A 56,429-nucleotide genomic window follows, 5' to 3' on the forward strand; every position below is an offset into this window, starting at 1 on the left:
GGGTCGTCCGGCGCCCCCCCCTGGGGGGGCGGCGGCTGGCGCGGCGCCCCGACGGGCAGACATCTCGGGCTGGTTGCTGATCGTGCCGGCGTTCGCCGCATACGCGAGTTTCGTGATCTACCCGCTGGCCACAGGAATCCAGTACTCGTTCTATGACTGGAACGGCATCGGGGCCTCCACCTGGGTCGGCATCGACAACTACATCACCGTCTTCACCAACCAGAACCTGCTGGGAGCCATCGGCAACGCGTTCTTCCTGATCGCGTTCTTCACCGTCATCCCGGTCGGCACCGGTCTGGTGCTGGCCACGCTGATCAGGTCGATGCGCGACGGAGTCTTCCTGCGTGCATCCCAGACGATTCTGTTCTTGCCGCAGATCATCCCCTTGGCGGCAGCCGGCATCGCGTGGTCGTGGATGTACGCGCAGACCGGAGCCGTCAACCAGATTCTCGGATGGTTCGGGCTGGGGTGGCTCGGCCGGCCGTGGCTGGCCGACTACGACACGGCGCTGCCCGCCGTCGGCCTGATCGGCTCATGGGTGCTCACCGGCCTCTGCACCGTGCTGCTGCTCACCGGCATCGGCAAGATCGACACCTCGCTGTTCGAGGCGATTCGTCTCGACGGCGCGGGCTGGTGGCGTGAGTTCTTCACCATCACCCTTCCGGGGCTGCGGCAAGAGATCGCCGTGCTCGTCACGCTCACGGTGATCGCGGCACTGAGCACCTTCGACATCATCTACACCTCGACACAGGGAGGGCCCGGTCGGGCGACCCTTGTGCCGAGCCTCCTGATCTTCCGCATCGGGTTCACGCAGAGTGACGTCGGGCTCGCCTCGGCCTTCGGCATCGTCATGATGGTGCTGGTGCTCGCGGTCGTGCTGCCGGTGCAGCGACTGGCGAGAGCGAGTGACCATTGATCGCGTCGCGCAACGAAGTGCTGATCGGCCGAGTGCTGCTGATTCTCGCCCTCATTCTGACTCTCATCCCCCTGCTCAACATGCTGTCTGCCGCACTGCAGCCGGCCGATCGCAATCCGACAGGCATGTCGTGGCCGACTGATCCTCAGTGGATCAACTTCGTGACCGCGTTCGAGGTGGGCAACGTCTGGCGCCTCATGGGGTCGAGCGCCTTCATCGTGCTGTGCGTCGTGCCGGTGAGTCTCATCATCGCCACCCTGGCCGGCTACGCTCTCGGCGGTCTGCGGGTGCGAGGAAACCGCGTCATCTTGATCGTCTTCGTGCTGGGGCTCACCATTCCGTTCGAGTCGCTCATCATTCCGCTCTACTACCAGGCGCAGGCACTCGGCACCCTCAACACCCAATGGGCCGTGATCTTTCCGCTCATCGGCCTCTTCATGCCGTTCTCGGTGTTCTGGATGCGCGCGCACTTCGTCAATGTGCCGCGAGAGCTGTCTGAGGCTGCCCGAGTCGATGGCGCGACCCTGTGGCAAGAGTTCACCAGAATCCAGCTGCCGCTCGCGATGCCGTCGGTGAGCGCGTTGACGATTCTGCTCTTCATCTGGACCTGGAACCAGTTCTTGCTGCCCGTCGTGCTCATCGCGAATCCGCTCGATCGCACCGTCGCCGGTGCCCTCACGTTCTTCCAGGGGCAGTACTACCTCAGCATCCCCCTGCTGAACGCGGGGGCCCTGATCATCGTGCTTCCGGCGATCGCGATCTTCCTCATCTTCCAGCGGCAGTTCATCAAGGCCCTGCTGCAGGGCGCCGTCAAGGGCTGACGAGCGCCACCGCACTCCCGTCAGGGTTGCTCGACCTTCCACCACACAGATAGGTGCCCCACCATGCCGTTCTCCCGCGATGACTACTGGGTCTGGGATTTCTGGTTCGCCGACGACGGCGATCGCTTCCACCTGTACTACCTGCATGCACCGCGCACCCTTCGCGACCCCGATCTGCGGCACCGCAATGCTCGAGTCGGCCACGCGGTCTCGACCGACTTGCGCACCTGGAGAGACCTCGGCGAGTGCCTGGCACCCGACGGCAGCACAGCCATCGACGCCGACGCGACCTGGACGGGCAGCGTCGTGAGAGATGTCGATGGCGGCTGGCGGATGTTCTACACGGGCTCGCGCTTTCTCACACCTCTGGGCGCGGCGAACATCGAGACCGTTGCCGTGGCGACGTCGCACGACCTGCATACCTGGGTCAAGCATCCTGAGCAGGCGCTCTCGGCAGACCCATCGCTGTACGAAACGCTGGGCGCGACCTCGTGGCGTGAAGAAGCCTGGCGCGACCCGTGGGTCATGCAGGCTCCCCGCGGGCACGGGTGGTGGATGCTGCTGACCGCCCGATCGTCGCACGGTGACGACGAGCTCGATCGCGGAGTGATCGGTCTGGCCACCTCTGACGACCTGATCTCGTGGCAGGTGCGCCCACCGCTGTCTGAGCCCGGTGCGGGGTTCTGTCATCTCGAGGTGCCCCAAGTGATCGACGTCGACGGGCACCGCGCCGTCATCTTCTCGTGCGATACCCCGGCGCTCGCCGGAGCACGTGCCGAGCGAGGTGAGCGTGGTGGCATCTGGATCGTCGACGTCGATGATGCCCTGAGCAGCATCGACGCGAGCTCCGCCAGGCTGCTGCTCGACGATGCGCACTACGCAGCGCGTGTCGTGACTGATCGAGACGGTCAGCCGCAGCTGCTGGCCTTTCGCAACACGACCGTCGACTCCGTCTTCACCGGGGGCATCACCGATCCGATGCCGTTGCGCTGGAGCGCGTTGACCGGCATCAGCGTCGATCAGTCAGCAGAGGTGTTCTCGTGACCCCGGAGGTCGGCGGAACCGTCGCACCGGGCTTCGAGCCGGTGGCCGCGGCGTTCGCAGAAGCGTTCAGCCAGCACGACGCGATGGGCGCGGCGTTGGCCGTGCGCGCCGACGGAAGGCCGGTCGTCGATCTCTGGGGTGGAGTGGCCGATGCCCGCACGTCGACCCCGTGGAGCGACTCGACGGTGAGCGTGATCTTCTCGTGCACGAAGGGGCTCATGGCGATTCTCGCGGCGAAGCTCGTGCAAGAGGGTCGGCTCGACTACGAGGCACCTGTCGCCGAGTACTGGCCGGAGTTCGCCCAGGCAGGTAAAGAGAAGGTGCTCGTCAGACACGTGCTGGCGCACCGCAGCGGGCTCAGTGCTCCAGTCGTCGACTTCTCGACTGACGACCTGCTCGACTGGAGCACGGTCACCTCGGCGCTCGCCGCTCAGCGCCCGCTGTGGGCTCCCGGATACGCGCACTCGTATCACGCCATCACCCACGGCTGGTTGATCGGCGAAGTCATCCGGCGCATCACTGGAGCGACCCCGGGCGACTGGTTCAGAACGGTCATCACCGACCCGCTCGGCGTCGATGCCTGGATCGGAGCGCCCGCCACGATCGAGCCGCGCATCGCGAGGCTGAGCGTCGGCGAGACGCTGCGGAGCCATGTCGATGAGCTCGCCGCGCAGCGGGTCGCGGGCGTCGTCGACTGGCCAGATCGAGCGATGACGATGGGGGGCGCCCTGCCGCCTACGCTCGTCGATGGTGATGAGGGCTTCAACGACCCGCGGCTGCACGCCGCGCAGATTCCCGCCGCCGGGGCAATCGCGAGCGCCAGCGCGCTCGCGACCATCTGGTCGGCAACCGTGGTTGCCGAGGGGGGAGTGCGCCTGCTCGACGCCGACATCGTGAACATTGCAAGACGGAGTCAGAGCGACGGTCAGCCCTTCTACCCTGCACCTGCGCCCTGGCCGAGATGGGGGATGGGCTTCCAGCTCGACTCTGAAGCTCGGCGCTACCTCACCGCGCACAGCTTCGGTCACGACGGCGCTGGTGGCCAGGTGGCGTTCGCCGACCCCGTGCACCGCATCGGCTTCGCCTTCACGACCAACGTGATGGAAGCCGTCGATCAGCGGGCGACGCGCATCATCGATGCGCTGCGCGAATGCGTCAGCTCATGACGCCGGAGTGCGCACGGCTGGCGCCACCCACCTGACCCAGACCGTGACGGCGAGCAGAACGGCAGCGAAGGCGGCCGCGAGCAAGATGAGCGACGTCAGCGGAAACGCCGGGCCCGATGCGAGAATCGCGCCGACGAGCGAGGCAGATACCAGGGTGACGACGGCCCATGCGGGGCGCGACACCGTGTACAGCGTGCGGCCCGGAAGTGGCCCGATCGGCAGCAAGAGCACGAGCAGTGATCCGAGCCCGCCGAGGGTCACAGCCGCCGCGGTCTCTGACCACAGAGTCATCCAGAAGCCCGTGCTCGGTGTGATCAGGTCGTGCACTGCCCACGCGAGCAGCGCCAGCGCGGCGACCGCGCTCGTCTGAGCCACGGCGACGCCTGCCCGTGCACGTCGGCTCGACCCCACAGCGGCGGCCGCGGCGATGAGCACGCCGATCAGCAGCGGAGGCTGCAGCTCGCCGAAGCGAGAGAACAGCGCCAGCACGAGGGCGACGAACAAGATTCCCGGCAGAAGCCGCATACCAGCCGGCACGCCCGCCACCCGCCCAGCAAGGCGGCCGGGAATCAGCACTCCGACGATGTTCAGCACGACGAGCCCGAGCCCGATCGCTGCCGTGAGGCGCACGTATCGCACCTCGGCGTCTACTCCGCCCGACAGGGCCGCGATCACGGCGGCGCCCCCGAGCGTCGCCGCAGCGACCAGCACGGGCGAGAGTGAGGGTGTCGCGGGTTCGTCGACCACCGCGTCGATGCGGTTGCGGCCCGTCAGACGAACACGCGGCGGGAATGCTCGCGGCCCCACGAAGGTGGCGAACACGCGCAACGGCAGCGCGACGAGCAGCAGGTACGCGAGACCAGCGAGGGGCGCGAGCAGCCAGCCACCGCGATCGACGACATCGCGAGCCGTCGGCAGGGAGGCGCCGAAACCCGTCGGCGTTCCCCAGTTCTCGGTGATCGGGTCAAATGGCACCGGCGGCACCGTCTCGACGGGGGGAGCGGGCGGCAGGGTCGGCGACTCGACGGGTGTCGGCGACTCCTGCGGTTCGCTGGGGCCCTCGTCGGCAGGGGGCGGTGCCGCGGGGCGCTCATAGCGCACGTCGACGCGCGGGCTCGCTGCGCTGAAGTTGCCGGCGGCATCGCGTTGCAGCGCCTGCACCCTCATCGTGCCGGTGGTCGGCCAGCGCACGGGGCAGGCCCACGCCCCCGAACCGGTCACGATGGTTTCGCACGCGAGACTGCCGTTGACGAACACCTGCAGCAGGGCATCCGGTTCTCCGGTACCGCGCGCGGTCACGCCCGGCTGGGTCGTGGTGCCGGCACGTGGAGAGCTGATGGTCGGCGGCGCGGGCGGCGTGCGGTCGATCGACGCGGAGACGGCGCCTGAGAACGCCGACCACTCGGGGCCGAGCCCCGCGAGAGTCTGCCGGGCGCGCACCTGGTACGAGCCGCTCGGCACATCGACGACGCACGACCAGAATCCGCTCGAGAGGGCTTCAGGGCAGGAGTGGGTGGCGCTGCCGCCGGGGCCGGTCGTCGAGAGCTCGATGTCGGCCCCGGGCTCGGCGAAGCCGCTGAAGCGACCCGTCGTGATCACGGTCGAGCCGGCTCCGTCGATCGACGGAGGTGCCAGTACGCGCAGCGTGAGCGGCGCCATCGGCACCGTGGTCTCGTCGGCGAGCGTCTCGGTTCCGGTGAACTCGACGACGCCGTTGGAGACGGCGATCGAGGCGCACGTGAAGGTGACGGCATCGGGGTCGCCGACGGTGCACACCACGGCCCCGCCTCGACGGATCACGAGCGTGCTGCCGACGTCTTTCGTGCCGGTGATCGTCACCGAGGTCGCCGACACGAAGGTCGACGCAGGAACATCGAATGCGGCCGCCGCAGCGGCAGGCTGGGCGGGCACCGCCACGAGGGTCGCTGCCGCGATCACGGCGAGCATCGACACGATGAGCCAGCGAGCACGGTCGGTTCGGCGCAGCGCCCGGTCGTCGCGTGGGGCCGAGTCGTGGCTTTGTGCGCCCATCACCCACCCCCGCTCATGCCGCCCGCATGACATTCTCCCAGCAGAGACACTGTCGACACCCGCAGGCCCGCTCTATGCTGTCATCTATGGAAATTCTGGTGATCGTCGGTGTGCTCATCCTGCTCGTCGTCGTGGCAGGCATCTACCTGTGGGCGACGTACAACTCGCTCGTGACGCTCAACGTTCGCGTGGACGAGGCGTGGAGCGACATCACGGTGCAGCTCAAGCGCCGCGCCGACCTGCTGCCGAACCTCATCGAGGCGGTCAAGGGCTATGCCGCGCATGAGAAGCAGGTCTTCGAGAACGTCACGAAGGCCCGCGCCGAGACGCTCAGCGCACAGGGCCCGGCCGAGGCTGCCGCTGCCGAGAACCACATGCAGCAGGCCCTCAAGAGCATCTTCGCCGTCGCCGAGGCCTACCCCCAGCTGCAGGCGAGTCAGAACTTCTTGCAGCTGCAGGGCGAGCTCGTCGACACCGAAGACAAGATTCAGGCCTCGCGTCGCTTCTACAACGGCGGAGTGCGCGAGCTCAACGTCAAGATCAAGCAGTTTCCGAACACGCTCTTCGTGCGCAGCCTCGGCTTCACCGAGCGCGACTTCTTCGAGGTGGCAGATTCGGCAGCGATCGCCGAGCCGCCGCGCGTGCAGTTCTAGCACGCCGAACCCCGGCAGGAGCCTCACGTGTATCGCGCGATAGCCGCGAACAAGCGCAACACGGTGTTCATCATCGTGCTGTTCGTCATCATCATCGGGTTGCTGGGCCTGTTCGCCGACTTCTATTTCGGCGGCAACTACAGCATCTTCATCGGCACGCTCATCGGTGCGACGATCTACACGATCGTGCAGTACTTCGCCGCGGGGTCTCAGGCGCTCTCGATCTCGGGGGCGAGGCCGATCACCAAGGCAGACAACCCGCGCCTCTACCGCATCGTCGAGAACCTCGCCATCACTGAGGGCCTGCCGATGCCGCGGGTGTACGTCATCAACGACCCCGCCCCGAACGCCTTCGCGACGGGGCGCGACCCGAAACACGCCAGTGTCGCGGCCACCACCGGGCTGCTCGAGATCATGAACGACCGAGAGCTCGCGGGGGTCATGGCGCACGAGATCGGTCACGTCAAGAACTACGACATCAGAGTGGCGACGATCGTGTTCGGGCTCGTGGTCGCTGTCGGATTCATCGCCGACGTGCTGTTCCGCATGGCCTTCTGGGGCGGCAGCCGCAACAACAACGGCAACCCGATCATGCTCGTGCTCGGCCTGCTGGCCATGATCATCGCGCCGCTCGTGGCCGCGGTCGTGCAGGCTGCAGTGTCTCGGCAGCGCGAATACCTCGCCGACGCCACGGGCGCCCTCACGACGCGCGACCCCGAGGCCCTCGCGAGCGCCCTGCAGAAGCTCGGCGACTATGCGCGGCCCATGAAGCGCCAGAATTCGACGATGGCGCACCTTTACATCAGCGACCCGATGAAGCCCGGCGTCGTCGACCGCATGTTCCAGACGCACCCGCCCATTCCCGACCGCGTCAAGCGCATCCTCGAGAACGCGAACCGCTTCTAGGCGTCGCGCCTCGGCGAGAGTCGTGGTTTCTGGCATGAGTCGCGAAAAGTCTCGCGACTCATGCCACACACGGCGACCACGGTGTGTGCGGCACGGTACTGCGCGCGTGCGCGGGCTAGCCAGTGCCGAGGCTTGGCGGAGGATGACTCAGAGGGCGGCGCGAACCGCGGCCGCCGCATCGCCCCACAGGGGCTCAGCCACGACGACCTCGCCGAGGCCCTGCCAGGTGGATGCCCTCCGCAGCACGGGCGCCACTCGCGCCGCGAGTTCTGACACCGAAGAACCCGGCTCGACCCACGCCGACTGCACCCTCAATACCCCGGCCTTGCGATCGCTCTTGAGGTCGATGCGGCCGAGAAGCCGGTCATCGACGAGCACGGGCAGCGTGTAGTAGCCGAACTGCCGCTTCGCAGCCGGAGTGTAGATCTCGATGCGGTAGTGAAAGCCGAACAGTCGCAGCGCACGATCACGGTTCCACACGACCGGGTCGAAGGGCGACAAGACGGCGGTCGCCTCGATGCGGCGCGGGATGCTCACCCCCGGCACCACGAACCCATCTCCGTCGCGGCCCTCGCGCCCCCAACCCTGCACCTTGACGCGTTCAACCTCACCGGTCTCGAGTAGCGAGTGGAGGGCATCCCGTGTCGGCTGAATCTTCAAGCGGTAGTAGTCAGCGATGTCGCCCACTGTGCCGACGCCGAGTGCCCGCACGCTGCGCAGCACGAGCTCTCGTTGAGCGTCGACGCGGGGCACTGCTTCGGCGTGCAGTGCGGCGAGGCCCACCTGCTCAGGCAGGGCGTAGACCCTCGAGAATCCTCGGCGCCCGCCGCTCACGACATCGCCGAAGGCGAAGAGGTACTCAAGACCCTCTTTGACGTCGCTCCACCCCCACCACGGGCCACGACGCTCCGTCGCGTCGTGCTCGACCTCGCTGACGGTGAGCGGCCCCTTCTCGGCGAGCTCGGTGAGCAGCCAGTCGAGCATCGCGGTGTTGCCGCGCACCCAGGCGCTTCGTTCGGTGTAGCGGGCGCGGAGGGCCTCGCGCTTCCAGTGCCAGAGCGGCCAATCGTCGCGCCGGATGACCGCCGCCTCATGAGCCCAGTATTCGGTGTAACGACCGCGGCGGGCGAAGACGCTCGCATCGAGGTCGTTCTGGTCGTAGGCGCCGAGGCGCGCGAACAGCGGCAGGTAGTGCGATCGTGCGAACACGTTCACCGAATCGAGCTGCAGCACCTGCAGACGATCGATCGTGGCGTTGAGCTGGCGGGTGCTCACCGCCGCCGGATGCTCGCGGTCGAAGCCTTGCGCGGCGAGGGCGAGGCGGCGCGCCTGGGCGGCAGTGAGTCGTGGCACACCGCCACCGTATCGCCGACCGCCGACCACTGCTCACGCGCGCGTCGCCTGCCGTTCACCCGCCGAGGGGCGACCCGAAACCTGTTCTCTTTAGCGTCAGCACTACCCGCGGTTCCCCGTGCTCGGAACACAGCCAGAGCCGCCGCGGGCACTACACGGAGGATTCGTGAACACCACACGCACGCTCGCCGCCGTCGCTCTCGCGACGACTGCCGCACTCACGCTCGGCGCTTGCGCCGACGCCGGTGCCGAGGCGCCTGCCAACGGTATCGACGCAGCCACGGCGACCAGCCTGGCCGACTTCGGTTCGTTCGAAGAGCTCGAGGCGGCCGCCAAGGCCGAGGGCCAGCTCAATGTCATCGCCCTGCCGCGCGACTGGGCGAACTACGGCGAGATTCTCGACCTCTTCGCCTCGAAGTACCCCGAGATCACCATCAATGAGGCGTCGCCCGACGCGTCGAGCGCTGAAGAGATCCAGGCTGCCGAGAACCTCAAGGGCCAAGACACGGCTCCTGACGTGTTCGACCTCGGCCTTGCCGTGGCGCTCGCGAGCACCGACTACTTCGCGCCCTACAAGGTGCAGCGCTGGAACGACATTCCTGACGCTTTGAAAGAGTCGAACGGCCTCTTCTACGCCGACTACGGCGGATACATGGCTGTCGGCTACGACCCCGACGCGGTTCCGGCCCCGACGAGCCTGCAAGACCTGCTGAAGCCCGAGTACCGCGGAAAGGTCGCCATCAACGGCGACCCGACTCAGGCCGGCGCGGCGTTCGCGGCCGTCGGCATGGCGACCGTGCAGAACGGCGGAACGCTCGACGATTTCAGCGCGGGCATCGACTTCTTCCAAGAGCTCAACTCTGCCGGCAACTTCATCAAGATCGACCCGACCCCTGCCACGATCGCGTCGGGTGAGACCCCCGTCGTGTTCGACTGGGACTACCTGAACGCTGGCTACGCAGCCGGTCTTGAAGGTCAGCGCAACTGGGAGGTCGTGATCTTCGACGGCACCGGATACGCCGGCTACTACAACCAGGCGATCAACAAAGACGCGCCGAACCCGGCCGCAGCTCGCCTGTGGATGGAGTTCCTCTACAGCCCCGAGGCGCAGAACCTGTGGCTCAAGGGCGGCGCCCGCCCCGTTCTCGCCGAGGCGATGGCCGCTGAGGGAACGATCGACACGGCGCTGTACGCCGCGCTGCCGGAGGCTCCGGAAGACACCGTCGTGCCCTCGGCCGCGCAGAGCGCAGCTGCTGGCACGCTGCTCGGCCAGCGTTGGGCAGCTGCTGTCCAGTAACACGCCCGCCGCGCCCATCGTGGCAGCGGTCGACCCCCGGCGCCCCGCGCGCCGGGGGTCGACCCGCGCCCCGGGCTCGCGGGCGAGAGTCGCGCAAGCCATGGGCCTGGTGCCCTTCGGCCTCTATCTCGCGCTGTTTCTGCTGCTGCCCACCGTGCTGGCGCTGAGTTCGGGCTTCTTTCAGAAAGACGGCTCGTTCACGTGGGATAACGTCGCGGCGCTCGGCGACCCCGTCATTCAGACGACCTTCATCACGACCCTGTGGCTCTCGGCGCTCACCGCCGTCGTCGGCGCGGTGCTGGGCGCCCTCGTCTGCTACGCGCTCATCGGCGTTCGACACGACGGGCCCCTGCGTTCGGTCATCGACTCGGCCTCGGGAGTGCTCGCCCAGTTCGGCGGCGTCATGCTCGCCTTCGCCTTCGTCGCGACGATCGGCATTCAGGGCACGATGACCGTGCTGCTGCGCGACGCCGGCTTCGACATCTACGCCAACGGCGTCTGGCTCTATGAAGCCCCGGGGCTCATCCTGCCCTACATCTACTTTCAGGTGCCCCTCATGGTGATCGTCTTCTTGCCCGCCCTCGAAGCGCTCAAGCCGCAGTGGGTCGAAGCGAACGCCACGCTCGGCGGCTCGACTGCGAGCTTCTGGTGGCGCATCGGCATTCCCGTGCTCGCCCCCTCGTTTCTCGGCTCGCTGCTGCTGCTGTTCGCGAACGCCTTCTCGTCGTATGCGACGGCTGCGGCCCTCACGAGTCAGGGGCAGTCGATCGTGCCGTTGCAGATTCGCGCGGCACTCACGAGCGAGACTGTGCTCGGCCGCGAGAATCTCGCAGGGGCCCTCGCCCTCGGCATGATCATCGTCATGACGATCGTCATGAGCCTCTATGCGCTCGTGCAGCGTCGTGCCGCGAGGTGGCAGCGATGAGCGCCGCGGGCAGACTCGCGCCCAGCCCGTGGCTGCGGCGCAGCATCCTGATCGTCATCGGTGGCGTCTTTCTCATTCCGATCGCGTCGATGGTCGAATTCACGATGCGCCGGGGGCTCGAAGGCGGCCACGACTTCTCGCGCTGGATCGCCGTCTTCACCGGCGATATCGGCAGCGCCTACCGCACGCTGTGGGAGGGCATCGGCAACTCGGTGGTGCTCGCCATCGTCACCGTCGTGCTCGTCATGGTGCTGCTCGTGCCGACCATGATTCTCGTCGCCCTGAGGTTTCCGGGTCTCAAGCGAGTGCTCGAGTTCTTGTGCCTCCTGCCGCTGACGATTCCGGCCATCGTGCTCGTCGTCGGGCTCGCCCCGGTGTATCAGGTGGTCGGCCGACTCGCGGGCAGCGGGGCGTGGACGCTTGCTCTCGCCTACGGCGTGCTCGTGCTGCCCTTCGCCTATCGGGCCGTGCAGTCGAACATCGACTCGATCGACATCATCACCCTCAGCGAGGCAGCCCGGTCACTGGGCGCCTCGTGGCCCGTCGTCGTGCTGAGTGTGCTCGTGCCCAACCTTCGGCGCGGACTGCTCGCTGCGGCGTTCATCTCGGTGGCGGTGGTGCTCGGCGAGTTCACGGTCGCCTCACTGCTCAGTCGCACCACGCTGCAGACCGCGCTCGTCATCGCCTCGAAGGCCGACGCCTTCGTGGCCGTCATCTTCGCACTACTCGCCCTGCTCTTCGCCTTCGTGCTGCTGCTCGTCATCGGGCGCATCGGCGGGGGCAGAACCCGGAGGACCACATGACCACCACCGCACCCGCCGTTCGCACGTCGGCCCGCGTCGGCTTCGTCGACGTCGTCAAGCGATTCGGCACGATGACGGCGCTCGACAAGATCTCTCTCGAGCTCGAACCCGGAGAGTTCGTGGCGCTGCTCGGGCCTTCTGGCTGCGGAAAGACCACCGCACTGCGTGTGCTCGCCGGCCTCGAGTCGGCCGACGACGGCCACATTCTCATCGACGATCGTGACGTGATCGACGTGCCCACGAGCCGGCGCGACATCGGCATGGTCTTCCAGGCCTATTCGCTCTTTCCGCACCTGACCGCGCGCGAGAACGTCGAGTTCGGTCTGCGCATGCGGCGGGTGCCGGCCGCTGATCGGCGGCGTCGCGCTGATGAGGCGCTCGACCTCGTGGGGCTCGACCACCATGGCGAGCGTTTCGCGCACCAGCTGTCGGGCGGCCAGCAGCAACGCGTGGCACTCGCGCGCGCGCTCGTCACCGAGCCGCGCGTGCTGCTGCTCGATGAACCGCTGAGCGCTCTCGATGCGAAGGTGCGCGTGCAGTTGCGCGAGCAGATTCGTCGCATTCAGACCGAGCTCGGCATCACGACGCTCTTCGTGACCCACGATCAAGAAGAGGCGCTCGCGGTCGCCGACCGGGTCGCCGTCATGCGCGCAGGCACGATCGAGCAGATCGGAACCCCCGAAGAGCTCTACAGCCGCCCCGCCAACGCTTTCGTCGCCGACTTCGTCGGGCTGAGCAACCGGCTGCCCGGTCGCGTCGAAGGCGCGGCGATCACGGTCGCCGGCCAGCGGCTGGCCCTCATCGACCCGAGCGTCGGCGAGGGCGACGCGATCGCGCTCGTGCGCCCCGAAGACGTCGTCTTCGTCGCGAGCGGTGAACGGGATGCTCGAGAGGGCACCGTGCTGACGACCTCGTTTCTCGGCTCACTGCGCCGCACCCGGGTGCGCCTCACCGACGGCTCAGAACTCGCCGTGCAGCACGATGTCGCACTGTCGCCCGCACCGGGAGAGAGCGTGCACGTGCGTCTCACGGGGCAGCCCGTGGCTGTGTCGCGCGACTGAGCCGTCGAGCGCTCTCAGGCTCGTAGACTGACGGGATGTTCTGGCGACCCAAGGCAGACCCGCCCGTGCGCGGCGGCGATGACGCCGTCTCACCGGGCATGCGCACAGCCGCGGCCTGGTCGTGGCGCTTCTTGGCGGTCGCGGGCGCCCTCTGGGTGCTCATCTTTCTCATCATCGAACTGCGCCTGCTCGTCATCCCGCTGCTGATCGGGGTGCTGCTCGCCGCGCTGCTGGTGCCCTACGCGAACTGGCTCGATCGTCGGCTGAAGTTTCCGCGGTGGCTCGCGGTGACGACGTCGATGCTGACGCTGCTCGGAGTCGTGACTGCGCTCGTCTGGCTCGTCGTCGCCGAAGTGCGCGCGGGCTGGCCCAGCCTGCGCGATCGCTCGGTCGAAGCGTTCGACGAGTTTCTGGTCTGGCTCACCGCCACGTTCGGGGTGAGCGCTGACGAGGTGACCGAGTGGCTCGACGTCGTGCTCGGCGAGCTCGACTTCTCGACCGATGGCCCACTCGTGTCTGGAGCCCTGTCGTTCGGCACGACGGCGGCCGAGATTCTCGCCGGCACTGTGCTCGTGCTGTTCTCGCTGCTCTTCTTCGTCATCGACGGCCGTGGCATCTGGGGCTTCGTCGTCAAGCTGTTTCCGCGCAAGGCACGAGTGGCGGTCGACGGTGCCGCCCAGGCCGGATGGATCACGCTCACCAACTTCTCGAAGGTGCAGATCTTCGTCGCCTTCGTCGACGGGCTCGGCATCGGCCTCATCGCGTGGCTGCTCGGCCTGCCGCTCGCGCTGCCCATCGGCGTCGCCGTCTTCTTGGCGAGCTTCGTTCCCTTCATCGGCGCGATCGTGACCGGTGCGCTCGCCGTGCTGATCGCACTCGTCTACAACGGCCCGGTGATCGCGCTGCTCATGCTCGGCGGGGTGCTGCTCGTGCAGCAGCTCGAGAGCAACGTGCTGCAACCACTCATCATGGGCACGGCGGTGCGCGTGCATCCGCTTGCGGTGGTGCTCGCCGTCGGTGCGGGCGGGCTCATCGCAGGAATTCCCGGCACGCTGTTCGCGGTGCCGATCGTCGCCTTCGTCAACGTGTTCGTGAGATACATCGCGGCCGGCACGTGGCGCACCACCCCCCACCCCGTCGCGGCCGACGTTCTTCCCCCACCGCAGGAGCGCTCATGACCACTCCGCTCACCCTCGCCGGGCCGACCCTCGCCGACGTCGAGGCAGCCCGCATCGTCGTCAGCCGAGTGTCAGAAGTGACGCCGATGGAGACCTCGCGCTACCTCAGCGACGTGCTGAGCGCGCCCGTGCATCTCAAGTGCGAGAACCTGCAGCGCACCGGGTCATACAAGATTCGCGGCGCATACAACCGCATGTCGCACCTCACCGACGACGAGAAGGCTCGGGGAGTCGTCGCGGCCAGCGCCGGCAATCACGCCCAGGGTGTCGCGTTCGCGGCGCGCGAGCTGGGCATCGCGGCCACCATCTTCATGCCCATCGGGGTCGCGCTGCCCAAGCTGCAGGCCACGCGCAGCTACGGCGCAGAGGTGGTCTTGCGCGGCCACACCGTCGATGAGCCGCTGCGGGCTGCGCAGGAGTTTGCCGAGCGCACCGGGGCGGTCTACATTCCCCCCTTCGACCACGCCGACGTCATCGCCGGTCAAGGCACGCTCGGTCTCGAGATGCTCGACCAGGTGCCCGACCTCGAGACCGTGATCGTGCCGATCGGCGGAGGAGGGCTCATCTCAGGAGTGGCAAGCGTGCTCAAGCGTCGCGCAGCAGCACTCGGCCGAGAGATCAGAGTGATCGGTGTGCAGGCCTCGAACGCCGCGCCATACCCGATCTCGCTCGCCGCAGGCGAGCCCACCGAGATCACCATCACCCCGACGATCGCCGACGGCATCGCCGTCTCGAAACCGGGCGCCCTGAACTTCGCCATCATCCGCGATGCGGTCGACGAGGTCGTCACGGTCGACGACGACGACATCGCCAAGGCGATGCTCGTGCTGCTCGAACGCGCCAAGCTCGTGGTCGAGCCCGCAGGAGCGGTGGGAGTGGCGGCGATCTTGACCGGAGCCGTGCGCGCTACCGGTCAGACCGTCGTCGTGCTGTCGGGAGGCAACATCGACCCGCTCATCATGGAGCGCGTGATCTCGCACGGACTCGCCGCCTCAGAGCGCTACTTGAAGCTGCGCATCCCCTTGCCCGACCGACCTGGTCAGTTGGCCCGCACGAGCGAGATCATCGCCGACCAGAACGCGAACGTCGTCGAGGTGCTGCACACGCGCCACGGCACAGGGCTCGCGATCAGCCAGGTCGAGCTCGAACTGCACATCGAGACCCGCGGCCCCGAGCATGCTGATCAGGTGCTCGCGGCGCTGCGCGACTCTGGCTATGACCCGCGCGTCGACTTCTAGCGTTCACGCGCAACGCTGACGCGTTTCGGGCTATGACCCGCGCGTCGACTTCTAGCCGGTGTAGGTGCTCACATCGACGATGGTCACCGTGACGGTCGAACCGTTCGGAGCCTCGTAGGTCACCGTGTCGCCGACCTTGGCGCCCAGAATCGCCTGGCCCAGCGGGCTCTGCTCGCTGTACACGTCGATATCGCTGTCGTCGCCGACGATCTCGCGGCTGCCGAGCAGAAAGCGCTCGTCATCGCCCAGAATCGTCGCCGTGACGACGGTGCCGGGCTCGACGACTCCGTGGGCGTCTGGCGCCTCGCCGACCGTGGCATTGCGCAGCAGCGCCGTGAGGGTGCGGATGCGGGCTTCGATCTTGCCCTGCTCGTCTTTGGCGGCATGGTAGCCGCCGTTCTCCTTCAAGTCGCCTTCATCGCGCGCTGCCTCGATGCGCTTCGCGATCTCGGCACGGCCCTCGGTCGAGAGGTGCTCGAGCTCTGCCGTGAGACGGTCGTGCGCCTCTTGGGTCAGCCACTGAGTGGTGCTGCCGGTGCTGTCGCTCATGTCATTGCCTCCTGACGCGAAGGAACCGGCCCGCGGGCCGGTTCCTTCAAGTGGTTCCGGCGATGTTACGGGAGCCAGCACCGGTAGGGCAAACCGGTGACGGCGGGTTCTGCGGTGCGAATCGTCTCGACGAAGACGCGAGTGCGCTCGGTCGACGCGGGAATCTCGATGATGCGCCAACCGACGATGCCGAAGCTCTCGTTGAGCGCCTGGATGGCGCATCCGACCGGTTGCCCCGGGTCGACCGACACCTCCCACCGCACGTCGATCGACGAGTCTGTCGCGTTGGCGTAGCCCAGCTCGCGAGTCTCGATCGACGCGTTCGTGCCAGACAGCCCACCCCACACGACCCAGGCCGTGAACACGAGTGCGAAGACCACTCCCGCGACGATCATGAGCGTGCGCTGCCGACGCTCTGCTCCCGGCGTGCGCCCGTAGCGCTCATCGAGGCTCTGCTGCGTGCTCGTCATGCGGTGCTGAACCCTTCGTGGTGCTCGTGAGCGTCGGTGCCGCACAGGTGACATCGATACCCTTGACCTATCAGCGTAGAGCTCGCAGGTGAGGGTTGCCTCGACCGCGGCTCGACGTGAACCTCGTGAGGAGCATCCCCGTGATCGCATTCGGAATCGCCCCGCTGGGCATCGGGCCCAACCCGGTCGACGGCCCCGTGACGCCGCCGGGTTTCGACCCGAACACGGTCACGCCGGGCGTCGTCGGCTTCATCGCCATCGCTCTCGTGGCGATCGCGTCGATCTTCTTGCTCGTCGACATGTCGCGCCGCATTCGCCGAGTGCGCTATCGCGGCGAAGTGCGCGAACGCTTAGAGGCTGAGCAGCAGGGTACTGATGAGCTTCGCGCCGAAAAGTTGATGGTCGCCGAAGGCGGCCCAGCGTACCCTGACCCTGCCGCCCTAGCCGCCGAACGGCGGGTCGAGGGCGACGAGCAAGACGGCCGTCCAGTGGCATAGAAACGCGATAACTGTCAGCGTGTGGAAGATCTCGTGGAACCCGAACACGCCAGGAACCGGGTTGGGCTTCTTCATGCCGTAGACGATGGCTCCCGCGGTGTAGGCGAGCCCTCCGACGATGACGAGCACCATCATCGCGATATTCGCCTCGAAGAGATCGACGATGTAGAGCACGGCGGCCCAGCCGAGCATCACGTAGAGGGGCACATACGCCCAGCGGGGCGCCCCGATCCAGAACACCCGGAATCCGATGCCGATGAGGGCGCCCGACCAGACGAGCACGAGCAGCAGATAGCCCTTCTCGGGCGGCAGAGCCATGATCGAGAGGGGCGTGTAGGTGCCGGCGATGAGCAAGAAGATGTTGGCGTGGTCGAGCCGCTTCAAGAGCACCCGGGTGCGGTCTGGCCAGTCGAAGCGGTGATAGGTGGCTGAGATGCCAAACAGCAGCAGCGACGAGAACACGAAGACGGCGCTCGACCACCGCGCCGCCGGCCCGTCTCCTACGGCGATCAGCACGAGACCCAGCACGATCGCGAGGGGGAACGTCGCCGCGTGAATCCACCCCCGCCACGTGGGCTTGAGATCGAGTGCTTCGTACTCGATCGACTCTTCGAGCAGCGGAATGTTCGGGATGTCCGCTGCGGGTTCGTCGTCGACCGCAGCCAACTCGTTCTCGCCGGGGGAGGGGGAGGTCATGGCCCGATGATACGGGAGCAGTGTCGCCGACCTCTCTCGGTTGGCGAGGCGGCACAATCAAAGCCAGGGCGACTACCCTGAGCCTGTGCGATCAACGAGAACTCCGCGCGGTCGCGGTCTGCTCTACCAGCTGTACATGCGGCGTCTGCGTCGGCAACTGGCCGATGCCACGCATCCGCGGCACGTGGCCATGATTCTCGACGGCAACCGCCGCTGGGCTCGCTTGCGGGTCGGCGGCACCACCGCGCACGGGCACCGCGCGGGCGCCGACAAGATCGTCGAGTTTCTCACCTGGTGCGACAGCGCCGAGATCGGCGTGGTCACGCTCTACCTGCTGTCGACCGACAACCTGACGGGTCGAGACGATGACGAGCTGCGCGAGCTCGTGCAGATCATCGGTGACCTCGCCGGCGAGCTCGCCTCGATCAGAGACTGGCGCGTGCAGCACGTCGGCAGCCGCGACGGCCTGCCAGACGCCCTGCTCTCAGAGCTCGACACGGCACAAGAGACCTCGAGCTCGCGCACCGGCCTGCACATCAACCTCGCCGTCGGCTACGGCGGGCGCCGAGAGATCGCCGACGCCGTGCGGGCCATCGTTCATCAGCATGCCGAGCGGGGCGGAACGCTCGACGAGCTCGCCGAGCTCGTGACGCCCGAGAAGATCGCCGAGCACCTCTACACGGGTGGCCAGCCCGACCCCGACCTCGTGATTCGCACTTCGGGCGAGCAGAGGCTCAGCGACTTCATGCTCTGGCAGAGCGCCCACAGCGAGTTCTACTTCGTCGAAGCACTCGGCCCCGACCTGCGCGAGGTCGACTTCTTGCGCGCGCTGCGAGACTTCTCTCGGCGCCAGCGAAGGTTCGGGCAGTAGCCGTGGGCGATCTCGACGCATTCATCGCGGGGTTCTCTGAAGACCCCGGCTATCTCGATCACCCCCGGCTGTCGCCTGTCGGCGAGCACGCTCTCGCCGAACAGCGCGCGATGACCGAGGTGCTGTCGCGCGCTCGATTCGGCTCGTTCGCGAAGCTCGACGACCAAGACGAGCGCGTGCGCGCATCAGTGGCGGCTCTCGTGCGCCGCGACCCCGATCAGGTGGTCTTTCAACCGAGCACGAGCCAGGGGCTCATGCACGTCATGTTCGGGCTGACGGGCGGGGTCGCGGCGTCGTCTGGCGAGTTTCCGGCCGTGGGCTACGCCATGGCGCGCGCGGCCGAGTCGCTAGGCGTGCTCGTGCCCCACACGATCACGCCCGAGCACGACCGAGTGACGCCCGGCGTGGTGCGCGATCAGCTCGCCTCGTCGGTGGTGGCCGTGGTCGTGAGCCTCGTCGACTACCGCACCGGCCACCTCGTCGACCTCGAAGGAATCCGGCAGGTGATCGGCGACCGCTTGCTCATCGTCGACGCGATTCAGGGCGTCGGCATCGTCGATGCGCCGTGGGAGGTCGCCGACGTCGTCGTCTCGGGCGGTCAGAAGTGGCTGCGAGCCGGCCAAGGCACAGGGTTTCTCGCCCTCAGCGACCGGGCCCGTGAGCAGCTCACGCCCGTGTGGTCGGGCTGGCTCGCGCACGGCGGCCCCGAGCTGCGGCACGATGTGGTCGAGCCGGCACCCGACGCTTCCGCCTTCCGGGTGGGCTACCCAGACACCTTCGCGCAGGCCCGCCTGGCCGGTGCGGTCGACGCTGTGCTCGCCGCCGGTGTGCCGAGCATCCGTGCTGCGATCATCGAGCGCACCGCCCGCCTCATCGAGATCGCAGACGAAGCGGGCATCGAGGTCAGTTCGCCACGCGAAGATGCTGAGCGGGCGGGCATCGTGGTGCTCGAACCGCATCCCGAGTTCGTCAGCACCCTCGGCGCGGCGCTGCACAACCACGGCGTCACCGCCACCGTGCGCACCGGGCGAGTTCGACTGGGCGCCCATGTCTCGACGGGCGATGAGACCTTTGAGCAGTTTCGGGCGGCGCTCGCCGAGTTCTCGACGATGGTGCGTGCCTGAACCTTCACGCCAGATGACGGCTCGGCGACACGCGCGTGTCGCTCCCGGCCCGGGCCGCGCCCTGGCATAGCGTGACGCTCATCGGGCATCGCGTCCGGTCGGGGCGGCCAGCAAGCTCGTTCTCGAGACCTAACGGCCGACCTGCAACAACTGGTCCGGGGTCGCCCGCGTCCCCGGGGATGGAGCACCGGTGCCCGCTGCGAAGACCTCACCTCACACCCCGTCGACGACGAGCGACAGCAGGGAGGTGGCGCAGCGAACGTATGTTCTCGACACGTCCGTGCTGTTGAGCGACCCCTCTGCTCTGTTCCGATTCGCTGAACACGCGGTCGTGCTTCCGGTGGTCGTGATCACCGAGCTCGAAGCCAAGCGTCACGATCCAGAGATCGGGTTCTTCGCCCGCAAGGCGCTGCGCAATCTCGACGAACTGCGGGTGCAGCACGAACGACTCGACTTTCCGATCGCCGTGGGTGAGGCGGGCGGCTCGCTGCGGGTCGAGCTGAACCACTCGAACCAGTCGGTGCTGCCCAGCGGCCTGCAGCTCGGAGACAACGACTCGCGCATTCTGGCCGTGGCGATGAACCTCGCCAACGACGGCCTCGATGTCACGGTCGTCTCGAAAGACCTGCCCTTGCGGGTGAAGGCCTCGTCGATCGGTCTTGCTGCTGAAGAATATCGAGCCGAGCTCGCAGTCGACAGCGGCTGGACGGGCATGGCCGACGTCTCACTCTCGAGCGACCAGATGGCGCAGCTCTACGATCGCGAGGTGCTGCGCACGGCTGAGGTTCGCGAGCTGCCGATCAACACCTCGCTCGTGATCCACAGCGATCGCGGCTCGGCGCTCGGCCGAGTGGTCGGCGACGACGAGATCGCGCTCGTGCGCGGTGACCGCGACATCTTCGGTCTGCATGGTCGTTCGGCCGAGCAGCGGCTCGCGATCGACCTGCTCATAGACCCTCAGGTCGGCATCGTGTCGCTCGGCGGCCGTGCGGGAACAGGCAAGTCGGCGCTGGCCCTGTGCGCCGGCCTCGAGGCAGTGCTCGAGCGGCAGCAGCAGCGCAAGATCATGGTGTTTCGCCCGCTGTACGCCGTCGGCGGTCAAGAGCTCGGCTACCTGCCCGGTGACGCGAGCGAGAAGATGAACCCCTGGGCGCAGGCCACGTTCGACACGCTCGGCTCTGTCGTATCGCAGAACGTGCTCGACGAGGTCGTCGACCGCGGCTTGCTCGAGGTGCTGCCCCTCACGCACATTCGCGGCCGTTCGCTGCACGACGCCTTCGTGATCGTCGATGAGGCGCAGTCGCTCGAGCGGAACGTGCTGCTCACTGTGCTCAGCCGCATCGGTCAGAACTCGAAGGTCGTGCTGACGCACGATGTCGCTCAGCGCGACAACCTGCGGGTGGGGCGCCACGACGGCGTGGCGAGCGTCATCGAGACGCTCAAGGGTCACGCGCTGTTCGGGCACATCACGCTGACGCGCAGCGAGCGCAGTGCGATCGCCGCCCTCGTCACCGAACTGCTCGAAGGCAACGAGCTCGCCTGACGCATCTGACGGGTAGCGTGGGGGAAGGCCCGCACCGCAGTGCGAGTGCTTCTCGAACCGGTGGTGCGGATCAGAAGAACCAGCTTCGGTGCGGGCCGCCTGTCTAGAGACCCGGCGTGGTCATGCTCAGCACGTCGAGCGCCGTGTCGAGCTGCTCGAGGGTGACCTCGCCGCGCTCGACGAACCCGAGGTCGATCACAGCCTCGCGAATGGTCAGCCCCTTGGCCACCGAGTGCTTCGCGATCTTGGCCGCGGCCTCGTAGCCGATGACGCGGTTGAGGGGTGTCACGATCGAGGGCGAGCTCTCGGCGAGGGCGCGTGCCCGGTCGAGGTTGGCCTCGAGGCCGTCGATGGTCTTGTCGGCGAGCACTCGGGTCGAGTTCGACAGCAGACGAATCGACTCGAGCAGCGACGTGCCCATGACGGGAATCGCGACGTTCAACTCGAACGACCCGGAAGCACCGGCCCACGCGATCGTGGCGTCGTTGCCGATGACTCGTGCGCACACCATGAGCACGGCCTCTGGCACGACGGGGTTCACCTTGCCCGGCATGATCGACGAGCCTGGCTGCAGGTCGGGAATGTGGAGTTCGGCGAGACCGGTGTTGGGCCCCGAACCCATCCAGCGGATGTCGTTGCAGATTTTCGTGAGCGAGACCGCGATGACGCGCAGCGCCCCCGAGGCTTCGACGAGGCCGTCGCGCGCGCCCTGAGCCTCGAAGTGGTCGAGTGCCTCGGTGATGGGCAGACCGGTCGACGCGGCGAGTTCGGCGATGACCTTCTGCGAGAAGCCGAGCGGGGTGTTGATGCCGGTGCCCGTCGCCGTGCCCCCGAGCGGCACCTCGGCGACGCGTTCGATGGTCGACCTCACTCGTGCGACGCCGAGGCGCACTTGGCGCGCATAGCCGGCGAACTCTTGGCCGAGGGTGACGGGCGTCGCGTCCATGAGGTGGGTGCGCCCGGCCTTGACGGCGGTCTTCCAGAGCTCGGCTTTGGCCTCGAGTGCGCCCGCGAGGTGCTCCAGTGCAGGAATCAGGTCACGCAGCAGTGCTTCGGTGACCGCGAGGTGCACCGAGGTCGGAAACACGTCGTTCGACGACTGCGAGGCGTTGACGTGGTCGTTGGGGTGCACGGGCAGCTCATCGGTCGAGGCCAGGGTCGCGAGCACCTCGTTCATATTCATGTTCGACGACGTGCCTGAACCCGTCTGGTAGGTGTCGACCGGAAACTGGTCGTGGTGCTGCCCGGCGATGATCTGGTCGGCGGCACCGACGATCGCGTGCGCGAGCGCAGCATCCAGAATGCCGAGCTCGGCGTTCACGAGCGCCGCCGCGCGCTTGATCTGGGCGAGGGCGACGATCTGCCCCGGCTCGAGCCCCGAGCCTGAGATCGGAAAGTTCTCGACGGCGCGCTGCGTCTGCGCTCGGTAGAGGGCCGTGCGCGGCACGCGCACCTCGCCCATCGTGTCGTGCTCGATGCGGAAGTCGGTCTCGGTCGTGTCACTCACGGCGGTGTGATCTCTCTGTTGAGGTGCGGTGTGCGGTGTCAGGATGCTGCGCCGGCGCTCGGCTCGCTCAGAGCTGCCCGATGGCGACGTCGGGCACGACTCGGCCTTCGAGAAGGCGGTAGTTGGCGCCGACGATTCCCAGGGTACCGGCGGCGACCTCGGCGCTGATGAGCTCGCTTGCCGCGAGCAGGGCGCCGACGGTGTCGCGCAAGTGCTGCCGGCCGACCTCTTGGGGGTCGATGTCGGCGGTGTCGGTGACGCCGGCCGACACTCGAACTCGCTGCACGGCGGGTGCGATCTGGTCGACGATGCCCTGAATGTGCACGGGCAGGGCGACCGCGTCGCTGGCCTCGGCGTCGATCGCTGCGCGCACCGCGCCGCACTCGTCGTGGCCGAGCACGACGATGAGCGAAGCGCCGAGCACCGCGACGGCATACTCGAGCGAGCCGATGACGCTCTCGCTGATCACCTGCCCGGCATTGCGCACGACGAACAGGTCGCCGAGGCCCTTGTCGAAGATGATCTCGGCGGCGAGCCGCGAGTCGCTGCACCCGAACAGGGCGGCGCGCGGTGCTTGGGCGGTGGCGATCTCGCCTCTGCGCTCGACGTCTTGCCGGGGGTGGCGTGGTGTGCCGGAGACGAATCGCTCGTTTCCGCGAAGCATCTCGCGCCAGACGGTCTCTGGCCGAGGTCGTTCTGTCATGCGTGGGCTCCTGCCGACGGTCGCTGCGGGCGTCGACAACTGAGCGTAGTCGGCTCAGTCGGCGGGCGCGGGCACGTCAGCGGCGACCGCGGTCGCGACGAGCATGAAGTCGTCATCGCTCGCGGTGCCGTAGAGCACGATGGTGCTGCCGGCCGTCTCGGTGACGAGCGCGAACTCGCGCAAGCCGACTCCGCTGACGCCTCGACGGTCGTAGCGCTGCCACTGACGGTCGGCGATCGTGACGGTGTCGCCGTCGCCGGGGTCGCGAAGTGCAGTGCGCAGCCAGGTGGGGTTGGCGTCGAAACCCTGCAGCACACCGATGAACGTGTTGTCGGCGGTGACGAATCCGATCGTCCACTCGGTGACTCCGCCCGACCCGGCCAGCTCGGCGCGGTTGGCCGCCCACGTGACGGGCACGACGGGTGCGACGACGGTGGTGCCGAGACTCGCTTCAGCCTCTGCCGCCGCGGCGACGTAGTCGATCGCGAGAGGTGCGGGGTCAGGTCGCACGACGACCAAGACCAGAAAGAGCACAATGGCGAATGACGCGGCGAGCGACAGCAGCAGGTTCTTCGTCGACTGGTTCGCGCGGCGTCTGCGCCGAGACTCGGCGACACGCGCCGCCTTCTCGTCGGGGGTCTCGGGTCGGCCGAGCTCGGCGACCACGCGGGGTTCGTCTGCCATCGCCTCAGTCTTCTGCGGCCGCGCGTGCGGCATCGAGTCGTTGCTTCGCGCCGATGAGCCACTCTTCGCACCGGCGCGCGAGCGCTTCGCCGCGCTCCCACAGGGCGATCGACTGCTCGAGCGTGACGCCGCCCTGCTCGAGCTCGGTCACGACGCGCACGAGTTCGTCTCGGGCTTGCTCGTATGACAGGCTCTCGGTCTCGCGGTCGGTCGAGTCTTCGCTGGGGGTCACGTCAACCATGCTAGGCGGGCCTCTCTGCAGTGGGGGTGGGAGTCTCGACCACGGTCGCGAGCCGGCCGTCGGCGAGGGTCAGCAGCACTCGAGCGCCGGGTGCGGCCGATGCCGCCGAACGCAGAACGCTGCCGTCGTCGATCTGCGCGATGGCGTAGCCCCGGTCGAGGGTGCGCTGCGGTGAGAGTGCACGCAGTTGCGATCGCCGTTCGTCGATCTCGAGGTGAGCGCGCTCGAGCACTCGGTGCGTCAACTCGACTCCGCGAGCGACGGCGCGCGTGAGCTCGTCGGCTCGCGAGTCGATGATCCACGTCGGGTCGGCGAGGGCGGGGCGCGAACGAATGGTGGCGATGCGCTCGACTTCGGTGCTGATCGACGTCGTCACGCGCGAGAGCATGCGAGATCGGGCCTGCTGCACGCGTGCGAGCTCTTCGCTCACATCGGGAACAACCCGTTTGGCGGCATCGGTCGGCGTCGAGGCGCGCAGGTCGGCGACCTCGTCGAGCAATGGCCGGTCGTTCTCGTGACCGATCGCGCTCACGAGCGGCGTCTCGCACGCCGCTGCCGCGCGCACGAGACTCTCATCGCTGAAGGGCAGCAGGTTCTGGAAGTCACCGCCACCACGCGCGACGATGATGACGTCGACCTCGGGGTCAGCATCCAATTCATGGATGCCCGCCGTCACCTCGGCGACGGCGCGGTCTCCCTGCACGGCCGCGTGCACCACCCGAAACCGCACCGACGGCCACCGCAGCTGCGCGTTGCGCAGCACATCTTTCTCGGCATCGCTGTCTTTGCCGGTGACGAGCCCGACGCAGCGCGGCAAGAAGGGCAGCGGTCGTTTGCGTGCGGGGTCGAAGAGGCCTTCGGCGGCGAGCGTCTGACGCAGGCGCTCGAGTCGTTCGAGCAGATCGCCGAGGCCCACCCGGCGCATGTCGAACACCTGCATGGTGAGCGTGCCGCCTTTGACCCACCAGTTCGCCTTGACGAGCGCGGTCACCCGGTCGCCCTGACCGAGACCCTCGGGCAGCTTGGCCCGCACCGACGACCACACGGTGAACGAGACCGTGGCGTCGGCACTGACGTCTTTCAGCTTGCCGTAGACGTTGCCGCCCGAGACGCCCCACTGGGCGATCTCGCCGTCGACCCACACCGAGCCGAGTCGATCGACATACTCTTTCAACTTCGCCGACAACTGGGCGACGGGCCAGGGCTCGTCGGCGCTCGACGGCCGGGGGGCAGCGGTGGTGTCGCTCACGAACCCTCCTTGCGTCAACCGGTGGCGTTCGACAGGGTAGTCGAGACAGCCGACGACCACGCCGACCCTGCGCCACGATGACCCTGCGCCACGATGATGGAGACCGATGACGACCCCCACCCCGATAGTGATCGATGCGCTCACCAAGGTCTACGGCGATGTCACGGCTCTGCGTGACGTCTCGTTCATGGCGCAGCCCGGCAAGGTGACGGGGTTTCTCGGCCCCAACGGCGCGGGCAAGACCTCGACGCTTCGCATTCTGCTCGGGCTCAACCGCCCCACTGCGGGCTCGGCGACGATCGACGGCTCGCGCTACCGCGATCTCGTCGACCCGGCCCGTCGGGTGGGAGGGTCGCTGTCGGCCGACGTCTTCCACCCGGGTCGCACCGCCCGTGCGCATCTGCTCGCGATCGCGATCGCTGCCGGCATCGAGCGCTCGCGGGTCGACATCGTGCTTGAGCAGGTGGGCCTCGAGAGTGCCGCCCGGCGTGCGGTGGGGGGCTACTCGCTCGGCATGCGGCAGCGGCTCGGGCTCGCCGGCGCACTGCTCGGCGACCCGGCAGCGCTCGTGCTCGACGAACCGATCAACGGTCTCGACCCCGACGGAATCCGGTGGATGCGGTCGCTGCTGCGGTCTCTTGCCGCCGAGGGTCGCACGGTGCTGCTCTCATCGCACGTGCTGAGCGAGGTGCAGCAGACGGTGGATGATGTCGTGGTGATCCGCCACGGTCGCATCGTCTTCGACGGCCCGCTCTCGACCCTCGAAGCCGGAACCGCGCGAGTGCGCGTCGACGCGGCCGACCGCGAGGCGCTGCGCAACGCGCTGGTGCGCGCGGGTGCGACGATCGAGTCGGGGGAGAAGGGTCTGACGGTGTTTGGCCTCGACGTCGCTCGAACGGGCGAGGTCGCGCGCGATGCGGGCATCGCGTTGAGCCACCTCAGCGATGAGACCGATGGGCTCGAGTCGGTCTTTCTGGCTCTCACGGCAGACGAGGCTGCGGCATGACCGGCCTCATGCGCGCGATCGGGTCAGAGTTCGTCAAGGTGCTGTCGACGAAGGCGTGGTGGCTGCTCGGCCTGATCCTGGTGGCCTATGTCGGCCTGACCGCGGCGGGGCTCGCCTTCTTCTTGAGCGACCTCGGTGCCGAGCTCGGCGGCATGGGTGCTGGCGACCTCGACCCTGTCGTCACGGCGAACCTCGTGTACAGCAGCGTGACGGCGGTCGGGCTGGTGATTCCTCTGCTGTTCGGCGCGCTGCTCGCGACCAGCGAGTACCGGCACCGCACGCTCACTCCGACCGTGCTGGCGCAGCCTCGACGCGGCATCGTGCTCGCCGCGAAGGCGGTCGAGGCCGCGGTCGTCGGCGCCCTGTACGGAGTCTTCGGTCTCGTCGGCTCGGTGGGGCTGGGCGCGCCGGTGCTGCTCGCTGTCGGCGAAGAGACCGCACTGGGCGAGCCCGACGTGCTCGCCGTGCTGCTGCGCACCCTGGTGGCCACGGCGCTGTGGTCGCTGCTCGGGCTGGGGCTGGGCGCCCTGCTGACGAGTCAGATCGCGGCGATCGTCATCGTGCTGGTCTTCACCCAGTTCGTCGAACCGATTCTGCGGCTGGTGGCCAACGTCTGGGAGTGGTCGGCGTCTCTGGGCCGCTTCTTGCCGGGGTCGGCCACCGACGCTCTCGTCGGGGCGGGCATCTTGAGCTCGCTCGGCGCCCTCGATGAGACCATTCCCGATTCGGGGGTGGATGCTCTGCTCTGGTGGCAAGGAGGGCTCGTGCTCGCGGCGCTCGCCGCTGCGTTGCTCGTCGCTGCATCGGTGACCACGCTGCGGCGCGACGTCGAATAGCCGCAGCGTCGCCCTCGACGTTGCCGAAGCTGCTGGTCAGCTACCCCTCGTAGACTGTGGGGGTGAGCACGATCTCGAACGGCGCCCTGGGCTCGACCCTGACCACCCCGGTGATTCCGCGGCGGCGCGAGCGGCTGGTGCCGGTGCCGGTCGACCGACCGAAGCGAGTGCTGCTCGCTGCTCCACGGGGGTACTGCGCTGGCGTCGACCGCGCGGTGATCGCCGTCGAGAAGGCGCTCGAGCAGTACGGCGCACCTGTCTACGTGCGCAAGCAGATCGTGCACAACATTCACGTCGTGACCGAGCTCGAGAAGCAGGGCGCGATCTTCGTCGACGAGGTCGACGAGGTTCCCGAGGGCTCGCACATCGTCTTCTCGGCGCACGGTGTGAGCCCGGCAGTCGTGCAGGGCGCTGCAGACCGCGAGCTGCAGGCGATCGACGCCACGTGCCCGCTCGTGACCAAGGTGCACCGTGAGGCGGTGCGGTTCTCGAAGCAGAACTACCGCATTCTGCTCATCGGCCACGCCGGTCACGAAGAGGTCGAAGGCACCATGGGTCACGCGCCCGAGCGCACCATTCTCGTGAACAACCCCGACGAGGCCGACCTCATCGAGGTGCCAGAGGGCGACGAGCTCATCTGGCTCTCGCAGACCACGCTGAGCGTCGACGAGACGATGGAGACCGTGCGGCGACTGCGCGCTCGCTTTCCGCACTTGCAAGACCCCCCGAGCGACGACATCTGCTATGCCACGCAGAATCGTCAGGTCGCGATCAAGAAGGTCGCCCCCGAGACCGATCTCGTCATCGTGGTCGGCTCGTCGAACAGCTCGAACAGTGTTCGCCTGGTCGAGGTGGCGCTCGAGTACGGGGCCAAGGCCGCCTATCGTGTCGACTATGCGAGCGAGATCGAGCAGGCGTGGCTCGAGGGTGTCGCCACCATCGGCGTCACGAGCGGTGCGAGCGTGCCCGAGGTGCTCGTCGAACAGGTGCTGAGCGATCTGCGCGACGCCGGGTTCGACGACGTCGCCGAAGTCAAGACCGCCGAAGAAGACCTGCAGTTCTCGCTGCCGAAAGAGCTGAGGCGCGATAAGGCCGGCAATATCGACGAGCGGGCGCTCGGCGGTCGAACTCGAGTCTGACCCGACCATGATCGACGTCGGCCTGCCTCGTGCGGTCGCCTCGGCTGTCTTGGTGCAGAGCCTGGCCTTTGCGCAGCGCATCATGGCGATCATCGGCTCGGTGGTGGCGGCGACCATCGTGGTCGACGTGCAGCTCAGTCGAGGGGCAGTAGAGACGATCCCCTTGATCGCGGCGCCGTTCTTCGGCATCGGCCTGCTCGCGCTGCTGCTCGTCTGGCGGCCGACGGTGCCGATCGCGCTGACTTTCGTGCTCGGTGGAGCCATCCTCTCGATCGCCGTTCCCGTGGTCGGCACGGCACTCGATCCTTCCTTCGGCGACACCGGGTCGTACCTGCTCAACCGCGTGGCCACCGCCATCTGCCTGGTCGGCGCGGTCGGCTCGAGCGCAGTGAGCGGTCTGGTCTGGTCGGCAGCAGGTTTTGTCGTCGCTCAAGCGAGCGTCGTGGCGGGTCTCGCCTTGGCCGGGTCGACGGCCCCGGTGGGCAGCGGCCCGCTCATCGTCTTCTCGATCTCGTTCATCGCCTATCTCACGCTCATGGTCGGGCAGCGTCAGGCTGACCGGCGGTTGCGCCCGATCAGGGCGGCCGAGCAAGAGGTTCGAACGCTCGATGACCGGGGCGTGCTCGAGCGGCGAGCTGCGGGCGTGCTGCACGACACCGTGTTGGCCGACCTCACTGCGATCGCGCAGCAGCCGGGTCGGTTGAGCGAGCGGGCGCAGAGAGTTCTTGCCGAGCATGTCGACCTCATCGACTCGGCCACCGTGGCGCGAGCGCGCGACGAACCCGCACCGCTGCACGCTCTCGGCGAGTCGTTGCGCACTCTGGCGCGCGAATACCAGTGGAGCGGGGTGCGCGTCGACGTCAACGGCATTGAAGCGCTGCGCGACGCAGTGGCTGCCGATGTTCGACACGCGGTGGTCGGGGCGGTGCGGGCGGCGCTCGACAACGTCGTGCACCACGCCGGCACCGACCGTGCCGAGCTGGTGGTGGGCATGCGCGATGATCGACTGACAGTGCTCGTCGTCGACGACGGCCTGGGGTTCTCAGCTGACGCTCTGCCCACCGACCGACTCGGAGTGCGCGCCTCGATCGTCGACCGCGTCGAACAGGTGGGGGGTTCGGTCAAGGTGTGGTCTGGCCCCGATGGCACGACGATCATGATGACGGTTCCCCTCGACGGCGGGTCGCCATGACGCGGGGCTCGTGGCAGCGCAGCCCGTGGGGGGCCGACCCGCTGAGCTGGTTCTCGACTCCGAACCTGCCGATCGCCGCGGCGGCGATCACACTCGTGCAGGGAGTGCTCACTCTGACACTCAGCCCCCAGGGCGGTTCGCGTCCACTCGTGCAGGGTGTCGCACTCGCGATCGCGGTGATCGCCCAGCTCAGCCTGCATGTCGCCACCAGGCCGCCTCGAGGTGAACTCGGCCTCGCTCGCACGATCGGCCTCACGGTGTTCGCGAGCGCGGCGCTCGTGATCTCAGCACTCGGATACTGGGGCGAGACCTTTCCGGTGCATCTGTGGTGGGCGCCCCTGGCGCTCTCGCTCACCCTCTTGGCGATGTCTCCGTACACGACGGCGGGTCGACTCGCGGTCGCAGGGTCGGTGGCGCTGGCGATCTCGACGGTGAGTACGCTCGCCATCGTGGTGCCAGATGACCCGAGCTGGCCGCCGTACTCGACCGTGATGATCGTGCTGTTTCCGATCATCATCGGCTTCATCGGAGGCGTGATCATGATTCATGCGATCACCGATCGGCTCTCACGCTGGAACGAGCGACCCCTGGTCGGCGCGATCGCGGGCGAAGAAGACGGTGCCCTCGTCGCCCTCGTTGACGCAGAGACGAGCACCCGCATCGCCGATGCCCGCGCCCTCATCTCTGGAGTTCTCGAGAGGGGTGTCGTCTCAGATGACGACGCCGAGCAGGCGGCGGTGCTCGCCGAGCGGTTGAGAGCCGAGCTCACCGGTGACGTCGACCGCACGTGGCTCGAACGCATCGCCACCGGTGCACCCCTCACCATCGATGACCCGCTGCACCTCGCTGACGAGCTCGACCTCGCGCAGCGCACCGCGCTGCGCGCGCTCATCGATGCGGTGCTCGACGACTCGCCGACAGCACTCGGCACGGCGAGCATCGAGCTGCGGCGCACTGACGAGGGGGCCGTGGCTGTCGCCGTGCAGGTGTCGTCGTCGCTGCCCGAGGGCCGTCGTGAGTCGTTTCTGGCGCCCTACTACGTCAGCCTGCACTCGACGGTCACCAAGCTGCGGTGGCGCGCCGGCCCGGTCACGGCGATCGAGTTCGAAGTGGGCGGGCGCGCTCAGACCCGCCCTCCTGCGGTGCAGAGCACTCCCGAGCCCGGAACCCCCGGCGCTCCTCGCGGGTGAGGCGCCGAGCTCAGCGCCCGGAGTGCCCGGCCGACCCGAGCTGCTGCGTCGCCTCGACGACGCGCTTCGCCATCGCCGACTCGGCCGCCTTGCGCCACGAGCGCGGGTCGTCGGTGCTCTTGTGCTCGGTAAAGAGCCGTTGCTGTGGCGCGCTCTTGAGCGCGGTGAGTCTGTTGTTGACTTTGTGAGGTCAATCATGCCCGAACTAGCTGGTGCGAGTTCGAAAGTGCGCTGGATAGCGTTGCGGTATTTGCCTGGGGGTGCTAGTAATGTGTTTACAAAGTACATACTTTGCACCCGGACCCGCAGCCGCGGGCCCGCCTCATCAATGAAGATAGGTGACACCGTGAACAGCACATTCACTCACCGCGGAAAGCGTCGTCGGTGGCTCAGTGCCATCGCTCTGGCAGCTTCAGCCGCGCTGCTCTCTGCCTGCGCCACGGCCGCGCCAGCGGAGGACGGCGACACCGACGAGACGCAGACCGTTCGCGTAGGTATCGTCGGTTTCAGCGCCGCCGACGCCACAGCCAACAAGACCGCCGAGCTCATGGTCGAGCAGGCCGAGGCGCTCGGTTGGGAGACTGAGTATCAAGCCGCGAATCCGGCAGGTGACTCGGCGAGCGCCAACTCGCTCATTCAGGTGATGCTCCAGAAGGGCGCGACCGTCATCATCACCATGAATTTCGATCCCGACACTCTGGGTGCAGGCCTCGCGGCCGCTCGTGAGGCGGGCGTTCCGGTCATGGGTATGAGTTCGGGCAAGTTGGGCGATGGCATGGCATGGGCCAGCAACGTCGGCTACATCCCTGAGTATGGCGAGCTCATTCGCTCTGACCTCGACCCCGCTGCCGAGCGCGTTGAGGTGCTCAACCTGCAGTTCTTGCTGGCCACTCCCGGTCAAGGTCGTGACCAGTTGATGCAGGAAATCGCAGCCGATGACCCGCGCGTGAACCTGACTGACCGTGAGGTGCCTATCCCCGGCGCTGTGCAAGGTGGTCGCGACTTCACTACCGCCTGGTTGGCGGCCAACCCGCCGACGCCCGGTGTGCAGCTGATCATCTACGCAGTGTTCGACCAGCCGGCCGAAGGTGCGGTTGCCGCACTTCGACAGGCAGGTCGCGATGATGTGCTCATCTACAGCTACGACGCCACCCCGGTCGGCCTTGAGCTGGTGAAAGAAGGGTGGATTCGCGGGAACATCCAGAACGGTCGTCAGGCGCAAGCTGACCAGGTGATCGCTGCAGCTCAGAAGGTTGTCTCGGGTGAGTTCACGGTCGACAACCCCGTGCTCGTGCCGGTGGCCTTCTTCATTGTCACCACAGACAATGTCGAGCAGTATGAGAGGGACTTCCCGGCCGCGTTCACGGAGGAAGGCGTCTAGGCCAGAGCGAAACCCCTCGAAGTTCGGGCGGTGCCTGCCGGGCCGGCAGGCACCGCCCCCAATGTGCGGAAGAAAGTAATGAGCGCAATCACAACCACTCGCAATGCAAAGTTGCCAGCGAGGGCCTCACGGCCTTTCCACCTCAAAGCTCTGTCGTTCGGGGGAAAGTACGGAACGATCGTCGTGCTGGTCGGCATGACTCTGGCCTTCTATATCGCCGGCCCGACCACCTTCGGCAACCCCAACAACCTGGTGAATGTTCTCACCAACCTGGCCCCGGGCGCCATTGTTGCCCTCGGCCTGACGATCTGCCTAGTCGCCGGAGACTTCGACTTGAGTATCGGCTTTCAGGCGAGCATCGCCGGAGTCTTCATCGTCGGCTTCTTGAGCGGCCTCGGATTCTTGGGTGTGAGCGGTCCGAGCCCTGAACCGGGCAGCGGTCTTCCCCTCATTGTGTCGATCTTGCTCGTCTTAGCGGCCGGGACCTTCTTCGGTCTTATCAATGGATTGATCGTCACCAAGCTTGGGGTCAACGCGCTGATCGCGACGCTCGGTACCGGAACCGTGATCTTCGCGATCAACCTCATGTACGGCAACGGCGTCACCTACCCGGTGCGCGACGACGGCACCTTCATGCAGTTGGCCCTCGGTCGCCTGTTCGGCGTCATCCCGTACCCGATCATTATCCTGATCGGCTTCGCCGTCGCGCTCTGGCTGCTGCTGAATGCGACCCCGCTCGGACAGCACATCAAGGCTGTCGGTGACGACCCCGAGGCGGCGCGCAGACTCGGCATCAATGTCTCGCGCACCCGCATCTGGGCATTCATCATCTGCGGTGTTTGCGGCACCTCGGGCGGCATCATGCTCGCGGCCTCGCTCGGCAGCGGTGACGCCAATGCGGGCGACGTGTACCTTCTGCAGGCCTTCGCTGCCGCCTTCCTCGGTTCAGCCGCGCTGCGCGACGGTGAGTTTCACATCGTCGGAACCCTGCTCGGGGTGCTCACGGTCGCCATTGGTTTCAACGGTCTGGCGATCTTCGCCGCACCGGCTTACTCGCAGTACTTGTTTGCAGGGGGGCTGCTGATTATCGCGGTCGCGCTCAGCAGCCTCAGCCGCAGGTACGTGTCAGACCTATGAACGCGCGAAAGGATGCAGACGTGCAGAACACGCCGGAGACCGTCTTGGAGGTCGCCAACCTGCACAAGTGGTTCGGGGGGCTTCACGCCCTCGATGACGTGTCGTTCTCGGTTCGCAGAGGCGAGTCCGTTGGCCTGGTCGGCGATAACGGCGCTGGCAAGTCAACCTTGCTCAAGACCCTCTCGGGCGTGCATGAACCCACCGAAGGGCGGATCGTGCTCGAAGGCACAGAGGTCAGGCTTGGTAGCCCCACCGTCGCGCGCAGTCACGGCGTCGAAACCGTCTATCAAGACCTCGCCTTGATCGGCCGGTTCACCATCGCAGAGAACTTCTTTCTCGGCCGTGAGCTGCGCCGCTTCGGGCTGCTGCGCAAGCGGGCCATGAGAAACGCTACTGATGAGGCCTTGCGCAACCTCGATGTGCGGGTGCCATTCGCCAACCGCCGCGTGTCGAAGATGTCGGGTGGGCAGCGGCAGGCGGTCGCCATCGCGCGCGGCGCATACTGGGGCCGAAAGATGCTGTTGCTCGACGAACCCACCGCGGCGCTCGGCGTTCGTGAATCGGGCGAGGTACTGCGATTGCTCGACGGCCTCAAAGAGGGCGGCATCACCACCATCCTCGTGACGCACAACATCGATCACCTGTGGCACGTGTGCGACCGCATCCTGGTGCTTCGCCGCGGTCGCCTGGTCGCCGATGTCGCGAAGAGTGATGTCACACCCGCAGAGGTAGTCGGGCATATAACCGGTGCGATCGAAGCCCATAGTGGCGACGACTCCACAGAAGCAGCCGCCTCAGACACGACTACCGGCGCAGGCGACGACGAATGACTGCCGCCTATGACGGCACCGGCAGCAAGAGCCCTCAGTGGTGGCCCTCACGGTACGGTGCTGACGATGAGCGCGGCAGTCTCAATGAGATCACTGCTGAACGAGTGATCGCCGCCCTGAGGCTTCCGCGCATCGGTCGCGTCATCGAACTCGCGCCCGTGCACGAGGTCGACATGCCTGGGCCAGCGCGGCGCGACTGGCGGCAGATGATTCTCACCGATGGCGCGCTGCCTGGCTTGCACGGCGACCCCTCCGAGTGGACCGGGTTCGAAGAGTACATCTCAAGTTCGGCCCACGTCGGCTGCCACGTCGATGGGCTCGCCCACAATGGCATCGCTGGCCGTGGCTACAACGGAGTGCACTACACCGAGTTCTTCGCCAAGGGCGGTCTGCGTCGCCTGGGCGCTGAGAACATGCATTCGTGGGTGACTCGGGGTGTCTGTCTCGACATCGCAGCATTGCGAGGCCTTGACGTGATGTCGCCTGGCGACATGGTCACCGTTGCCGATCTTGAGGCAGCCGAAGCGCGCCAAGGTGTCACGGTTGCCCCTGGCGATGCCGTGCTCATTCACACCGGCTGGATGTCGCTCTGGCAGGTCGACAATGATCGCTTTCTTGAGGGCGAGCCCGGAGTTGGCTGGGATGCCGCGCACTGGTTGACCGATCGTCGGGTGTCGATCGTGGGGGCAGACAATTGGGCGTTTGAGGTGATCCCCTTTGAGCGCCCCGAACGCGCGTTCGTCGTGCATCAACACCTGCTCGCCGAAACCGGCACGTACATCATCGAGAACATTCACACGGCCGAACTGATCGCTACGGGCAGCACCGAGTTTCTGTTCGTGCTGGCGCCCATCCGCGGGAGGGGTTCGACCGGGGCCATGGCCTCACCGATCGCGATCATCTAACGAAGCAGAAAGGGGTGACACCTGGTGTCATTCGAAGCAAAGTCCGCGATCGTCACCGGCGGCGCCTCGGGCATCGGCTTGCGCGTGGTCGAGCGATTGGTCGAGCGGGGGGCGCGCGTGGTCGTCGCTGATCGTGATCGGGAGGCTCTGGACCGCGTTCGGCAGTCGTTCGGCGCCAGCGTCGCGCCCGTGGAGGTCGACGTGCGCAACGAAGACGACATCGCCGCAATGGTGGCCGCTTCCCGGCAGCTCGGCCCGCTCAGTGTGGCGGTGAACGCCGCCGGCATGGGGGAGGGACATCCGGTGGTAGAGGAAGACCTCGAGACCTGGAACCGGGTCGTCAGCATCGTGCTCACTGGCGTCTTTCTCTCGGTGAAGCACGAGGCGCGCGAGATGATCCGGCACGGTGGGGGTGGGGCAATCGTCAACATCGCCTCGATCAACGCCAACGTGCCTACCTGGGGTTCCGCGGCCTACTCGGTCGCTAAGTCGGGCGTTGAGATGTTGACGCGTAGCTCGTCACTTGAGCTGGCCGAGCACCGCATCCGAGTCACCTGCGTTTCTCCTGGTCTTGTCGAAACTCCGATGGCGCACCGTACCGGCAACATGACCCCCGAGATGGTTCAGCGCTGGCTCGACCACACCCCGCTCGGCCGCGTCGGCACCACTGACGACATCGCAGCCGCCGCTTTGTTCTTGGCTAGTGACGATGCCACTTGGATAACCGGGCACAATCTCGTGGTCGACGGCGGCCTGTCGCATACCGCAGGACCAGTCACCCGCGACCTGGTGTCGTAAGCGACCGGAGTCGTTGGCTACCGAGTCAGGGATTCGCTGGCGAGGTGGCCAGCAATACCGTGAGCATCTCGGTGCCGGTGTTGCGAATGCCATGCTCGGCCCACGCGGGCATGAAGATGAAATGCCCCGGCCCGACCTCTACGTCGCCGCTTGAGCGAAGCATTGTGCCGGTACCTGAGAGGATCACGTAGGTCTCTTCGGTCTCATGCGAGTGCAGAACCATCTCGGCGTGCGGTGGCACATAGAGCATCACGACGCTGTGGTTGCGTGAGGGTGCCGCAGGGTTGGTTGGGTGTACCACGCGCACGGCCGAGATCGGAACCGTCGTCTCGTCGTACATGATCGGCAAGCCGTCTTGCACGGTGAGCACGATCGCCTCCGGTGGCACCTCCGGTTTCGGCAGGGTCGGGTTAAGGCTGCCGTGGCTGGGCAGCATGCGGTGGGTGGCAGACATGGTCATCCTTTCGAGGGCGACATGGTGTGGGCGGCGATCTCGACGCGAGCGTGCATGATGGCGCCGCGTCGGGTCGTCACGGGGTCAACAGTTTCGACGGGTGGTGCACACGTGAGGAAGAGATCGCGTCCGTCAGCACCGCCTAAGGCCACCGAGTAGGCAGCCAGCTCGCCAGTGTCGACGAAGTCAGTCACCTCTCCGCCGGGCAGCACCCGCCGCGCTCCGTGCCCTTTCGCGTCGGCCAACCACACGGCGCCACTGCGATCAAGCACGAGCCCGTCAGGAACTTGAGGCAGCAGTGGTGTTATCTCGCTGATGCTGTAGCTGCCTGGGTCGGGAGCGAATTCGGCCCAGACACGGCGATCGACGAGCTCGTCGCCAGCAAAGGTGAAAGCGGTCAGACGACACCGGTAGGTCTCCACTACGACGAGGTGGCCTCGCTCCTCGTCAAGGATGATGCCATTGGGAAACACCAGGTCGTCGACCACCGCGTCGACCCGACCGTCGGGGGTGACCCGAATCAGTGAAGTAGGCAGGGCGAGATCAGGGTCACTCGGGCTGACGCCGAAGTTGCCGATGTAGCAGGTGCCGCGTCTGTCGATCGCCATGTCGTTGGCGGGCCCGGTGACCAGGTGATCGAACCGCGCCACGAGGTCGAGCTCGCCGTTGACGATGGCGTAGAGCGCGCAGTCGTCCATCGACACCACGCGCAGTGACCCGTCGGGCATGAAGCCCAAGCCGGAGGGGCGTCCGGGCACCTCCGCGACCAGAGTGAGCTCGCCATCCGGCCGCAGGCGGAGCACGCGCCGCGTGAAGAAGTCAGAAAACCACAGGGCGCCGTCGTGCCACCGTGGCGCCTCAGTGACCGATAGCCCGCCGGTGAGCAGGGTTGCCGCGCGGGTCATCGTCACCCTTTCTCACCTAGCCCCACGTTGCCGTTGATGGTCAATCCGCCGTCGACCGCGATGTGCTGGCCGGTGACGTAAACCGATTCGTCGGCGGCGAGATACACGACGGTCGACGCTAGATCGCGGGGCATGCCGATGCGGCCGATGGGGATGCGCGCGTTGTAGGTGGCCACGACGTCGTCGGTATAGACGTCGGCGTTGAGCCGCGAGTGCACGGCACCGGGCGCGATCGCATTGACGGTGATGCCGCGCGGGGCGAGTTCGACGGCGAGTGAGCGAGTGAGCCCGAGCACGCCACCTTTGGCGCTGACGTACGCGGCGGCATTGTTGATCGGCTGCGTTTCTGTGACCGAGGTGACATTGATGATGCGGCCATAGTTGCGTGGAAGCATCGAGCGCACCGCTGCCTGGCAGCCGTGAAAGTAGCCGTGCAGGTTCGTGGCCAGCAGCCCGTGCCAATCGCTCTCGGTGGTGTTCTCGAAAGGGCGCACAAGCAGGCGACCGGCGTTGTTGACCCAGATGTCAATGGGCCCTAACTGCTGCTCTACCTGTGTTGCGAACCGGTCGACGTGCTCGCGTTCGCCGACGTCGCCCTGTACCGCGAGAAACGAGCGTCCTGCGGTCTCGATTGCCGAGCGGGTGCGCTCAATGTCGTCGATCGTGTAGGAGATCGCGGCAACGTCGGCGCCCGCTTCGGCGAGACCGATCGCAAGTGCTTGACCGATGCCACTGGATGCGCCGGTGACCACAGCGACTTTGCCGTGCAGATCGAACATTGCTCTGCCTTTCGAGACTGAACAAATCTATTTGTGAATACAAAGACTATGTTACCGTAGCGCGAGATTCTGTCGAGGAGGGCACCGTGATCGAGCTGAGATCGCCGTCGATTGAGGTTGACGTCGATGACGATGTGGGCGCGCAGATTGTACGGCTGGCGTTACCGGGCGGGGACAACGCGGTGGCCTGGTACGACTGGCCCGTTCCGGTGCCGGCACACGAAAGTCAGAGCTACGGCGACAGTGAGCTCGACTGGCTTTCACGGTATCGCGGCGGCTGGCAAGAGACCTTTCCGAATGCGGGGCTGGCGGCCACCGTTGACGGCGTTCCCGTCGGGTTTCACGGCGAATGCTCCACTGCACGGTGGGCAGTGATCCGTCGCGATGAGATCTCGTGCGAACTGTCAGCGGCGGCACGATTGCCTTTGACCATCACCCGACGGATGCGACTTTCGAGAGATAACGCTGCGCTCTCTGTCGAGTCGACGGCGCACAATCACGGTGCCGTGCCGACGTCATTCGTGTGGGGCCACCACCCGGCCTTTCCGGCGTTGCCTGGCGCCGTCATCGACTACCCGGCCGGTGCGACGGCGCGACCCGACCCCGGTCGCCCAGCCGGGCTCACTGCAGACGAATTCACCTGGCCACTTGGCCGCACGCTCGAGGGTGGTGAGCTCGATGCCTCGGTCGTTCCCGAGGGGCCAGTGCATCGGTTGCTCTACCTCGACGGCATGGCTGAGGGCTGGGCTGCTCTGCGCCAGCCCTCTGGTGGCGTCAGCATCGCGATGGCGTGGGACACTGATGCCTACCCGTATTCGTGGTTGTGGCTCATGCGCGACGACCCAGCTTTTCCCTGGTTCGGACGGGCCTCGATGCTGAGCATCGAGTGTCAAACTGCGTGGCCATACGACGGTCTGGCGGCCGCTCGAAAGCGGGGCATGGTGCATCACCTCGAGCCGGGGGAGAGCGCCCATTCTTGGATGACAATTGTGTTGCTCGCTGAGACGCCGGCCCCAGTGGTCGGGGTCGACCGATCAGGCGAGGTGCGCTGGGCTGGCGATCATGACTGAGTCGTCATCGATGCCAGCCATCGTCAAAGTGGCACCGGGGCCCGGCAATGTCGAACTGTTGCAGGTGCCGCGCCCGGTCGCCGAACCCGACCAGGTCATCGTCGAGGTGCACGCAGCCGGGGTCTGCGGAACCGACCTCCACATTCTTGACGACCACTACCCGACACGTCCACCTGTCGTGCTGGGTCATGAAGTGGCGGGCATCGTCGTCGCCTGTGGGTCCGAGGTTTCTACCGAGTGGATTGGGCGCGCCGTGGCGATCGAGTCGCACCATCAACGCTGCCATTGCACGCAGTGCCGCGCGGGTCGACGCAATCTGTGCCCGAACAAGCAGTCGATGGGCTCCTTCGTCAATGGAGGCTTCGCGCCCCTCGTGGCCGCTCGAGAAGAGCTGATACACCCGTTGCCGGCTGGGATCACAACGACCGTTGGCGCGTTGTCTGAGCCTTTGTCGTGCGTAGCACACCTTCTTGTCGAGGACGGCGTGGTGCGAGCGGGCGACCGGGTGCTGGTGACCGGGCCCGGTCCGATGGGCATGCTCGCCGCTATGGTCGCTCGCGCAAGCGGTGCCTCAGTGGTGTTGAGTGGGCTGCCTGCCGACTCCGATCGCCTCAGCCGGGCGCGAGACGCCGGCCTCACCGTGACTGATCAGCCCGTCACCGCGTCTTTTGACGTCGTCGTCGAGTGCTCGGGCAGCGCGGGCGGGGCCAGGATGGCTCTTGAGGCCGCCGCACCCCGTGGTCGCTACGTCGCCGTCGGAATTCACGGCCGAGAGGTCTCCCTGCCCTTCGATCACGTTCTCTACAAAGAGCTCATCGTGACCTCGGGCTTCGCCGCCACCCCGCGGTCGTGGCAGCTGGCAATGTCACTCATGACGTCTGGCCTGCTTGCTCTAGAGCACCTTATCTCGTCGGTGCGCCCGTTGAGCGATTGGGATCAGGTCGTCGCCGAACTCCGAGCTGGTCAAGGCATGAAGGTTCTCTTCGACCCTCGTCTCGGCGCGTGATACGGTCTATATGTCATGACAAATACAGGGGAGGTGTGCGTGCTAGATCTCGTGACGGTCGGGCGTTCTCTCGTCGACTTCTACCCAGTGAGCGACGGTCCCCTCGTGGGTGTGACGACTTATGAGCAAATGGTCGGGGGTAGCCCCACCAATGTCGCAGTCGGGGCCGCGCGCCTTGACCTCTGCGCAGCCGTTGTGGGTTCAGTCGGCGACGACCCTCTCGGCGCTGTCGTACTTGACCGTCTATCGACGACCGGCGTCGACGTGAGCATGATCACCGTCGTGGCAGACGCGCGAACGACGGTGGCGACCTGCGAGTTGATAGGCGATGCGGCCCAAGCTCTCATCTATCGCGGCTCCCCGTCAGCCGATCATCGAGCCCATCTGAGCGAGTCTGATGAGGAAGCCATCGCGCTCGCCCCCCTGCGATGGATCTCGGGATGCGCCCTCGCTGAAGACATCGCGCGCCAGCTCACTACACGGGTGATCAGCCTGGGTTCGCCAACCCACGTGATTCTCGACGTCGACTACCGCGATGCCTATTGGCCGAGCCTCGAGACGGCAGGTGAGGTTCTGCGCGAAGCTGTCGCACAGGTTGACATCGTTGTCGCGAATGTCGACGAGGCACGCATTGTTGTTGGCCCGGGTGAGCCCCGTGAGCTTGCCGAGCGGCTTCGCGCGCTCGGGTGCGCGATCGCCATCATCAAGCGTGGTGAGCACGGAGTCCTCGTCGTCGACTCTGCGCGAGCAACAGAGGTTGCGCCCTGGCCAGTGATCGCGGTGAACGGCTTGGGCGCTGGTGATGCCTTTGGGGCTGCGCTGTGCCGTGGCCTCAACGACGCCATGCCAATCGTCACCGCCTGCGAGTTCGCCTCGGCCGCCGGGGCTATCGTCGCCTCTCGTCGTGAGAGCTCGGTGGCCATGCCCACGTATGGGCAGATCACCTCCTTTATGAACAGGAGCGCCCGTGTTGCGTGAGAACCAACTGCAGACTCTGCGCGAGCGACGCGCTCGTGAACCTGGCTATGTTCACGACGCACTCGTCGGTCGACAGCCGAGGCCGTTCCTCAGCCAAGACGGCCGGTTGCTTATTGTCGCTGCAGACCATCCGGCTCGTGGCGCTCTCGGTGTTGGCGCAGACGATATGGCAATGTCGAGTCGCCCCCAACTGCTCGATCGCCTTATGCAGGCTCTCGATCGAGAGGGCGTCGACGGGGTGCTTGCGACCGCCGACATCCTGGAAGATCTCGCCGCCTTAGGCGCGCTCGATGGGCGTCTTGCGATCGGCTCGGTGAATCGAGGTGGTCTGAAAGACTCCGTATTCGAGCTCGATGATCGCGTCACTGGTTTCGATGTCGACGGCGCCGTTGCCGCCAAGCTTGATGCGATCAAGTGCCTCCTGCGTATCGATCGCGACGATCATGGAACGGTGGCAACTCTAGAGAGACTTGCCGTGGTGCTCAACGACGCAGCGTCGCAGTCGATGCCGGTGTTTCTCGAACCATTCATGAGCAGCCGGGTCGATGGTCGTGTGCGACATGAGTTGACGCCCGAAGCGGTGGTGCGCGCCTTGTCAATCGCACAGGCAATTGGGGCGACCTCTGCGTGGACATGGTTGAAGCTTCCCGTCGTCGCCGACATGGCCGCGGTCGTTGATTCGACGACTATGCCTATCGTCCTATTGGGGGGCGATTCGTCGAAGGATCCATTGCCGGTCTACGAGGAGTGGCGCCAAGCGATGCGCCTACCCGGGGTACGGGGCATGATGGTGGGGCGCTCGGTGCTCTACCCACACGACGGCGACGTAGTCTCGGCCGTCGACCGCGTGGTCGAGTTGGTGCGCGGATAGCGCGACCATCCGCTCGCTCTTCAGACCGCTACTTGTTCACCACGGTGAACTCAACCGAGTAGCGATCAGGTCGGTAGGAGTGCCGACCCAACTCAACGATTTCCCCGGAGTCGTTGTAGGCGGTTCGGTGCAGAATGAGCACTGGGCTGCCGGGGGGCACGTCGAGTCGTCGCGACTCCTCCGTCGTCGCAGCACGCGCACTCACGACTTGGCGCGCAACTCTCAACGTCGTGCCTCGCGCACGCAGAAGCTCGTACATCCCGCGCTCTTCGAGCGCTTCTTCGCTGATTCCTTCTGGGTCAAGCAGATGATTGTCAAGCACGGCGATCGGTGCTTCGTCGGCTGAACGCAATCGACGTACATGCAGAACCGGCGCCGACAAGTCAACACCGAGTTGGGCAGAGAGATCGGGGGTGGGTTCGAGAATCTCGAACGACAGAATCTTCGTAGTGGGGTGGCGTTGGTCGCGGGCTAGGTCGTCGTACAGGCTACTGAGTTCGGCACCCCGCGTAATCGCACCGTGCACCACTTGAGTGCCGACTCCTCGCCGCCGAACCAAGAGCCCTTGGTCGACCAACACCTGTATTGCGCGCCTCATCGTGGGTCGAGAAAGCTGGAAGCGTTCGCCCATCGTCACTTCGTTCTCGAGCCGCGCTCCGACCGGCAAGGTACCGTTCGCTATGGCCGCCTCGATGCGCTCGGCGACCTGAGCGTAGAGAGGAACCGAGCCATCTCGATCGAGCCCAGCGAACATCTCATCGGGCAGTTCGTGCTCAGTGCTCATCAGGCTCTCCTCACGACGATGAGACCGCACGCACATCGCACATATGTAATGACGAAGTTAGGCGGCTAGGGCCGATTGTGCAACATTCCGAGCGAGGCCGAGCTCAGCGCCCGGAGTGCCCGGCCGACCCCAGCTGCTGCGTGGCTTCGACGACGCGCTTCGCCATCGCCGACTCGGCCGCCTTGCCCCACGAGCGCGGGTCGTAGACCTTCTTATTGCCGACCTCGCCGTCGACCTTCAAGAAGCCGTCGTAGTTCTTCAGCACGCTGTCGGCCACCGAGCGGCTGAAGGCGTACTGCGTGTCGGTGTCGATGTTCATCTTGATGACACCGTTCTTCACCGCGGTCGAGATCTCGTCATCGGTCGAGCCCGAGCCACCGTGGAAGACGAGGTCGAGCGGAAGAGCATCCGTGCCGTATTTCGCTGCGATGCCGTCTTGAATCTCGCGCAGCAGTTCGGGGCGCAGCTTGACGTTGCCCGGCTTGTAGACGCCGTGCACGTTGCCGAAGGTGAGGGCCGCCATGTAACGGCCGTTCTCGCCGAGCCCGAGAGCCTCGACAGCCGCGGTGACGTCGCCGAGCGTCGTGTACAGCGCATCGTTCGAGCCCTCGTGCTGCACGCCGTCTTCCTCGCCGCCGACGACGCCGATCTCGACCTCGAGGATCGAGTGGATCGCCTTCATGCGCGGCAGGAGGGTTTGCGCGATCTCGAGGTTCTCGGCGAGCGGCACGGCCGAGCCATCCCACATGTGCGACTGGAAGATCGGGTTGCGACCGGCCTTGACCTCGGCCTCGCTCGCCTCGATGAGCGGCATGACGAAGCCGTCGAGCGCGTCTTTGGGGCAGTGGTCGGTGTGTAGCGCGACCGTGACCGGGTAGTTCTTGGCGACCTCGGTCGCGAAGGCGGCGAAGGCGAGAGCCCCCGAGGCGCGGGCCTTGACGCTCTGGCCGGCGAAGAAGTCGGCCCCGCCCGTGGTGACCTGAATGATGCCGTCAGACCCGGCCTCGCTCAAGCCCTGCAGCACGGCGTTGATCGTCGACGACGACGACACGTTGATGGCGGGGTAGGCGAACCCGCCCTTCTTGGCCTTGTCGAGCATCTCGGCATACTGCTCGGGGGTGGCGATGGGCATGAGGCTCCTCGTGCTGGTCGTGGTGGGTTCTCTTCGAGTCTAGCCAGCGGTCGCACCGCCGCTAGGCTGGCATGAGCGCTGACCTACCACCCGGCGCGTCCTGACCCACCGACCGCGACGACGGAGAGGACGCCATTGTGGTGACCACCGAGACAGGAACCCTGTTTCTGCACCCCGACCGAAACCTGGCCATGGAGCTCGTGCGAGCCACCGAGGCCGCGGCGATTCGATCGGCCCCCTTCATCGGCAAGGGCGACAAGCTCGCCGCTGACGGGGCGGCGGTGGATGCTATGCGCAAGTTCTTGGGCACCGTCAACTTCAGCGGCCTCGTCGTCATCGGCGAGGGCGAGAAAGACAACGCCCCCATGCTCTTCAACGGCGAGGTCGTCGGCAACGGGCAGGGCCCCGCGTGCGACATCGCCGTCGACCCGATCGACGGCACCTCGCTCACCGCGGCGGGCCGCAGCCACGCGATCTCGATGATCGCCGTGGCCGATCGTGGTTCGATGCTCGACGCGTCGAGCGTGTTCTACATGGAGAAGCTCGTGGCGGGCAACGAGGGCATCGGGGTGCTCGACATTCGCCAGCCGATCGGCGAGAACATCCGCGCGCTCGCGGCGGCGAAGAAGAAGCCCGTCGACGAGATGCGCATCGCGGTGCTCGACCGCCCGCGCCACGAGCGGCTCATCGCCGAGATTCGCGAGACCGGCGCGGGCACCCGCATCGTGCTCGACGGCGATGTCGCAGCGGGCATCAACGCAGCACGCCACGACTCGCGCATCGACATGGCCGTCGGCACGGGCGGCAGCCCCGAAGGCGTGGCGACGGCGTGCGCAATCATCGCCCTCGGCGGCTTCATGCAGGGTCGGCTCGCCCCCGGCAGCGACCTCGAGCGTGAGAACGGCTCGGCGGCAGGCCTCAAGTTCGACTACGTGTACGAGACGCACGAGCTCGTGCGCAGCGACAACACCTTCTTCGTCGCCACAGGCGTGACCGACGGCGAGCTCGTGCAGGGAGTGCGGCGTCAGCGCGGCATCATCTCGACCGAGTCGATCGTGCTGCGGTCGCGCTCGGGCACCGTGCGGCGGGTGCTCGCCGACCACCAAGAAGAGAAGTGGCTCGGCGACTGAGCGCCGTTCGCTGACAGCGGCACGCTCACGGCCGCTTCATAGCCGCCGCGGGTGAAGAATGAGCAGGCCATGCTCGCTCTCATCCTGCGCCGTCATCTGAAGCCCTACGGTCTGCTCATCGTCGGCGTGATCGTCTTCCAGCTCGCCCAGGCCGTCGCCTCGCTCTTTCTGCCCGCGCTCAACGCGGCGATCATCGACCGCGGTATCGCCTTGGGCGACACCGGCTACATCCTCTCGGTTGGCGCGCTCATGCTCGCCATCTCGCTCGTGCAGATCGCGTGCGCCATCACGGCCGTGTACTTCGGAGCGAGGGTGGCGATGGCGGTCGGTCGCGACCTGCGGGGCGCCGTGTTCGAGCGGGTCGGCACCTTCTCTGAGCGCGAGGTCTCGCACTTCGGAGCTCCTTCGCTCATCACCCGCACGACCAACGATGTGCAGCAGGTGCAGATGCTCGTGCTCATGACGAGCACGATGCTCGTGAGTGCGCCGATTCTGGCCGTCGGCGGCGTCATCATGGCGCTGCAGCAAGACGTCGAGCTCTCGCTCATCATGGCCGTTGCGATTCCGGTGCTGCTGATCGCCGTGAGCGCGATCATCGTGCGCACCGTGCCGCTGTTTCGCGTCATGCAAGAGCGCATCGACACCGTCAACCGCGTGCTGCGCGAGCAGCTCACGGGCATGCGCGTCGTGCGGGCCTTCGTGCGCGAGCAGCACGAGGTCGAGCGCTTCGCCGACGCCAACGCTGCCCTCACCGACACGGCGCTGCGCGCAGGCCGACTCTTCGCCCTCATGTTTCCGATCGTGCTGCTCGTGCTCAACGCCTCGAGTGTGGCTGTGCTGTGGTTCGGTGCATACCGCATCGAGTCGGGGCTGATGCAGGTGGGTGCGCTCACGGCCTTTCTGACCTATCTCATCCAGATTCTCATGGCCGTGCTCATGGCCACCTTCATCGCCGTGCTGCTGCCGCGGGCCGCCGTCTCGGCCGACCGCATCGGCGAAGTGCTCGAGACGCCCTCCTCGGTGGTGCTGCCGGCGAACCCCGTCACCTCGCTCGAGTCGAGCGGCCGAGTCGAGCTGCGCGACGTGAGCTTCGCCTACCCGGGGGCCGAGCATCCGGTGCTCGACAGCGTCAGCTTCGTCGCCGAGCGCGGGCGCATGACGGCCATCATCGGCAGCACGGGCGCCGGCAAGACCACCCTCGTCAGCCTGCTGCCTCGGCTGTTCGACGTCACCGGCGGAGCCGTTCTCGTCGACGACGTCGACGTGCGCGAGCTCGACGCCGACCTGCTGTGGAGCCGCATCGGGCTCGTGCCCCAGCGCCCCTACCTGTTCTCGGGAACGGTCGCGAGCAACCTGCGCTTCGGCAAGCCAGACGCCACCGACGACGAGCTGTGGGCCGCCCTCGAGATCGCGCAGGCCGCTGACTTCGTGCGCGACATGCCCGGCCAGCTCGACGCCCCCATCGCGCAGGGCGGCACGACGGTGTCTGGTGGCCAGCGACAGCGCCTCGCCATCGCACGAGCGCTCGTGAAGCGGCCCGAGATCTACGTGTTCGACGACTCGTTCTCTGCGCTCGATACGGCGACGGATGCCCGGCTGCGCGCCGCACTGCGCCGCGACGTCGCCGACGCCACCCTCGTGGTGGTTGCTCAGCGCGTGGCCACCGTGCACGACGCCGATCAGATCATCGTGCTCGAGGCCGGGAAGGTCGTCGGCCGCGGCACGCATGACGAGCTGCTCGCGAGCAGCGAGACCTATGCAGAGATCGTGAACAGCCAACTGCGGGCGGAGGCGAGCGCATGAGCACGGCACCAGCTCGACCGGTCGGGCCTCCCGGCGGTGTGCGGCGCGGGCCGATGGGCGGGCCCATGGGGGGCGGCATCGGCATGCCGGCCGAGAAGGCCATGACCTTCGTGCCCTCGGCGAAACGACTCATCGGGCGTCTCGCCCCCGAGCGCGGGCTCGTCGTCGTGATCATCGCGCTCGGCGTCGTGAGCGTGCTGCTGAGCGTGGTCGGCCCTGCTCTGCTCGGCATGGCCACGAACCTCATCGTCGACGGAGTGTTCGGCGAAGACGCGTTCAGCAGCGGAGAGGCGACGGCCGGTGGGGGAGACGGTATCGACTTCGCGGCCCTGCAGCTGCTGCTCGGAGTCGTGCTGCTCGTCTACGTCTTCTCGTCAGTGTTCTCATGGCTGCAGGCCTATCTGCTCAACGGCGTCACGCAGCGCACCGTCTACCGCCTGCGAGAAGAGGTGGGAGGCAAGCTCAACCGGTTGCCGCTGAGCTACTTCGATCGGGTGCAGCGCGGCGAGGTGCTCAGCCGGGTGACGAACGACGTCGACAACATCTCGCAGAGCCTGCAGCAGACCTTGAGCCAGTTGCTCACCTCGCTGCTCACTGTGCTCGGCGTCATCGTCATGATGTTCGTGATCTCGCCCGTGCTCGCCCTCGTCTCGCTCATCACCGTGCCGCTCACGCTCGTGATCACCGCCGTCATCGCGAAGCGCTCGCAGAAGCTCTTCGTGGCTCAGTGGGCGCACACCGGTGAGCTCAACGCGCAGATCGAAGAGACCTTCACGGGGCACGCCCTCGTGAAGGTGTTCGGCAGGCAGCGCGATGTCGAGCAGCGGTTTCTCGAGAAGAACGAGCAGCTGTTTCGCGCGAGCTTCGGTGCGCAGTTCGTCAGCGGCATCATCATGCCCGCCATCATGTTCGTCGGAAACCTGGTCTACGTCGCCATCGCCGTCGTCGGCGGGCTGCTCGTCACGACAGGATCGATGACCATCGGAGGAGTGCAGGCGTTCATCCAGTACTCCCGCCAGTTCACGCAGCCCTTGAGCCAGCTCGGGTCGATGGCCAACCTGCTGCAGTCGGGGGTCGCGAGCGCTGAGCGCGTCTTCGACCTCATCGATGCGCCCGAGCAGAGCGCTGACCCCTCGCCGGCGGCGAGCCCCGAGGCCACGACGGGTCGCCTGGTGTTCGAGAACGTGTCGTTTCGCTACGACCCCGAGGTCGCCCTCATCGACGGTCTGTCGCTCACGGCCGAGCCCGGGCAGACGATCGCGATCGTCGGGCCGACCGGTGCAGGCAAGACCACCCTCGTGAACCTCATGATGCGGTTCTACGAGCTCGACGGCGGCCGCATCACCCTCGACGGCGTCGATATCGCCACCATGAGTCGAGCCGACCTGCGCTCTCGCATGGGCATGGTGCTGCAAGATACCTGGCTGTTCGGCGGCAGCATCCGCGACAACATCGCCTATGGGCGCAACGACGCGAGCGACGACGAGATTCTCGACGCCGCTCGTGCCACCTACGTCGACCGGTTCGTCGGCGCCCTGCCCGAGGGCTACGGCACGGTGCTCGATGACGACGGCGCCAACGTGAGTGCGGGCGAGAAGCAGCTGCTGACGATCGCGCGCGCCTTCCTCGCCCGCCCGAGCGTGCTCATTCTCGACGAGGCCACGAGCTCGGTCGACACCCGCACCGAGGTGCTCGTGCAGCACGCCATGGCGGCTCTGCGGCGCGATCGCACGAGCTTCGTCATCGCCCACCGCCTCTCGACCATCCGCGACGCCGACCTCATTCTGGTGATGGAGGCCGGTCGCATCGTCGAGCAGGGCACGCACGAGCAGCTGCTCGCCGCTGACGGTGCGTACGCGCGGCTCTACGAGGCGCAGTTCGCAGAGCCCCTGGGCGAGGCGTAGCCGCTACAGCAGGTTGGGTATCTTCTGCTCTTCGGCGACGTTGGCGCGACGGAACCAGAAGGTCACGAAGGTCGCCACGATCACGATGAACAGCGAGTACAGCGCCGGAACGATCAAGATCAGCCCGATGTCGGGGTTGTCGGCGAAGGTCAGCAGCACGATCGCGATCGCGAGCGGACCGTTCTGGATGCCCGTCTCGAGCCCGATCGTGCGAGCGTTCATCGGGTGCAGTCGAATCGCTCGCGCGATGCCGTAGGCCACCGCGATGCCGAAGAGCCCCAGCCCGATCGCCACGAGGTAGGTCTGCCACGGGGTTGACGTCAGCAGCGCCCAGTTGCGCGGCACCCACGTCGCCATGAGAAACACGATGAAGAACAGACCGAAGAACCCGCCCAAGAGTTCCATGACGGCGCCGACGTTGGCACTGTACTTGCGCAAGATCATGCCGGCGACGACAGGAATCAGCAGAGTGGCCAAGGTCACCACGATGTTGACGATCGGAATCTGCAGGTCAGAGCTCTCGGTGAAGATCAGCGAGCCGTAGAGCGCGAGCACGAGCGGCGTCATGAGAATCGCCCAGAGGGTCGAGTTCGTCGTCATGATGACGCTGAGCGCGAGGTTGCCCTTCGAGAAGTACGTGAAGATGTTCGACGTCGTTCCGGCAGGCACGCAGCCCATGAGCAGCGCGCCGAGCGCCACCGGGGCCGCATACTCTCGGGGCAGTTGGAACAGCACCGTGACGACGAGCACGTACGCGAGCAGCGGCATGATGCCGAACTGCGTGAGGAAGCCGATGATCAGGCCGTAGGGGCGACGCACCGCGAGCTTGAAGTCGCGCGGAGTCAGACCAGCGCCGAGGCCGAACATGATGACGAAGACGAGGCCGACGAGGAGAGCTTGTTCGAACGGCGTCACGACGTCTTGCTCGTTGACCACGGTCTGCGTGGCGATGATGAGAGGTGCGGCGATCATGACAGCTCCCTTCCCTGGGTCTCGATACTCGCGGTCGCCGAGGTGACGGCTTCAGCGCGCAGCTCACGGCGCAGAATCTTGCCGATCGGGCTCTTGGGCAGCTCGTCGACGAAGCGCACCGACTTCGGAACCTTGTAGGCGGCGAGCGTCTCGCGGCAGTGCGCGATCACTTGGGCCTCGGTCGGCGGAGTGTGCGTGGCGACGATGTAGGCACGCACGGCTTCGCCGGACTTGTCGTCGGGAATGCCGACGACTCCGACTTCGAGCACGCCAGGCAGTTCGGCGATGCGCTCTTCGATCTCGTTCGGGTACACGTTGAACCCGCTGACGAGCACCATGTCTTTCTTGCGGTCGACGATGGTGAAGAATCCGTCGGAATCCATCTCGGCGATGTCGCCGGTGCGGAAGAAGCCGTCGACGATCGACGCGGCGGTGTCGTCGGGCCGCTGCCAGTAGCCGGCCATGACCTGCGGGCCGCGTGCGGCGATCTCGCCCGGGGTTCCGGGCGCCACTTCAGCACCCGACTCGTCGATGCACCGCAACTCTGTCGACGGAACCGGAATGCCGATGGTGCCGGCCTTCGCGGTCGGCCCGAAGGGGTTGAAGCTCAGCACCGGCGACGTCTCGGTGAGGCCGTAGCCTTCGACGATCGGGGTGCCGGTCACCTCGCTCCAGCGCGCTGCCACCGACTCGTGCAGCGCCATGCCGCCTGCCGCCGAGGCCCGCAGGTGCCGCGGGGGGCTGTCGATGAACCAGCGCTCGTTCAGCAGAGCGTTGAACAGCGTGTTGACGCCGGTGACCCAGGTGATCTTGTAGTTCTCGAATGCGCGCTTGAGGTTGCTCGGCGGCCGAGGCGACGGCACGAGAATGTTGCGCGAACCGAGGTGGTAGAACGCCAGCAGGTTCACCGTGAACGCGAAGATGTGGTACAGCGGCAGGGCGGTCAGCACGGTCTCCATGCCCGGCCGCATGTAGGCGCCGCACATCTGGATCATCTGCAGGGTGTTCGACACCAGGTTGCCGTGCGTGAGCATGGCTCCCTTCGAGACGCCCGTCGTGCCGCCCGTGTATTGCAGTGCGGCGACGGTGCTCGCGTCGATGCCGTCGAGGTATGCCTCGAGGGCGGCATCGCTGCGACGCTCTCGTCCGGCGTCGAGCGCCTGTTGAAACGGCGTGTGGTCGACGGTGATGGCGGGCAGCGATCGGTTCCAGTACTTCTGCACCATGCGCACGACGCCCGCGATGACTCGCGGAAAGAACTCGGCGATGCGCACGGTGACGACGGTGCCGATCTCGGTCTTCGGCAGCACCTCGGGCAGTCGGTCGGCGAACATGTCGCTCACGATGAGGGCCTTCGCCCCCGAGTCGGTGAACTGGTGCACCATCTCGGTGGCCGTGTAGAGCGGGTTGGTGTTGACGAGCACGCACCCGGCCTTGAAGACCCCGAAGGCGACGATCGGGTAGCTCAGCGAGTTCGGCATCTGCACCGCGACCCTGTCGCCCTGCGAGAGCCCGACGACTTCGCGCAGGTATGCGGCGAAGTCGTCAGAGAGCGCGTCGATCTGGGCGTAGGTGAGCGAGCCGTTCATGCCGTTCGGCATGCACTGCGTGAACGCCGTCATGTCGGCGTTCGTCGCGGCAGCGGCGCGGATCATCGCCGGGAGATGGGCGAAGGGCGCCTCAGCGAGGTCAGGAGCTACATCGTCGGCGTAGTGGGCTAGCCAGGGGCGTTGGGTCATCGTCGATCTTTCGCCAGAGGGTGGACCGCCAGCGGATACGCCGACGGTGGTGTATTCGCCACATCATAGACCGGGGTCTCCAGCGCCGCGGCTGTCACTGTGCGACTCAGTGCGTCGCCCTGCCGCCTAGGCGTCGTCGTCTGGAGGATTCTGCAGAACCGCGATGATGTTGCCGGCTGGGTCGGTGCACCAGGCGATGTCGGGGCCCTGATTGTGGGCGATGCCACGAGCGATGCCGCGCTCGTCTTGGCCGAAGCCTTCGTAGCGCTCGAAGGCGACTCCGCGGGAGGTCAACTCGTCGACGGCGGCATCGATGTCGTCGACTTCGAGGTTCAGCATCGTGTACGTCGCGGGCGTGTGGTCGGGCTTGGGGTACACGAGCACCCAGCCGCCCCCGGGAAGGTCGATCGACAGCTGGCCCATCATGGCGTCGGTGACGGTGAGGCCGAGCGTGTCTCGGTAGAAGGTGCGTGCCGCGTCGATGTCGGGCACGGCGAATCCGCTGAACGCAAAGGTGTAGGCCGGCATGCCGGGCAGGTTACTCCGCTTCGCCGGCCGTGTCGATGGTGTCGGCGAGAGCCTCGGTGAGTTCGGCGGCGGTCAACTGCCGTGGTTGCTCCTCGATCGACCGAGGCGTCGTGATGACGGTCGACTCGTCGAGGCTGTCGAGTCGACGCGCCGTGACGAGCACTCGGGTCTCGAGCGAGCTCGCGAACTGGTTGTAGGCCTTGACGCTGCGCTCGATCGCGCCCCCGAGGGTGTCGGCGTGCTCGGCGAGCTTGGCCACTCGGGCGTACAGCTCTTTCGACAGATCGAAGAGCATCTTCGCCTCGTCGGTGAGCACCTCTTGCTGCCAGGTGAAGGCGATGGTCTTGAGCACTGCCCAGAAGCTCACGGGGCTCGCGAGGGCGATGCGCTTGCTGAAGGCATACTCGAGCAGCGCGGGGTCTTTCTCGAGCGCGGCAGCGAGCAAAGGCTCGTTCGGGATGAACGCGATGGTGAACTCAGGGCTCGAGTCGAGGCCCGTGAAGTAGTTCTTGGCCGCGAGCTGGTCGACGTGCGCCTTGACGCGTCGGGCGTGGTCGGTGAGCAGCGAGGCGCGCCGTGCCTCTTCTTCACCCGTCGCCGTCGACGGAATGGCGCTCGCTTCGATGTAGGAGTTGTATGGCACCTTGGCGTCGACGGCGATCGACTTGCCGCCGGGCAGCCGCAGCACCATGTCGGGGCGTCGCGCTGTGCCGTCGGCATCGATCGACTCTTGCAAGAAGAAGTCGACTCGATTGAGCAGGCCCGCCGACTCGACGAGTGTGCGCAACTGGGTCTCGCCCCAGACTCCGCGAGTGGCGTTGTTGCGCAGGGCGCTCGCGAGCGACTCTGCCGTGGCGCGCAGCCGCTCTTCGGCCTCGGTGGCGGTGCGCAGCTGCTGACTGAGCTCGCCGTGCTGCCGGCTGCGCTGCTGCTCGAGCTCATCGACCTTCTGTTGCATAGCCCTCAGGGTCGACGCGACGGGCGCGAGCGCTTCGAGCACTCGGCCCTCGTTCTTCTGCTGCGCGTCGCGCTCGGCGTCTCGCTGGCGTGCGAGCGCGAGCTGCTCATCGAGCGCCACTGCTCGGGCTTCGGCCTGGGCGATGCGCACTTCGGCGCCCGTGAGCTGATCGCGCAGAGCATCGACGACGCTCGTCGGCGTGCCGCTGCGTCGACCGAGCAGCAGGCCGACCACGACACCGAGCGCGACGCCGACGACGAGGCCGACCACGAGAGCAAGCAGAGAGTCCATGCTCGCCAGCATGCCACCCACCGCCGACCCGCACGAGCGGTCGTAGGGTGGGCGCATGAGCACCGGCCCCGACCCGCATGAGGTGAGTGCCGACGATCTGCGCTACCTGCTGGCGGTGGCACGGGTCGGTCGGCTCGTCTCGGCGGCCGCACTGCTCGGCGTCGACCACACGACGGTGCGGCGTCGGCTCGATCGGCTCGAGGCGGCGCTCGGCGCTCGGCTGCTCGACCGCGGCGCTGATGGCTGGCAGCTGACGGCGATCGGACGCGACGTCGTCGAGCGCGCTGCCCCGCTCGATGCGCTCGTCGAGCAGGTGGTCGCGGCGGCGTCGGGCAGCGATGCGGTGCGCGGCACGGTGCGGGTGGCGGCGCCCGAAGGCTTCGGCTCGGTGTTCGCGGCTGCGGCGCTCGCGCGGGTGAGGGTCGAGCATCCCGGAATCGCGATCGAGCTCGTCACCTCGACGCGCCCGCTCAGTCTGCGCGGGTCGGGTTTCGATCTCGCGATCACAGTGGGGGCGTCTGCGGGCTCGCGCGTCACGGCCGAGCTGCTCACCGAGTATTCGCTTCGGCTGTACGCGGCGCCTGAATACCTCGAGGCACGGCCGCCGATTCGCACGCTCGCCGACCTCGAGGGCCATGACCTGGTCTTCTATGTGGATGCCCTGCTCACGGTGCGCGAACTCGACCTCGAGTCGCTCGCACTCGAGGGCATGCGGCTCGGGTTCGGGTCGACGAACGTGTTCGCACAGCTCGAGGCCACGCGAGCCGGAGCGGGCATCGGGCTGCTGCACGCCTTCATGGGCGAGGGCGCGGCGGGCCTTGAGCGCGTGCTGCCGGGGGTCGTCGACTTCAGGCTGCCGTTCATGCTGTCGCAGCGTCCAGACAGCCCTGCGGTCGACGCCGTGGCGATCGTGCGCGAGGCTCTCGTGCGCGCGGTCGATGAGCGGCGTGACGAGCTGCTGCCCCCGGGGTAGAGGGTGTGCGTTCTTGCACATGGCCTGTGCGTCAATGGCGCTTGATCGCAGATGACTGAGGGCGCACACTGGGGGCAGGGCCCCACGCACGGCGGCTCGTGAAGCGAAGGAGCACGACATGTCGGTCGTTCAGCACTGGGTCAACGGAGCCGCGTTCGCGGGAGCATCCACCCGCACCGCCCCCGTCTACAACCCCGCTACGGGCGAGGCGCAGCGCCAGGTCGCGCTCGCGACGACGGCCGACGTCGACCACGCCGTGCAGGCGGCGAAGGCCGCGTTCGCGGGCTGGTCGAACACCTCGATCGCCAAGCGCCAGCAGATCATGTTCGCGTTTCGCGAGGGCCTCAACGCGCGCAAGGACGAGCTCGCGGCGATTCTCACCAACGAGCACGGCAAGGTGCTGAGCGATGCGGGCGGCGAGATCGCGCGCGGCCTCGAGGTCGTCGAGCTGGCCACGTCGATTCCGCAGCTCATGAAGGGCGAGTTCAGCGAGAACGTGTCGACGGGCGTCGACGTCTACTCGATTCGCCAGGCCCTCGGCGTCGTGGGCATCATCAGCCCCTTCAACTTTCCGGCGATGGTGCCGCTGTGGTTCTTTCCGCTCGCGATCGCGGCGGGCAACACCGTCGTGCTGAAGCCCTCGGAGAAAGACCCGAGCGCGGCGATCTGGATGGCCGAGCTCTTCAAGGAGAGCGGACTGCCCGACGGCGTCTTCAACGTCGTCAACGGCGATAAAGAGAGCGTGGATGCTCTGCTCGAGCACCCCGATGTGGCCAGCATCTCGTTCGTGGGCTCGACGCCGATCGCCAAGTACATCTACGAGACCGCCTCGAAGCACGGCAAGCGTGTGCAGGCGCTCGGCGGGGCGAAGAACCACATGCTCGTGCTGCCCGACGCCGACCTCGACCTCGTGGCCGACTCGGCCGTCAACGCTGGCTTCGGCTCTGCCGGCGAGCGGTGCATGGCCATCTCGGTTGTCGTGGCCGTCGAGCCCGTGGCCGACGCCCTCATCGAGAAGATCCAGTCGCGCATGAGCGGCCTGAAGGTCGGCGACGGCACGCGCAACTGCGACATGGGCCCGCTCATCACGCGCGAGCACCGCGACAAGGTGGCGAGCTACCTCGAGATCGCCGAGACCGACGGCGCCTCAATCGTGGTCGACGGCCGTGGTATCGAGGTCGACGGCGACGCCAACGGCTTCTGGCTCGGCCCGACCCTCATCGACAAGGTGCCGACGAGCTCGAAGGTCTACACCGAAGAGATCTTCGGCCCCGTGCTCTCGGTCGTGCGCGTGAAAAGCTACGACGAGGGCCTCGCCCTCATCAACGGCTCGCAGTACGGCAACGGCACGGCGATCTTCACGAACGACGGCGGCGCAGCGCGCCGCTTCCAGAACGAGGTGACCGTGGGCATGGTCGGCATCAACGTGCCGATTCCCGTTCCGGTCGGCTACTACTCGTTCGGTGGCTGGAAGAACTCGCTGTTCGGCGACGCGAAGGCCTACGGCACGCAGGCGATTCCGTTCTTCACGCGCGAGAAGGCGGTCACCTCGCGCTGGCTCGACCCGAGCCACGGCGGCATCAACCTGGGCTTCCCGCAGAACTAGGGGCGATCTAGACGAAGCTGCGTGAGGGGTACGGAGCGATCAGCCGCACCACTCGATCTGCCTCTCCGACAACTGCCGCGACCATGTCGGTGGCGTCTTCGGGGTCGCTGACGCGCGCGGGGTCGACGGGGTCGAGCAGGTAGGCGATGCCCTGCGCGTGGGGGTAGTCGAGTGCGGGCGAAAGCGATCGAACGTCGGCGCCCGAGCCGCCGACGCGAAGGCCATCGACGGTGCGGATGCTCACCTCGCCGATCTGTGCCGCATCGACTTGCACGGTGGCGGGCAAGAAGTATTCGTTGCGGGGCTTGCCGAGGTCGATGGCACTGAAGTAGAGCAGCCCCTCGAAGTCATAGGTCTCGTAGTCGGCGTAGTGCGTTCCGTCGCCCAGGTTGAGCCCGGGTGCGGGCGCTGGCCCGAAGGCGAGCTCGAGCACCTCGAGAGCTGCCTCGGTCTCGTCGGCCCAGATGAACGAGCCGACGAGCGTGCCGTCGGTGTCGTAGAGCTCGACTCCGGCGCCGCGCACGACGAGCTCGCTGGGCACTGCTGCCTCGGGTTCGGGCGTGGCCGAGGGCGAGCTCGCTGGTGCGGCAGCGGTCGGGGTCGCCA

Annotated in this window: 55 protein-coding genes (1 of these 55 running past the window's edge); 35 read left to right on the forward strand and 20 right to left on the reverse strand. The window is 66.8% G+C overall.

Going from position 1 to position 56,429, the window contains the following annotated elements:
* Positions 1-82: 82 nt before the first annotated feature.
* The 4 genes from KIT89_RS00005 to KIT89_RS00020 all read left to right on the forward strand — a co-directional run bounded on the left by KIT89_RS00005 (position 83) and on the right by KIT89_RS00020 (position 3,947).
* Positions 83-916 (forward strand): carbohydrate ABC transporter permease, encoded by an 834-nt coding sequence (locus KIT89_RS00005; RefSeq protein ID WP_297603975.1) that lies wholly within the window; start codon positions 83-85, stop codon positions 914-916.
* A complete protein-coding gene (locus tag KIT89_RS00010) occupies positions 913-1,737 on the forward strand; it encodes a carbohydrate ABC transporter permease (protein ID WP_297602400.1) in 825 nt (274 codons plus the stop codon). The genes KIT89_RS00005 and KIT89_RS00010 overlap by 4 nt, the downstream gene beginning before the upstream one ends.
* A gap of 63 nt (positions 1,738-1,800) precedes the next feature.
* A complete protein-coding gene (locus KIT89_RS00015; protein ID WP_297602401.1) occupies positions 1,801-2,781 on the forward strand; it encodes a glycosyl hydrolase family 32 in 981 nt (326 codons plus the stop codon).
* Positions 2,778-3,947 (forward strand): serine hydrolase domain-containing protein, encoded by a 1,170-nt coding sequence (locus KIT89_RS00020; RefSeq protein WP_297602402.1) that lies wholly within the window; start codon positions 2,778-2,780, stop codon positions 3,945-3,947. Before KIT89_RS00015 ends, KIT89_RS00020 begins: the two co-directional genes overlap by 4 nt.
* Here KIT89_RS00020 and KIT89_RS00025 read toward each other — a convergent pair.
* Entirely contained in the window at positions 3,942-5,981 is a 2,040-nt protein-coding gene (locus KIT89_RS00025) for a hypothetical protein (RefSeq protein WP_297602403.1), read from the reverse strand. The genes KIT89_RS00020 and KIT89_RS00025 overlap by 6 nt on opposite strands.
* Positions 5,982-6,064: 83 nt before the next feature.
* On the opposite strand from KIT89_RS00025, the gene KIT89_RS00030 reads away from it, so the two are divergent.
* Positions 6,065-6,631, forward strand: coding sequence for a LemA family protein (locus tag KIT89_RS00030; protein ID WP_297602404.1), 567 nt, complete (start codon positions 6,065-6,067; stop codon positions 6,629-6,631).
* A gap of 27 nt (positions 6,632-6,658) precedes the next feature.
* On the forward strand, positions 6,659-7,537 hold the full coding sequence (locus KIT89_RS00035; protein ID WP_297602405.1) for a M48 family metallopeptidase: 879 nt from the start codon (positions 6,659-6,661) through the stop codon (positions 7,535-7,537).
* A gap of 147 nt (positions 7,538-7,684) precedes the next feature.
* Here the strand turns inward: KIT89_RS00035 and KIT89_RS00040 are convergent, their stop codons facing one another.
* Positions 7,685-8,890: a crosslink repair DNA glycosylase YcaQ family protein gene (locus tag KIT89_RS00040; RefSeq protein ID WP_297602406.1), complete on the reverse strand. Its 1,206-nt coding sequence runs from the start codon at positions 8,888-8,890 to the stop codon at positions 7,685-7,687.
* A gap of 166 nt (positions 8,891-9,056) precedes the next feature.
* On the opposite strand from KIT89_RS00040, the gene KIT89_RS00045 reads away from it, so the two are divergent.
* The 6 genes from KIT89_RS00045 (at position 9,057) to ilvA (ending at position 15,392) form a co-directional block, all read left to right on the forward strand.
* On the forward strand, positions 9,057-10,187 hold the full coding sequence (locus tag KIT89_RS00045; RefSeq protein ID WP_297602407.1) for an ABC transporter substrate-binding protein: 1,131 nt from the start codon (positions 9,057-9,059) through the stop codon (positions 10,185-10,187).
* Positions 10,188-10,287: 100 nt separating this feature from the next.
* Positions 10,288-11,112 (forward strand): ABC transporter permease subunit, encoded by an 825-nt coding sequence (locus tag KIT89_RS00050; RefSeq protein WP_297602408.1) that lies wholly within the window; start codon positions 10,288-10,290, stop codon positions 11,110-11,112.
* Positions 11,109-11,915, forward strand: a complete 807-nt coding sequence (locus tag KIT89_RS00055; protein WP_297602409.1) for an ABC transporter permease — start codon at positions 11,109-11,111, stop codon at positions 11,913-11,915. Before KIT89_RS00050 ends, KIT89_RS00055 begins: the two co-directional genes overlap by 4 nt.
* Complete coding sequence (locus KIT89_RS00060) at positions 11,912-12,976, forward strand: ABC transporter ATP-binding protein (RefSeq protein ID WP_297602410.1); 1,065 nt, start codon at positions 11,912-11,914, stop codon at positions 12,974-12,976. The genes KIT89_RS00055 and KIT89_RS00060 overlap by 4 nt, the downstream gene beginning before the upstream one ends.
* 35 nt (positions 12,977-13,011) lie before the next feature.
* Positions 13,012-14,154: an AI-2E family transporter gene (locus tag KIT89_RS00065; RefSeq protein ID WP_297602411.1), complete on the forward strand. Its 1,143-nt coding sequence runs from the start codon at positions 13,012-13,014 to the stop codon at positions 14,152-14,154.
* Positions 14,151-15,392: a threonine ammonia-lyase gene (gene ilvA / locus KIT89_RS00070; RefSeq protein ID WP_297602412.1), complete on the forward strand. Its 1,242-nt coding sequence runs from the start codon at positions 14,151-14,153 to the stop codon at positions 15,390-15,392. Before KIT89_RS00065 ends, ilvA begins: the two co-directional genes overlap by 4 nt.
* A 51-nt stretch (positions 15,393-15,443) precedes the next feature.
* Here ilvA and greA read toward each other — a convergent pair whose 3' ends face one another.
* The gene (greA, locus tag KIT89_RS00075) at positions 15,444-15,941 is read right to left on the reverse strand and encodes a transcription elongation factor GreA (RefSeq protein ID WP_297602413.1); all 498 of its coding nucleotides are present in this window, start codon (positions 15,939-15,941) and stop codon (positions 15,444-15,446) included.
* A gap of 65 nt (positions 15,942-16,006) precedes the next feature.
* The gene (locus tag KIT89_RS00080) at positions 16,007-16,411 is read right to left on the reverse strand and encodes a DUF4307 domain-containing protein (protein WP_297602414.1); all 405 of its coding nucleotides are present in this window, start codon (positions 16,409-16,411) and stop codon (positions 16,007-16,009) included.
* 170 nt (positions 16,412-16,581) lie between these two features.
* Between KIT89_RS00080 and KIT89_RS00085 the strand changes: the two genes are divergently transcribed.
* Positions 16,582-16,908, forward strand: coding sequence for a hypothetical protein (locus tag KIT89_RS00085; protein WP_297603976.1), 327 nt, complete (start codon positions 16,582-16,584; stop codon positions 16,906-16,908).
* On the opposite strand, the gene KIT89_RS00090 is transcribed toward KIT89_RS00085, so the two are convergent.
* Positions 16,852-17,604: a hemolysin III family protein gene (locus KIT89_RS00090; protein WP_297602415.1), complete on the reverse strand. Its 753-nt coding sequence runs from the start codon at positions 17,602-17,604 to the stop codon at positions 16,852-16,854. The two genes, KIT89_RS00085 and KIT89_RS00090, sit on opposite strands and share 57 nt — an antisense overlap.
* Positions 17,605-17,689: 85 nt before the next feature.
* On the opposite strand from KIT89_RS00090, the gene KIT89_RS00095 reads away from it, so the two are divergent.
* The 3 genes from KIT89_RS00095 (at position 17,690) to KIT89_RS00105 (ending at position 21,142) form a co-directional block, all read left to right on the forward strand.
* Positions 17,690-18,475: an isoprenyl transferase gene (locus tag KIT89_RS00095; RefSeq protein ID WP_297602416.1), complete on the forward strand. Its 786-nt coding sequence runs from the start codon at positions 17,690-17,692 to the stop codon at positions 18,473-18,475.
* Positions 18,476-18,477: 2 nt separating this feature from the next.
* Positions 18,478-19,599 carry an aminotransferase class V-fold PLP-dependent enzyme gene (locus KIT89_RS00100; RefSeq protein ID WP_297602417.1) on the forward strand — a complete coding sequence of 374 codons (1,122 nt, stop codon included), beginning with the start codon at positions 18,478-18,480 and terminating at the stop codon, positions 19,597-19,599.
* 247 nt (positions 19,600-19,846) lie between these two features.
* Positions 19,847-21,142, forward strand: a complete 1,296-nt coding sequence (locus KIT89_RS00105) for a PhoH family protein (RefSeq protein ID WP_297602418.1) — start codon at positions 19,847-19,849, stop codon at positions 21,140-21,142.
* A 103-nt stretch (positions 21,143-21,245) separates the two neighbouring features.
* On the opposite strand, the gene KIT89_RS00110 is transcribed toward KIT89_RS00105, so the two are convergent.
* From KIT89_RS00110 to xseA, 5 genes are all read right to left on the reverse strand, one after another.
* On the reverse strand, positions 21,246-22,649 hold the full coding sequence (locus tag KIT89_RS00110) for an aspartate ammonia-lyase (protein WP_297602419.1): 1,404 nt from the start codon (positions 22,647-22,649) through the stop codon (positions 21,246-21,248).
* Positions 22,650-22,716: 67 nt separating this feature from the next.
* The gene (locus KIT89_RS00115) at positions 22,717-23,352 is read right to left on the reverse strand and encodes a carbonic anhydrase (protein ID WP_297602420.1); all 636 of its coding nucleotides are present in this window, start codon (positions 23,350-23,352) and stop codon (positions 22,717-22,719) included.
* A gap of 54 nt (positions 23,353-23,406) precedes the next feature.
* Positions 23,407-24,036 carry a DUF4245 family protein gene (locus KIT89_RS00120; protein ID WP_297602421.1) on the reverse strand — a complete coding sequence of 210 codons (630 nt, stop codon included), beginning with the start codon at positions 24,034-24,036 and terminating at the stop codon, positions 23,407-23,409.
* 4 nt (positions 24,037-24,040) lie between these two features.
* Positions 24,041-24,277 carry an exodeoxyribonuclease VII small subunit gene (locus tag KIT89_RS00125; protein WP_297602422.1) on the reverse strand — a complete coding sequence of 79 codons (237 nt, stop codon included), beginning with the start codon at positions 24,275-24,277 and terminating at the stop codon, positions 24,041-24,043.
* Between the two features lies 1 nt (position 24,278).
* A complete protein-coding gene (gene xseA / locus KIT89_RS00130) occupies positions 24,279-25,526 on the reverse strand; it encodes an exodeoxyribonuclease VII large subunit (protein WP_297602423.1) in 1,248 nt (415 codons plus the stop codon).
* Between the two features lie 106 nt (positions 25,527-25,632).
* On the opposite strand from xseA, the gene KIT89_RS00135 reads away from it, so the two are divergent.
* From KIT89_RS00135 to KIT89_RS00180, 10 genes are all read left to right on the forward strand, one after another.
* The gene (locus KIT89_RS00135) at positions 25,633-26,532 is read left to right on the forward strand and encodes an ATP-binding cassette domain-containing protein (RefSeq protein ID WP_297602424.1); all 900 of its coding nucleotides are present in this window, start codon (positions 25,633-25,635) and stop codon (positions 26,530-26,532) included.
* Entirely contained in the window at positions 26,529-27,368 is an 840-nt protein-coding gene (locus tag KIT89_RS00140; protein ID WP_297602425.1) for an ABC transporter permease, read from the forward strand. Before KIT89_RS00135 ends, KIT89_RS00140 begins: the two co-directional genes overlap by 4 nt.
* 110 nt (positions 27,369-27,478) lie before the next feature.
* Positions 27,479-28,507: a 4-hydroxy-3-methylbut-2-enyl diphosphate reductase gene (locus KIT89_RS00145; RefSeq protein ID WP_297603977.1), complete on the forward strand. Its 1,029-nt coding sequence runs from the start codon at positions 27,479-27,481 to the stop codon at positions 28,505-28,507.
* 7 nt (positions 28,508-28,514) lie between these two features.
* A complete protein-coding gene (locus tag KIT89_RS00150; RefSeq protein WP_297602426.1) occupies positions 28,515-29,699 on the forward strand; it encodes an ATP-binding protein in 1,185 nt (394 codons plus the stop codon).
* Positions 29,696-30,889: a hypothetical protein gene (locus tag KIT89_RS00155; RefSeq protein ID WP_297602427.1), complete on the forward strand. Its 1,194-nt coding sequence runs from the start codon at positions 29,696-29,698 to the stop codon at positions 30,887-30,889. Before KIT89_RS00150 ends, KIT89_RS00155 begins: the two co-directional genes overlap by 4 nt.
* A gap of 121 nt (positions 30,890-31,010) precedes the next feature.
* Positions 31,011-32,270 carry a sugar ABC transporter substrate-binding protein gene (locus KIT89_RS00160; protein ID WP_297602428.1) on the forward strand — a complete coding sequence of 420 codons (1,260 nt, stop codon included), beginning with the start codon at positions 31,011-31,013 and terminating at the stop codon, positions 32,268-32,270.
* A gap of 78 nt (positions 32,271-32,348) precedes the next feature.
* The gene (locus tag KIT89_RS00165) at positions 32,349-33,407 is read left to right on the forward strand and encodes an ABC transporter permease (RefSeq protein ID WP_297602429.1); all 1,059 of its coding nucleotides are present in this window, start codon (positions 32,349-32,351) and stop codon (positions 33,405-33,407) included.
* A gap of 20 nt (positions 33,408-33,427) precedes the next feature.
* Positions 33,428-34,237, forward strand: coding sequence for an ATP-binding cassette domain-containing protein (locus KIT89_RS00170; protein WP_297602430.1), 810 nt, complete (start codon positions 33,428-33,430; stop codon positions 34,235-34,237).
* Positions 34,234-35,142, forward strand: coding sequence for a cyclase family protein (locus tag KIT89_RS00175; RefSeq protein ID WP_297602431.1), 909 nt, complete (start codon positions 34,234-34,236; stop codon positions 35,140-35,142). Before KIT89_RS00170 ends, KIT89_RS00175 begins: the two co-directional genes overlap by 4 nt.
* Positions 35,143-35,166: 24 nt before the next feature.
* Positions 35,167-35,940, forward strand: a complete 774-nt coding sequence (locus KIT89_RS00180) for an SDR family NAD(P)-dependent oxidoreductase (RefSeq protein ID WP_297602432.1) — start codon at positions 35,167-35,169, stop codon at positions 35,938-35,940.
* A gap of 25 nt (positions 35,941-35,965) precedes the next feature.
* On the opposite strand, the gene KIT89_RS00185 is transcribed toward KIT89_RS00180, so the two are convergent.
* The 3 genes from KIT89_RS00185 to KIT89_RS00195 are packed head-to-tail and all read right to left on the reverse strand — an operon-like array spanning position 35,966 to position 38,078.
* Complete coding sequence (locus tag KIT89_RS00185; RefSeq protein WP_297602433.1) at positions 35,966-36,394, reverse strand: cupin domain-containing protein; 429 nt, start codon at positions 36,392-36,394, stop codon at positions 35,966-35,968.
* Between the two features lie 2 nt (positions 36,395-36,396).
* On the reverse strand, positions 36,397-37,299 hold the full coding sequence (locus tag KIT89_RS00190) for an SMP-30/gluconolactonase/LRE family protein (RefSeq protein WP_297602434.1): 903 nt from the start codon (positions 37,297-37,299) through the stop codon (positions 36,397-36,399).
* A gap of 2 nt (positions 37,300-37,301) precedes the next feature.
* Positions 37,302-38,078 carry an SDR family oxidoreductase gene (locus KIT89_RS00195; protein ID WP_297602435.1) on the reverse strand — a complete coding sequence of 259 codons (777 nt, stop codon included), beginning with the start codon at positions 38,076-38,078 and terminating at the stop codon, positions 37,302-37,304.
* Positions 38,079-38,164: 86 nt separating this feature from the next.
* On the opposite strand from KIT89_RS00195, the gene KIT89_RS00200 reads away from it, so the two are divergent.
* The 4 genes from KIT89_RS00200 to KIT89_RS00215 all read left to right on the forward strand — a co-directional run bounded on the left by KIT89_RS00200 (position 38,165) and on the right by KIT89_RS00215 (position 42,003).
* Complete coding sequence (locus tag KIT89_RS00200) at positions 38,165-39,148, forward strand: DUF4432 family protein (RefSeq protein WP_297602436.1); 984 nt, start codon at positions 38,165-38,167, stop codon at positions 39,146-39,148.
* Positions 39,141-40,154, forward strand: a complete 1,014-nt coding sequence (locus tag KIT89_RS00205) for an alcohol dehydrogenase catalytic domain-containing protein (RefSeq protein ID WP_297602437.1) — start codon at positions 39,141-39,143, stop codon at positions 40,152-40,154. Before KIT89_RS00200 ends, KIT89_RS00205 begins: the two co-directional genes overlap by 8 nt.
* A gap of 15 nt (positions 40,155-40,169) precedes the next feature.
* Complete coding sequence (locus KIT89_RS00210) at positions 40,170-41,132, forward strand: PfkB family carbohydrate kinase (RefSeq protein WP_297602438.1); 963 nt, start codon at positions 40,170-40,172, stop codon at positions 41,130-41,132.
* A 172-nt stretch (positions 41,133-41,304) separates the two neighbouring features.
* Positions 41,305-42,003: an aldolase gene (locus tag KIT89_RS00215; RefSeq protein WP_297602439.1), complete on the forward strand. Its 699-nt coding sequence runs from the start codon at positions 41,305-41,307 to the stop codon at positions 42,001-42,003.
* Positions 42,004-42,031: 28 nt separating this feature from the next.
* Here KIT89_RS00215 and KIT89_RS00220 read toward each other — a convergent pair whose 3' ends face one another.
* A complete protein-coding gene (locus tag KIT89_RS00220) occupies positions 42,032-42,787 on the reverse strand; it encodes a GntR family transcriptional regulator (RefSeq protein WP_297602440.1) in 756 nt (251 codons plus the stop codon).
* Between the two features lie 103 nt (positions 42,788-42,890).
* The gene (gene fbaA, locus KIT89_RS00225) at positions 42,891-43,919 is read right to left on the reverse strand and encodes a class II fructose-bisphosphate aldolase (protein ID WP_297602441.1); all 1,029 of its coding nucleotides are present in this window, start codon (positions 43,917-43,919) and stop codon (positions 42,891-42,893) included.
* Positions 43,920-44,110: 191 nt separating this feature from the next.
* On the opposite strand from fbaA, the gene glpX reads away from it, so the two are divergent.
* The 3 genes from glpX to KIT89_RS00240 all read left to right on the forward strand — a co-directional run bounded on the left by glpX (position 44,111) and on the right by KIT89_RS00240 (position 48,756).
* Positions 44,111-45,049, forward strand: coding sequence for a class II fructose-bisphosphatase (gene glpX / locus KIT89_RS00230; protein ID WP_297603978.1), 939 nt, complete (start codon positions 44,111-44,113; stop codon positions 45,047-45,049).
* 69 nt (positions 45,050-45,118) lie between these two features.
* Positions 45,119-46,852: an ABC transporter ATP-binding protein gene (locus KIT89_RS00235; protein ID WP_297602442.1), complete on the forward strand. Its 1,734-nt coding sequence runs from the start codon at positions 45,119-45,121 to the stop codon at positions 46,850-46,852.
* The gene (locus KIT89_RS00240) at positions 46,849-48,756 is read left to right on the forward strand and encodes an ABC transporter ATP-binding protein (protein ID WP_297602443.1); all 1,908 of its coding nucleotides are present in this window, start codon (positions 46,849-46,851) and stop codon (positions 48,754-48,756) included. The genes KIT89_RS00235 and KIT89_RS00240 overlap by 4 nt, the downstream gene beginning before the upstream one ends.
* Positions 48,757-48,759: 3 nt before the next feature.
* Here the strand turns inward: KIT89_RS00240 and KIT89_RS00245 are convergent, their stop codons facing one another.
* The 4 genes from KIT89_RS00245 to KIT89_RS00260 form a co-directional block, all read right to left on the reverse strand.
* On the reverse strand, positions 48,760-49,728 hold the full coding sequence (locus tag KIT89_RS00245) for a bile acid:sodium symporter family protein (protein ID WP_297602444.1): 969 nt from the start codon (positions 49,726-49,728) through the stop codon (positions 48,760-48,762).
* Positions 49,725-51,467 carry an AMP-binding protein gene (locus KIT89_RS00250; RefSeq protein ID WP_297602445.1) on the reverse strand — a complete coding sequence of 581 codons (1,743 nt, stop codon included), beginning with the start codon at positions 51,465-51,467 and terminating at the stop codon, positions 49,725-49,727. Before KIT89_RS00250 ends, KIT89_RS00245 begins: the two co-directional genes overlap by 4 nt.
* Positions 51,468-51,593: 126 nt before the next feature.
* Positions 51,594-51,995, reverse strand: a complete 402-nt coding sequence (locus KIT89_RS00255) for a VOC family protein (protein ID WP_297602446.1) — start codon at positions 51,993-51,995, stop codon at positions 51,594-51,596.
* A 10-nt stretch (positions 51,996-52,005) separates the two neighbouring features.
* Positions 52,006-53,244, reverse strand: coding sequence for a DNA recombination protein RmuC (locus tag KIT89_RS00260; RefSeq protein ID WP_297602447.1), 1,239 nt, complete (start codon positions 53,242-53,244; stop codon positions 52,006-52,008).
* A 55-nt stretch (positions 53,245-53,299) separates the two neighbouring features.
* Between KIT89_RS00260 and KIT89_RS00265 the strand changes: the two genes are divergently transcribed.
* Both KIT89_RS00265 and KIT89_RS00270 read left to right on the forward strand, forming a co-directional pair.
* Positions 53,300-54,217, forward strand: coding sequence for a LysR family transcriptional regulator (locus tag KIT89_RS00265; protein ID WP_297602448.1), 918 nt, complete (start codon positions 53,300-53,302; stop codon positions 54,215-54,217).
* A 118-nt stretch (positions 54,218-54,335) separates the two neighbouring features.
* Positions 54,336-55,823: a CoA-acylating methylmalonate-semialdehyde dehydrogenase gene (locus KIT89_RS00270; RefSeq protein ID WP_297602449.1), complete on the forward strand. Its 1,488-nt coding sequence runs from the start codon at positions 54,336-54,338 to the stop codon at positions 55,821-55,823.
* A gap of 7 nt (positions 55,824-55,830) precedes the next feature.
* Here the strand turns inward: KIT89_RS00270 and KIT89_RS00275 are convergent, their stop codons facing one another.
* Positions 55,831-56,429 carry the 3' portion of a hypothetical protein gene (locus tag KIT89_RS00275; RefSeq protein WP_297602451.1) on the reverse strand. 73 nt of this gene lie beyond the right edge of the window, so 599 of the gene's 672 nt are visible here — the last part of the coding sequence; its start codon lies beyond the right edge, outside the window — the gene reads right to left on this strand; the stop codon is at positions 55,831-55,833.

It is taken from the genome of Microcella sp. (assembly GCF_025808395.1).
Taxonomy (GTDB): domain Bacteria; phylum Actinomycetota; class Actinomycetes; order Actinomycetales; family Microbacteriaceae; genus Microcella.

Excerpts from the sequence above, each read along its gene's own strand:
- KIT89_RS00080 (WP_297602414.1), bottom strand. The coding sequence starts at position 16,411 with ATGACGAGCACGCAGCAGAGCCTCGATGAGCGCTACGGGCGCACGCCG.
- KIT89_RS00190 (WP_297602434.1), bottom strand. The coding sequence starts at position 37,299 with ATGACCCGCGCGGCAACCCTGCTCACCGGCGGGCTATCGGTCACTGAG.
- KIT89_RS00185 (WP_297602433.1), bottom strand. The coding sequence starts at position 36,394 with ATGTCTGCCACCCACCGCATGCTGCCCAGCCACGGCAGCCTTAACCCG.
- KIT89_RS00240 (WP_297602443.1), top strand. The coding sequence starts at position 46,849 with ATGAGCACGGCACCAGCTCGACCGGTCGGGCCTCCCGGCGGTGTGCGG.
- KIT89_RS00115 (WP_297602420.1), bottom strand. The coding sequence starts at position 23,352 with ATGACAGAACGACCTCGGCCAGAGACCGTCTGGCGCGAGATGCTTCGC.
- ilvA (WP_297602412.1), top strand. The coding sequence starts at position 14,151 with ATGACCACTCCGCTCACCCTCGCCGGGCCGACCCTCGCCGACGTCGAG.
- KIT89_RS00220 (WP_297602440.1), bottom strand. The coding sequence starts at position 42,787 with ATGAGCACTGAGCACGAACTGCCCGATGAGATGTTCGCTGGGCTCGAT.
- glpX (WP_297603978.1), top strand. The coding sequence starts at position 44,111 with ATGGAGCTCGTGCGAGCCACCGAGGCCGCGGCGATTCGATCGGCCCCC.
- KIT89_RS00090 (WP_297602415.1), bottom strand. The coding sequence starts at position 17,604 with ATGACCTCCCCCTCCCCCGGCGAGAACGAGTTGGCTGCGGTCGACGAC.
- KIT89_RS00195 (WP_297602435.1), bottom strand. The coding sequence starts at position 38,078 with ATGTTCGATCTGCACGGCAAAGTCGCTGTGGTCACCGGCGCATCCAGT.
- KIT89_RS00125 (WP_297602422.1), bottom strand. The coding sequence starts at position 24,277 with ATGGTTGACGTGACCCCCAGCGAAGACTCGACCGACCGCGAGACCGAG.
- KIT89_RS00210 (WP_297602438.1), top strand. The coding sequence starts at position 40,170 with ATGACAAATACAGGGGAGGTGTGCGTGCTAGATCTCGTGACGGTCGGG.
- KIT89_RS00205 (WP_297602437.1), top strand. The coding sequence starts at position 39,141 with ATGACTGAGTCGTCATCGATGCCAGCCATCGTCAAAGTGGCACCGGGG.
- KIT89_RS00060 (WP_297602410.1), top strand. The coding sequence starts at position 11,912 with ATGACCACCACCGCACCCGCCGTTCGCACGTCGGCCCGCGTCGGCTTC.
- KIT89_RS00030 (WP_297602404.1), top strand. The coding sequence starts at position 6,065 with ATGGAAATTCTGGTGATCGTCGGTGTGCTCATCCTGCTCGTCGTCGTG.
- KIT89_RS00140 (WP_297602425.1), top strand. The coding sequence starts at position 26,529 with ATGACCGGCCTCATGCGCGCGATCGGGTCAGAGTTCGTCAAGGTGCTG.
- KIT89_RS00245 (WP_297602444.1), bottom strand. The coding sequence starts at position 49,728 with ATGATCGCCGCACCTCTCATCATCGCCACGCAGACCGTGGTCAACGAG.
- KIT89_RS00065 (WP_297602411.1), top strand. The coding sequence starts at position 13,012 with ATGTTCTGGCGACCCAAGGCAGACCCGCCCGTGCGCGGCGGCGATGAC.
- KIT89_RS00175 (WP_297602431.1), top strand. The coding sequence starts at position 34,234 with ATGACTGCCGCCTATGACGGCACCGGCAGCAAGAGCCCTCAGTGGTGG.
- KIT89_RS00120 (WP_297602421.1), bottom strand. The coding sequence starts at position 24,036 with ATGGCAGACGAACCCCGCGTGGTCGCCGAGCTCGGCCGACCCGAGACC.
- KIT89_RS00270 (WP_297602449.1), top strand. The coding sequence starts at position 54,336 with ATGTCGGTCGTTCAGCACTGGGTCAACGGAGCCGCGTTCGCGGGAGCA.
- KIT89_RS00135 (WP_297602424.1), top strand. The coding sequence starts at position 25,633 with ATGACGACCCCCACCCCGATAGTGATCGATGCGCTCACCAAGGTCTAC.
- KIT89_RS00015 (WP_297602401.1), top strand. The coding sequence starts at position 1,801 with ATGCCGTTCTCCCGCGATGACTACTGGGTCTGGGATTTCTGGTTCGCC.
- KIT89_RS00150 (WP_297602426.1), top strand. The coding sequence starts at position 28,515 with ATGATCGACGTCGGCCTGCCTCGTGCGGTCGCCTCGGCTGTCTTGGTG.
- KIT89_RS00265 (WP_297602448.1), top strand. The coding sequence starts at position 53,300 with ATGAGCACCGGCCCCGACCCGCATGAGGTGAGTGCCGACGATCTGCGC.
- KIT89_RS00255 (WP_297602446.1), bottom strand. The coding sequence starts at position 51,995 with ATGCCGGCCTACACCTTTGCGTTCAGCGGATTCGCCGTGCCCGACATC.
- KIT89_RS00250 (WP_297602445.1), bottom strand. The coding sequence starts at position 51,467 with ATGACCCAACGCCCCTGGCTAGCCCACTACGCCGACGATGTAGCTCCT.
- KIT89_RS00260 (WP_297602447.1), bottom strand. The coding sequence starts at position 53,244 with ATGGACTCTCTGCTTGCTCTCGTGGTCGGCCTCGTCGTCGGCGTCGCG.
- fbaA (WP_297602441.1), bottom strand. The coding sequence starts at position 43,919 with ATGCCCATCGCCACCCCCGAGCAGTATGCCGAGATGCTCGACAAGGCC.
- KIT89_RS00235 (WP_297602442.1), top strand. The coding sequence starts at position 45,119 with ATGCTCGCTCTCATCCTGCGCCGTCATCTGAAGCCCTACGGTCTGCTC.
- KIT89_RS00050 (WP_297602408.1), top strand. The coding sequence starts at position 10,288 with ATGGGCCTGGTGCCCTTCGGCCTCTATCTCGCGCTGTTTCTGCTGCTG.
- KIT89_RS00165 (WP_297602429.1), top strand. The coding sequence starts at position 32,349 with ATGAGCGCAATCACAACCACTCGCAATGCAAAGTTGCCAGCGAGGGCC.
- KIT89_RS00155 (WP_297602427.1), top strand. The coding sequence starts at position 29,696 with ATGACGCGGGGCTCGTGGCAGCGCAGCCCGTGGGGGGCCGACCCGCTG.
- KIT89_RS00055 (WP_297602409.1), top strand. The coding sequence starts at position 11,109 with ATGAGCGCCGCGGGCAGACTCGCGCCCAGCCCGTGGCTGCGGCGCAGC.
- greA (WP_297602413.1), bottom strand. The coding sequence starts at position 15,941 with ATGAGCGACAGCACCGGCAGCACCACTCAGTGGCTGACCCAAGAGGCG.
- KIT89_RS00215 (WP_297602439.1), top strand. The coding sequence starts at position 41,305 with ATGTCGAGTCGCCCCCAACTGCTCGATCGCCTTATGCAGGCTCTCGAT.